39 protein-coding genes, 1 tRNA gene, 1 other RNA gene and 1 pseudogene are annotated in these 42,211 nt (G+C 67.9%); 20 read left to right on the top strand and 22 right to left on the bottom strand.

Features of this window, described 5'->3' with window-relative positions; all coding sequences use genetic code 11:
* Positions 1-158 (bottom strand): GatB/YqeY domain-containing protein (locus tag AC5Y46_RS23925; RefSeq protein ID WP_499993467.1); only part of this gene is annotated, 158 nt, incomplete at its 3' end.
* 98 nt (positions 159-256) lie between these two features.
* On the opposite strand from AC5Y46_RS23925, the gene AC5Y46_RS23920 reads away from it, so the two are divergent.
* Genes AC5Y46_RS23920 through AC5Y46_RS23900 form a run of 5 tightly spaced genes read left to right on the top strand, consistent with a single transcriptional unit; the run spans position 257 to position 5,566 of the window.
* A complete protein-coding gene (locus AC5Y46_RS23920) occupies positions 257-1,474 on the top strand; it encodes a hypothetical protein (protein WP_499993465.1) in 1,218 nt (405 codons plus the stop codon).
* Between the two features lie 12 nt (positions 1,475-1,486).
* Positions 1,487-2,137, top strand: a complete 651-nt coding sequence (locus AC5Y46_RS23915) for a DUF4129 domain-containing protein (RefSeq protein ID WP_499993461.1) — start codon at positions 1,487-1,489, stop codon at positions 2,135-2,137.
* Positions 2,119-3,270 carry a DUF4350 domain-containing protein gene (locus tag AC5Y46_RS23910; RefSeq protein ID WP_499993460.1) on the top strand — a complete coding sequence of 384 codons (1,152 nt, stop codon included), beginning with the start codon at positions 2,119-2,121 and terminating at the stop codon, positions 3,268-3,270. Before AC5Y46_RS23915 ends, AC5Y46_RS23910 begins: the two co-directional genes overlap by 19 nt.
* Positions 3,267-4,244 (top strand): AAA family ATPase, encoded by a 978-nt coding sequence (locus AC5Y46_RS23905; protein WP_499943321.1) that lies wholly within the window; start codon positions 3,267-3,269, stop codon positions 4,242-4,244. The genes AC5Y46_RS23910 and AC5Y46_RS23905 overlap by 4 nt, the downstream gene beginning before the upstream one ends.
* Positions 4,244-5,566: a DUF58 domain-containing protein gene (locus AC5Y46_RS23900; RefSeq protein ID WP_499943320.1), complete on the top strand. Its 1,323-nt coding sequence runs from the start codon at positions 4,244-4,246 to the stop codon at positions 5,564-5,566. The genes AC5Y46_RS23905 and AC5Y46_RS23900 overlap by 1 nt, the downstream gene beginning before the upstream one ends.
* Positions 5,567-5,639: 73 nt before the next feature.
* Here AC5Y46_RS23900 and AC5Y46_RS23895 read toward each other — a convergent pair whose 3' ends face one another.
* On the bottom strand, positions 5,640-6,632 hold the full coding sequence (locus AC5Y46_RS23895; RefSeq protein WP_499943319.1) for a stage II sporulation protein M: 993 nt from the start codon (positions 6,630-6,632) through the stop codon (positions 5,640-5,642).
* A 46-nt stretch (positions 6,633-6,678) separates the two neighbouring features.
* Between AC5Y46_RS23895 and AC5Y46_RS23890 the strand changes: the two genes are divergently transcribed.
* Entirely contained in the window at positions 6,679-7,686 is a 1,008-nt protein-coding gene (locus AC5Y46_RS23890) for an RDD family protein (RefSeq protein ID WP_499993457.1), read from the top strand.
* On the opposite strand, the gene AC5Y46_RS23885 is transcribed toward AC5Y46_RS23890, so the two are convergent.
* A complete protein-coding gene (locus AC5Y46_RS23885; RefSeq protein WP_499943317.1) occupies positions 7,683-8,072 on the bottom strand; it encodes a hypothetical protein in 390 nt (129 codons plus the stop codon). The genes AC5Y46_RS23890 and AC5Y46_RS23885 overlap by 4 nt on opposite strands.
* A 134-nt stretch (positions 8,073-8,206) precedes the next feature.
* On the opposite strand from AC5Y46_RS23885, the gene AC5Y46_RS23880 reads away from it, so the two are divergent.
* Complete coding sequence (locus AC5Y46_RS23880; protein WP_499993456.1) at positions 8,207-8,914, top strand: PadR family transcriptional regulator; 708 nt, start codon at positions 8,207-8,209, stop codon at positions 8,912-8,914.
* A gap of 80 nt (positions 8,915-8,994) precedes the next feature.
* On the opposite strand, the gene glpK is transcribed toward AC5Y46_RS23880, so the two are convergent.
* Positions 8,995-10,581 (bottom strand): glycerol kinase GlpK, encoded by a 1,587-nt coding sequence (glpK, locus tag AC5Y46_RS23875; protein ID WP_499993454.1) that lies wholly within the window; start codon positions 10,579-10,581, stop codon positions 8,995-8,997.
* Between the two features lie 10 nt (positions 10,582-10,591).
* Between glpK and AC5Y46_RS23870 the strand changes: the two genes are divergently transcribed.
* From AC5Y46_RS23870 to AC5Y46_RS23860, 3 genes are read left to right on the top strand one after another with little or no spacing between them, the layout of a single operon-like run.
* Entirely contained in the window at positions 10,592-11,368 is a 777-nt protein-coding gene (locus AC5Y46_RS23870) for a class I SAM-dependent methyltransferase (RefSeq protein WP_499993453.1), read from the top strand.
* A gap of 10 nt (positions 11,369-11,378) precedes the next feature.
* The gene (locus AC5Y46_RS23865; RefSeq protein ID WP_499993452.1) at positions 11,379-12,851 is read left to right on the top strand and encodes a glutamate-cysteine ligase family protein; all 1,473 of its coding nucleotides are present in this window, start codon (positions 11,379-11,381) and stop codon (positions 12,849-12,851) included.
* Positions 12,852-12,870: 19 nt separating this feature from the next.
* Positions 12,871-13,551 carry a class I SAM-dependent methyltransferase gene (locus AC5Y46_RS23860; RefSeq protein ID WP_499993450.1) on the top strand — a complete coding sequence of 227 codons (681 nt, stop codon included), beginning with the start codon at positions 12,871-12,873 and terminating at the stop codon, positions 13,549-13,551.
* Here AC5Y46_RS23860 and AC5Y46_RS23855 read toward each other — a convergent pair.
* From AC5Y46_RS23855 to AC5Y46_RS23810, 10 genes are all read right to left on the bottom strand, one after another.
* Entirely contained in the window at positions 13,548-16,016 is a 2,469-nt protein-coding gene (locus tag AC5Y46_RS23855) for a PPE domain-containing protein (protein ID WP_499993448.1), read from the bottom strand. The genes AC5Y46_RS23860 and AC5Y46_RS23855 overlap by 4 nt on opposite strands.
* A 196-nt stretch (positions 16,017-16,212) precedes the next feature.
* Positions 16,213-17,322, bottom strand: coding sequence for an ergothioneine biosynthesis PLP-dependent enzyme EgtE (gene egtE / locus AC5Y46_RS23850; protein WP_499993447.1), 1,110 nt, complete (start codon positions 17,320-17,322; stop codon positions 16,213-16,215).
* Positions 17,319-18,284 (bottom strand): L-histidine N(alpha)-methyltransferase, encoded by a 966-nt coding sequence (gene egtD, locus AC5Y46_RS23845; protein WP_499993444.1) that lies wholly within the window; start codon positions 18,282-18,284, stop codon positions 17,319-17,321. Before egtD ends, egtE begins: the two co-directional genes overlap by 4 nt.
* Positions 18,281-18,991 carry an ergothioneine biosynthesis protein EgtC gene (gene egtC, locus AC5Y46_RS23840; protein ID WP_499993442.1) on the bottom strand — a complete coding sequence of 237 codons (711 nt, stop codon included), beginning with the start codon at positions 18,989-18,991 and terminating at the stop codon, positions 18,281-18,283. The genes egtD and egtC overlap by 4 nt, the downstream gene beginning before the upstream one ends.
* A complete protein-coding gene (gene egtB / locus AC5Y46_RS23835; RefSeq protein ID WP_499993441.1) occupies positions 18,991-20,274 on the bottom strand; it encodes an ergothioneine biosynthesis protein EgtB in 1,284 nt (427 codons plus the stop codon). The genes egtC and egtB overlap by 1 nt, the downstream gene beginning before the upstream one ends.
* Entirely contained in the window at positions 20,271-21,560 is a 1,290-nt protein-coding gene (gene egtA / locus AC5Y46_RS23830) for an ergothioneine biosynthesis glutamate--cysteine ligase EgtA (protein ID WP_499993439.1), read from the bottom strand. Before egtA ends, egtB begins: the two co-directional genes overlap by 4 nt.
* Before the next feature lie 187 nt (positions 21,561-21,747).
* Entirely contained in the window at positions 21,748-22,131 is a 384-nt protein-coding gene (locus AC5Y46_RS23825) for a hypothetical protein (RefSeq protein WP_499993437.1), read from the bottom strand.
* 112 nt (positions 22,132-22,243) lie between these two features.
* The gene (locus tag AC5Y46_RS23820; RefSeq protein ID WP_499993436.1) at positions 22,244-22,597 is read right to left on the bottom strand and encodes a hypothetical protein; all 354 of its coding nucleotides are present in this window, start codon (positions 22,595-22,597) and stop codon (positions 22,244-22,246) included.
* A 77-nt stretch (positions 22,598-22,674) separates the two neighbouring features.
* On the bottom strand, positions 22,675-23,709 hold the full coding sequence (locus tag AC5Y46_RS23815; RefSeq protein ID WP_499993435.1) for an aspartate-semialdehyde dehydrogenase: 1,035 nt from the start codon (positions 23,707-23,709) through the stop codon (positions 22,675-22,677).
* Complete coding sequence (locus AC5Y46_RS23810; protein WP_499943302.1) at positions 23,710-24,975, bottom strand: aspartate kinase; 1,266 nt, start codon at positions 24,973-24,975, stop codon at positions 23,710-23,712.
* Positions 24,976-25,131: 156 nt separating this feature from the next.
* Between AC5Y46_RS23810 and AC5Y46_RS23805 the strand changes: the two genes are divergently transcribed.
* Both AC5Y46_RS23805 and leuA read left to right on the top strand, forming a co-directional pair.
* The gene (locus AC5Y46_RS23805) at positions 25,132-25,569 is read left to right on the top strand and encodes a TIGR02611 family protein (protein WP_499993433.1); all 438 of its coding nucleotides are present in this window, start codon (positions 25,132-25,134) and stop codon (positions 25,567-25,569) included.
* 179 nt (positions 25,570-25,748) lie between these two features.
* Positions 25,749-27,608, top strand: a complete 1,860-nt coding sequence (gene leuA / locus AC5Y46_RS23800) for a 2-isopropylmalate synthase (RefSeq protein WP_499993432.1) — start codon at positions 25,749-25,751, stop codon at positions 27,606-27,608.
* A gap of 157 nt (positions 27,609-27,765) precedes the next feature.
* Here the strand turns inward: leuA and AC5Y46_RS23795 are convergent, their stop codons facing one another.
* The gene (locus AC5Y46_RS23795; RefSeq protein WP_499993430.1) at positions 27,766-28,758 is read right to left on the bottom strand and encodes a DEDDh family exonuclease; all 993 of its coding nucleotides are present in this window, start codon (positions 28,756-28,758) and stop codon (positions 27,766-27,768) included.
* A gap of 196 nt (positions 28,759-28,954) precedes the next feature.
* Between AC5Y46_RS23795 and AC5Y46_RS23790 the strand changes: the two genes are divergently transcribed.
* Positions 28,955-30,193, top strand: a complete 1,239-nt coding sequence (locus AC5Y46_RS23790) for a Mur ligase family protein (RefSeq protein WP_499993428.1) — start codon at positions 28,955-28,957, stop codon at positions 30,191-30,193.
* Positions 30,186-30,893 carry a type 1 glutamine amidotransferase gene (locus tag AC5Y46_RS23785; RefSeq protein WP_499993427.1) on the top strand — a complete coding sequence of 236 codons (708 nt, stop codon included), beginning with the start codon at positions 30,186-30,188 and terminating at the stop codon, positions 30,891-30,893. The genes AC5Y46_RS23790 and AC5Y46_RS23785 overlap by 8 nt, the downstream gene beginning before the upstream one ends.
* Positions 30,894-30,898: 5 nt before the next feature.
* Here AC5Y46_RS23785 and recR read toward each other — a convergent pair whose 3' ends face one another.
* Positions 30,899-31,510: a recombination mediator RecR gene (gene recR / locus AC5Y46_RS23780; protein ID WP_499993425.1), complete on the bottom strand. Its 612-nt coding sequence runs from the start codon at positions 31,508-31,510 to the stop codon at positions 30,899-30,901.
* Between the two features lie 7 nt (positions 31,511-31,517).
* A complete protein-coding gene (locus AC5Y46_RS23775) occupies positions 31,518-31,886 on the bottom strand; it encodes a YbaB/EbfC family nucleoid-associated protein (protein WP_499993424.1) in 369 nt (122 codons plus the stop codon).
* A 98-nt stretch (positions 31,887-31,984) separates the two neighbouring features.
* Between AC5Y46_RS23775 and AC5Y46_RS23770 the strand changes: the two genes are divergently transcribed.
* Positions 31,985-32,746 carry an Rv3717 family N-acetylmuramoyl-L-alanine amidase gene (locus AC5Y46_RS23770; protein WP_499993422.1) on the top strand — a complete coding sequence of 254 codons (762 nt, stop codon included), beginning with the start codon at positions 31,985-31,987 and terminating at the stop codon, positions 32,744-32,746.
* Here the strand turns inward: AC5Y46_RS23770 and AC5Y46_RS23765 are convergent.
* Together AC5Y46_RS23765 and AC5Y46_RS23760 are read right to left on the bottom strand one after the other, a co-directional pair.
* A complete protein-coding gene (locus tag AC5Y46_RS23765) occupies positions 32,743-33,189 on the bottom strand; it encodes an SRPBCC family protein (RefSeq protein WP_499943290.1) in 447 nt (148 codons plus the stop codon). The genes AC5Y46_RS23770 and AC5Y46_RS23765 overlap by 4 nt on opposite strands.
* Positions 33,190-33,249: 60 nt before the next feature.
* Complete coding sequence (locus AC5Y46_RS23760; protein WP_499993421.1) at positions 33,250-35,025, bottom strand: DNA polymerase III subunits gamma/tau; 1,776 nt, start codon at positions 35,023-35,025, stop codon at positions 33,250-33,252.
* 168 nt (positions 35,026-35,193) lie between these two features.
* Here AC5Y46_RS23760 and AC5Y46_RS23755 point away from each other — a divergent pair, with 168 nt between their 5' ends.
* Positions 35,194-37,482, top strand: a complete 2,289-nt coding sequence (locus tag AC5Y46_RS23755; RefSeq protein ID WP_499993419.1) for a SpoIIE family protein phosphatase — start codon at positions 35,194-35,196, stop codon at positions 37,480-37,482.
* Here AC5Y46_RS23755 and AC5Y46_RS23750 read toward each other — a convergent pair.
* Both AC5Y46_RS23750 and ffs read right to left on the bottom strand, forming a co-directional pair.
* Positions 37,463-38,752: an aspartate aminotransferase type Ic gene (locus AC5Y46_RS23750; protein WP_499993463.1), complete on the bottom strand. Its 1,290-nt coding sequence runs from the start codon at positions 38,750-38,752 to the stop codon at positions 37,463-37,465. The two genes, AC5Y46_RS23755 and AC5Y46_RS23750, sit on opposite strands and share 20 nt — an antisense overlap.
* A gap of 25 nt (positions 38,753-38,777) precedes the next feature.
* Positions 38,778-38,872: signal recognition particle sRNA small type (ffs, locus tag AC5Y46_RS23745), an RNA gene on the bottom strand.
* Positions 38,873-38,963: 91 nt separating this feature from the next.
* On the opposite strand from ffs, the gene AC5Y46_RS23740 reads away from it, so the two are divergent.
* Both AC5Y46_RS23740 and lucA read left to right on the top strand, forming a co-directional pair.
* A tRNA-Ser gene (locus AC5Y46_RS23740) sits at positions 38,964-39,049 on the top strand.
* 82 nt (positions 39,050-39,131) lie between these two features.
* Positions 39,132-40,031 (top strand): lipid uptake coordinator LucA, encoded by a 900-nt coding sequence (lucA, locus tag AC5Y46_RS23735; RefSeq protein WP_499993418.1) that lies wholly within the window; start codon positions 39,132-39,134, stop codon positions 40,029-40,031.
* Between the two features lie 222 nt (positions 40,032-40,253).
* Here lucA and AC5Y46_RS23730 read toward each other — a convergent pair whose 3' ends face one another.
* On the bottom strand, positions 40,254-40,994 hold the full coding sequence (locus tag AC5Y46_RS23730; protein WP_499993416.1) for an enoyl-CoA hydratase/isomerase family protein: 741 nt from the start codon (positions 40,992-40,994) through the stop codon (positions 40,254-40,256).
* A gap of 112 nt (positions 40,995-41,106) precedes the next feature.
* Here AC5Y46_RS23730 and AC5Y46_RS23725 point away from each other — a divergent pair, with 112 nt between their 5' ends.
* Entirely contained in the window at positions 41,107-41,592 is a 486-nt protein-coding gene (locus tag AC5Y46_RS23725) for a lipoprotein LpqH (RefSeq protein ID WP_499993414.1), read from the top strand.
* 69 nt (positions 41,593-41,661) lie between these two features.
* Positions 41,662-42,211 (top strand): annotated as a pseudogene (locus AC5Y46_RS23720) (hypothetical protein); the annotation flags it as partial.

The raw sequence follows: 42,211 nt of genomic DNA, 5'->3' as shown, positions 1-42,211 counted from the left end.
AGTACCTCGTCGTCGGAGAGCTCCCTGGCCTCCTTCCCCGACACTTCCTCGGTCTGGATCGCGGCCAGCACCATGCGCAACGTCGCGGTACGCAGCTTCTCCTGCGCTTTCATCGCCTCGGTCAGGTCAGCCCGAAGCCGGGCTTTCAATTCCGCCATTGTTCAGACGCTACGCGCACGGTGGTGAGTGCAGGACCGACGTTGAGAATTGCAGCGACCATCTACAGGATGGACCCCATGACGAATGACGACAGCGGCTGCCGACGGTGAGCACGCTGCCGCCTGACGCACCGCCGCCCGCGTACGGTCCCCCGCCCGCGTACGGTCCCCCACCTGCGTACGGTGCCCCGCCTGCGTACGGTCCCCCGCCTGCGTACGGTCCGCCGCCTGGCTACGGTCCCCCGCCTGGCTACGGTGCCCCGCTTCAGGGCTACGGCGCCCCGCCTCCCGGGTACGGCCCCCCGCCTGGCTACGGCGCCCCGCCTCAGGGCTACGGCCCCCCGCTGATCCCGGGCGCCGCGAAACCCGGCATCATCCCGCTCCGACCCCTGACCCTCAGCGACATCTTCAACGGCGCTGTGGGCTATATCCGCGCCAACCCGAAACCGACACTGGGCCTGACGGCCATGGTGGTGGTCGTCATGCAGGTGCTTTCGCTGCTGCTCACAATCGGCCCGCTGACCGCCGCCAACAGTTTCGATTCCGAGGGTGCCGAACCGAACCTTGCGGCGGTAGGTGCGTGGACGACATCGATAGGTGGCAGCGCGCTGGTCGGTTGGCTGGGCGGAATTCTGCTCAGCGGGATGCTGACCGTCGTCGTGGGGCGTGCGGTGTTCGGTTCGCCGATCACCATCAGCGAGGCGTGGGTCAAGGTACGCGGTCGGATCCTTGCGCTGCTGGGTCTGGCGCTTCTCGAGGCCGCCGGTGTGGCGGTGATCGTCGGATTGGTCGTGGTGATCCTGGTAGGAGTCGCGACCGCAGCCAACGGCGCGGTGGCGGCAGTGCTGGGTTTCCCGCTGCTGCTGGCCGTGGTGGCACTGATGGCCTATGCGTACACCGTGCTGATGTTCGCCCCGGTGCTGATCGTGCTGGAACGGCTGCCGGTCTTCGACGCCATCACGCGGTCATTCGCTTTGGTACGCAATGGTTTCTGGCGGGTCTTCGGTATTCGGCTGCTGGCTGCATTGGCTGTCGGGATTATCGGCGGCGCGATCGCGATGCCGTTCGGCATCGTCGGCGAGATAGCGTTGATGGGCGCGTCGGGCACCACCGCACTGCTCGTCGGCACCACCCTGTCGACCATCGGAGGGGCCATCAGCCAGATCGTGACCGAGCCGTTCCTCGCCGGGGTGGTCGTGCTGTTGTACACCGACCGGCGGATCCGGGCCGAGGCGTTCGACCTGGTACTGCAGACCGGTACGGCCGGCGGTCCGGTCGAGTCCACCGACAATCTCTGGCTGACGCGGCCCTTCTGACGGACAGCCGACATGCCTGCCATCGACATCGATCGCGATGCCGCCCACGACGCCGCGCAACGCGAACTCAACAAACCGATCTACCCCAAACACTCGCTGACCGACGAAATCATCGCCAAGATCAGTGAATTCCTGTTCCGGGTGCTGCAGAAGACCTCGTCGGTACCGGGTGGCTGGTTCACCGTCACCGTGCTGCTCATCCTGGTGGCGATCGCCATCGCAGTCGCCATCCGAATCGCCCGGCGCACCATACGTACCAATCGCGGCGGCGACTACGAGTTGTTCGACGCCGGCCAGCTGACCGCGGCCCAGCATCGAGCCACCGCGGAAGCACTTGCCGCCGAAGGGAATTGGGCGGCGGCGATTCGCCATCGGCTACGCGCGGTAGCCCGGGAGTTGGAGGAGACCGGTGTGCTCACCCAGGTCCCCGGACGCACCGCCAACGAACTGGCCTCCGACGCCGGCTCAGCACTTCCGCATCTGGCCGGCGAATTGTCCCAGGCGGCAACGGCATTCAACGACGTGACTTACGGCGAGCGGCCGGGCACCCAAGGCGCCTATCAGATGATCGCCGATCTCGACGACCATCTGCGGTCGCGTTCGACGGCTTCGTCGGTGGTGGGACAGCCCCCGACACCGAACGCATGGGCGCAGATCCGGTGACGACGACACATGTGGCACCCGGCCCGGCCCGACAGCGACGCCCCTGGCGCGGCGTCCTGCTCGCGCTGGCCGCCCTGGCCGTCGTCGCCGCAATCACCACGTACCTGACCGCGCCGCGGCCCGGCGGCACGATGGACCCCGAAGCCACCAGCCCGTCGGGTGCACACGCGCTGGTCACACTGCTTCGCGAGGGCGGCGTCGAGGTAGTGGTCGCGGACAGCGTCGCCGACGTGGAACGCGCGGCCCGGCCCGACGCACTGCTGCTGGTGGCACAGACGCAGTACCTGAGCGACAACTCCCTGCTGGCTCGCATCGGGAAAGTGCCCAGCGATCTTCTGTTGGTGGACCCCACCACCCGGGCGCGCACGGCGTTGACACCGCAACTGCGCGTCGGCGCCGCGAGCAAGTTCGACAACGAGCCCAATTGCTCGTTACCGCAAGCCAATCGGGCCGGAACGGTCAACTTCGGATCCAGTGAGGCATACCGGGCCAAGGGCGACCTGGACCTCGTCAGCTGCTACGGCGGCACGCTGGTCACCTACCGGGATGAGGGCCGGACCGTCACGGTGGTGGGCAGCAGCGACTTCATGACCAACGACGGGCTCCTTGAAGAAGGCAACGCGGCGTTGGCGATGAACCTCGCCGGCATGCGACAGCGCCTCGTCTGGTTCGCACCGCAACACGTCGAAGGCCACAAATCCGCGCCCAACTCGATCTCCGATCTGATCCCGGACAATGTGACGTGGATCGTCTGGCAGCTCTGGCTGGTCGTCGCGCTGGTGGCGTGGTGGAAGGGACGACGGGTGGGTCCGCTGGTAGCCGAGGAGATGCCGGTGGTGGTCCGCGCCTCCGAGACGGTAGAAGGCCGGGGCCGGCTGTACCGCTCCCGTCGCGCCCGCGATCGTGCCGCCGAAGCGCTGCGCACCGCCACGCTGCAACGATTGGCCCCCCGGCTGGGTCTGGGTCCCGACGCCGCACCGGGCGCGGTGGTGACGACGGTGGCCCGGCGCAGCGGGACCGACCCGGACTTCGTCCAGTACCACCTGTACGGGCCGCCGCCGGACAACGACACCGACCTACGAAACCTCGCTCTTGCGCTCGACGACATCGAAAGGCAGGTCACCCACTCGTGACACAGTCCCCTCCCGCACAATCCCCGGTCGCAGACCAGGCTCGTGAAGCACTGCTGGGGTTGCGCACCGAGATCGCCAAAGCCGTCGTCGGCCAGGACGGGGTGATCAGCGGCCTGGTGATCGCGCTGCTGTGCCGCGGCCACGTGCTGCTGGAAGGCGTTCCCGGCGTGGCGAAGACGCTGATGGTGCGGGCACTGGCCGCCGCTCTGCAGCTGGAGTTCAAACGGGTGCAGTTCACCCCGGACCTGATGCCCGGCGACGTCACCGGCTCGCTGGTCTACGACACCCACACCGCGGAGTTCGCCTTCCGGCCCGGTCCGGTGTTCACCAACCTGCTGTTGGCCGACGAGATCAACCGCACCCCGCCCAAGACGCAGGCCGCGCTGCTCGAGGCGATGGAGGAGCGTCAAGTCACCATCGACGGTGCACCCAAGCCGTTGCCCGACCCGTTCATCGTCGCGGCGACCCAGAACCCGATCGAGTACGAGGGCACATATCAACTGCCCGAAGCCCAGCTGGACCGGTTCCTGCTGAAGTTGAACGTGACGCTGCCACCGCGGGACGCCGAGATCGCCATCCTCGGCCGGCACGCCCACGGTTTCGACCCGCGCGATCTGTCGGCCATCCAACCGGTGGCGGGACCCGCCGAACTGGCGGCCGGTCGGGAAGCGGTGCGGCAGGTGCTGATTGCCGACGAGGTGCTCGGCTACATCGTCGACATCGTCGGGGCCACCCGTTCCTCCCCCGCACTGCAGCTGGGCGTCTCGCCGCGGGGCGCGACCGCACTGCTGGGCACTGCCCGGTCCTGGGCGTGGCTGTCGGGACGCAACTACGTCACCCCCGACGACGTGAAGGCGATGGCCCGCCCGACGTTGCGGCACCGGGTCATGCTGCGGCCGGAAGCCGAATTGGAAGGCGCCACCCCGGACGGCGTGCTCGACGGCATCCTGGCCTCGGTCCCGGTGCCCCGCTAGTGATCCTTACCGGACGCACCGGGCTGCTGGCACTGATCTGCGTCCTGCCGATCGCGGTATCTCCCTGGCCGGCAAGGGCTTTCGAGATGCTGCTGGTGGTGTTGGTGATGTTGGTGGCGATCGACGTGGTGCTGGCGGCCAGTCCCCGCCGGCTCAGTTACACCCGTTCGCCGGACACCTCGGCCCGGCTCGGCCAACCGGTGGACGCCGGCCTGACGATCCACAATGCCGGTGTGCGCCGGTTCCGGGGACAGGTGCGGGACGCGTGGCCGCCCAGTGCGCGCGGGGCGCCGCGCGTCCACCGGCTGGCGATCGCCCCCGGCCAGCGCGAGCAGATTGTCACCCAACTGCGGCCGGTTCGGCGCGGCGACCAGCGTGCGGCGGTGGTCACCGGCCGGTCGATCGGACCGCTGGGATTGGCCGGGCGGCAGAGTTCGCAGTCGGTGCCCGGACACGTCCGGGTGCTGCCGCCGTTCCTGTCCCGCAAGCACCTGCCGTCGCGGCTGGCCAAGCTGCGCGAGATCGACGGCCTGCTACCGACTCTGATCCGCGGGCAGGGCACCGAATTCGACTCGCTGCGTGAGTATGTCGTCGGCGACGACGTGCGGTCCATCGACTGGCGGGCCAGCGCACGTCGCACCGACGTCATGGTCCGTACCTGGCGGCCCGAACGGGACCGGCGCGTGGTGATCGTGCTGGACACCGGACGCATGGCCGCGGGGCGGGTCGGTGTGGATCCGACGGCGGCCGATCCCGCGGGATGGCCACGACTGGACTGGGCGATGGACGCGGCATTGTTGTTGGCGGCATTGGCATCCCGCGCGGGTGACCATGTCGACTTCCTGGCCCACGACCGGGTCAGCCGGGCCGCGGTGTTCGGCGCCTCACGCACCGAACTGCTTGCCCAACTCGTCGACGCGATGGCTCCGCTGCAACCGGCGCTCATCGAATCCGATTGGCGGACAATGGTTGCCACCATTCTACGGCGCACCCGACGGCGGTCGCTGGTGGTGCTGCTGACCGACCTGAACGCGACCGCGCTGGACGAGGGCTTGCTGCCGGTGCTGCCTCAGCTGTCGGCCAAGCACCACGTCCTGGTGGCCGCGGTAGCCGACCCGCGCATCGATCAACTGGCCGCCGGGCGGTCGGACGCGGCGGCGGTGTACGACGCGGCGGCGGCCGAACGCTCCCGCAACGAGCGACGGGCCATCGCCTCCCGGCTGCGGCGCAGTGGGGTCGAGGTCGTCGACGCGCCGCCCACCGAGATCGCGCCCGGGCTGGCCGACCGCTACCTGGCGATGAAGGCGACCGGCCAGTTGTAACCGCGCGCCCATTGTGAATCCTGCGACGCATCTACGGCGTGTCGTGTCGTGAGATTCACGCTCGCGCGGGGCTTCAGCTGGTGGGTACGACGTCGGGCGCGTCCTCGATATCCCCGGTCTCCCCGGCGGCCACCCCGCGGCGCCCGAAGTAGACGACGTAAGACAGGAATGCCACTTCGGCCAGGACGCCGATACTGATCCGGGCAAAGGTCGGCAACGGCGACGGCGTCACCATCGCTTCGATAAGTCCCGAGACCAGCAGCACGCCTACCAGTCCGACGGCGACCGACACGACTCCACGGCCTTCCTCGGCCAGCACCTGTCCGCGCGGCCGATCACCAGGGGATATCACCGACCAGCCGAGCCGCATCCCGATCGCGGCGGCCAGAAACACCGCCGTCAGCTCCAGCAATCCGTGCGGCAGCAGCAGGCCCAGCAGCAGCCCGCCCTTGCCGGCCGGGAACATCAAGCCGGCGATCACCGCCACGTTCGCGGCATTGTCGAAGAGCACGAACGGTATCGGTAGACCCAGCACGACCGACATCGCGATGCATTTGGCCGCCACCCAGGAATTGTTCACCCAGACCTGCAGGGCGAATGCCCCGGCGGGGTGCTCGCTGTAGTAGGACTCGACGTCGTGGTTGATCAGTTCGTTGATCTCGGCGGGTGTCCCGACCAGCGACTGCACCTCGGGGTTGCCGGCGACCCAGAGCGCCATGATCACGACGACGGCGAAGAACGCCGCTGCCGTCGCCGCCCACCAGCGCCACGCCCGGTAGGCGACGACGGGAAAGGACACCGTCCAGAAACGAACGAAGGTACTGGTCATCGGGGCGTGCGCGCCGGTGACCGCGGACCGTGCCCGGGCGACCAGACTGGACAGCCGGCCGGTCAGCAGGGAATCGGAGGACACCGAACGCAGGATCGACAGATGGGTGGACACCCGCTGGTAGAGCTCGACGAGTTCGTCTATTTCGGCACCGGTCAACGAGCGACGCTTCTTGATCAACTGATCGAGCCGGTCCCACGTGCTTCGGTGGGTCAGCAAGAACGCGTCGACGTCCACGCTGCGCAGCCTACCGGCCACTTCTCAGCCTGTAGCGTTCCCAGGTATGTCGGAGGTGGTGACCGGGGACGCCGTGGTGCTCGACGTCCAGATCGCGCAGTTACCGGTGCGGGCGCTGAGCGCGATCATCGATATCACCGTGATATTCGTCGTTTACTTCGTCGGACTGGTGTTGTGGGCGGCCACGTTGTCGCAATTCGACCAAGCGCTGACCGTGGCGTTCCTGATCATCTTCACGGTGCTGGCGATGGTCGGTTATCCGGTGATCATCGAGACCGCGACGCGGGGCCGGTCGCTCGGCAAGATGGCACTGGGCCTGCGAGTGGTGTCCGACGACGGTGGTCCGGAGCGCTTCCGGCAGGCGTTGTTCCGGGCGCTGGCCGCGGTGATCGAGATCTGGATGCTGTTCGGCAGTCCCGCGGTGATCTGCAGCCTGTTCTCACCCAAGGCCAAGCGGGTGGGCGACATGTTCGCGGGCACCATCGTGGTCAGCGAGCGCGGTCCCCGGCTGGCGCCGCCGCCGATGATGCCGCCGCAGCTGGCCGGCTGGGCGGCGTCGCTGCAATTGTCCGGGCTCAGCGCCGGCCAAGCCGAGATCGCCCGTCAATTCCTGTCCCGGGCAATGCAGCTCGACCCGAGGCTGCGTGACCAGATGGCCTACCGGATAGCCGGTGAGGTGGTATCGCGGATCGCGCCGCCGCCACCGCCGGGGGCGCCGCCGCAGTTGGTGCTCGCCGCGGTGCTGGCCGAACGGCATCGTCGCGAGCTGGCCCGGCTGCGGCCGGTCATGCCGCCGCAGGGCTGGCCGCAACCCCAAGGGTGGGTGCCGCAGGGTGTGGGTCCGTGGCCGGTGCAGGGTGCGGGTCCGTGGCCAGTGCCGCAGGCACCGCCGTCGCCCCCGCAGGGCGCGGGCCCGTGGCCAGCGCCGCAGCCACCCCCGCAGACACCGCCGTCGCCCCCGCAGGAACCACCGCAGACACCGCCCTCACCACCGCAGACACCGTCCTCACCCCCGGTGAGCGCGGACGCCGGCGGGTTCGCGCCGCCGAGCTAGAACTGCGCGACGCTGGCGGCAAGGAGGGCGACGTCGGTCACCAGCAGCCCCAATCCCGCCAGTGGCACCGCGACGCCGCCGCGTCGCTTGGCGGTGAAGACCGAGGCGACGATGACCAGCAGAGCCACCACCGGCGGGCCGTAGAACAGGACGTCGAAGTCGATCCCTCTGCCCAGTCGCGGGCACCGGTTCTCGCTGCACGAGTCGGTGCTCATGACCGCCCCGAGGGCAAAGAGCATCACGATGGCGGCTCCGGGCACCGTCAGCAAGGCCAGCACCCAGTTGACCCGGACGCGGGTTTTGGCGCCGTCATCTGGGCGGTAGCTCGGATCGGCCAAGCTCCCCGGACCCGTGCGTGCCACCAGGTCGCGGTGGTTGCCATTCATGGGTCAGGCGCTTACCCGGACCCGGGGTGATGCAAACCGGGACTTCCGGCCCCCGGATGGACCTACGTTGCATCACGATAGTTTCCGATATATCGTTACAGCCAGCAAAACACACCAACCTAAAGGACTTGACTATGAACACCCCTTTCACTCCCCCCAATGGGCCGTTCGGCCCCCATCCAGGCACCGGATTCGGCTTCGGTCCCGCGCAACGCCGCGCATTCCACGGCGCCAGGCGACAAGCCCGCCGCGACTTCATCGAGACTCTCCGCGGCAACGCCGGCGAGCACGACGGGCCGTTCGGTTTCGGCCCGGGCTTCGGGCCCGCCCCCGGCTTCGGGCCTGGCTTCGGATTCGGCCGGCCGGCATTCGGTGGACCCCGCGGCGGCGGGCGTCGCGGCGGTCGCGGCCGTCGCGGCGACGTGCGTGTGGCGATCCTGGTACTGCTCGCTGAGCGGCCCATGCACGGCTACGAGATGATTCAGCAGATCGCCGAGCGCAGCAACGGGATCTGGAAGCCGAGCCCGGGTTCGGTCTACCCGACCCTGCAACTCCTCGCCGACGAGGGGCTGATCACCGCCGACGAGACCGACGGCAGCAAGAAGCTATTCGCGCTGACCGAGGACGGCCGGACCGCGGCGGAGAACGTCGGGACGCCGCCGTGGGACGAGATCGCCGAAGGCGTGGACCCCGCGCACCTCAACCTGCGGACCGCGGCGCGTCAACTGTTCGGCGCGGTCGGACAGTCGGCGCACGCCGCCAGTCCCGAGCAGCAGCAACGGATTGTCGACGTGCTCAACACGGCCCGCCGCGAGATCTACGGCATCCTCGGCGAGGACTGAGCCTCCCCCGCCGCGAGCGCGCTCAAATGTACGGCTGTACCGGCGTTTCGGTGTACATATGAGCGCCTTCGCGGGCGGCGTCAGGACACGTCGACCCAGTCCAGGGTCCGCTGCACCGCTTTGCGCCAGCCTTCGTAACCCTCGGCGCGCTGGTCGTCGTCCCAGTTCGGCGTCCAGCGCTGGTCTTCCTGCCAGTTGGCGCGCAGGTCGGACGGGTCCGCCCAGAATCCGACCGCCAGGCCCGCCGCGTAGGCGGCACCCAGCGCCGTGGTCTCGGCGACGACCGGCCGCACCACGTCCACTCCGAGCACGTCGGCCTGAATCTGCATGCACAGGTCGTTGGCGGTGATGCCGCCGTCGACCTTCAGAATCTCCAGGCGCACACCGGAATCGGCCGCCATCGCCTCCACCACGTCGCGGCTCTGGTAGCAGATCGCCTCCAGGGTCGCGCGCGCCACGTGCGCGTTGGTGTTGTAGCGCGACAGCCCCACGATCGCGCCGCGGGCGTCGGATCGCCAATAGGGGGCAAACAAACCGGAGAACGCCGGAACGAAGTAGACCCCGCCGTTGTCGTCGACCTGCCGGGCCAAGGACTCGCTCTGCGCGGCGCCGCTGATGATGCCCAACTGATCCCGCAACCACTGCACCGCCGAGCCGGTCACCGCGATCGAACCCTCAAGCGCGTAAACGGGTTTGGCGTCGCCAAACTGATAGCAGACAGTGGTCAGCAGACCGTTTTCCGAGCGCACGATCGTCTCACCGGTGTTCAGCAACAGGAAATTGCCCGTCCCGTAGGTGTTCTTGGCCTCACCGGAGTCCAGGCACACCTGGCCCACCATTGCCGCGTGCTGGTCACCGAGCACACCGGTGATCGGGACCTCACCGTCGAAGGGACCGGAATCGGTGGTAACGCCGTACGGCTGCACCGGTGACGACGGTTCGATCCTGGGCAGCATCTCCCGCGGGATATCGAAGAACGACAACAACTCGTCGTCCCAGTCCAGCGTTTCCAGGTTCATCAGCATGGTCCGGCTGGCGTTGGTGACGTCGGTGACGTGCACGCCACCGTGCGGACCCCCGGTCAGGTTCCACAGCACCCACGTGTCGGCGGTGCCGAACAGCGCATCGCCCCGCCCGGCCGCCTCGCGCACGTCGTCGACATTCTGCAAGATCCACTGCAATTTCCCGCCCGAGAAATACGTCGCGGGCGGCAGGCCGGCCTTGCGGCGGATCACGTCACCGCGGCCGTCGCGGTCCAGCGCGCTGGCGATGCGGTCGGTGCGGGTGTCCTGCCAGACGATCGCGTTGTAGTACGGCCGTCCGGTCTTGCGATCCCACACCAGCGTCGTCTCCCGCTGATTGGTGATGCCAAGCGCCGCAATGTCTTTCGTCGTCACCTTGGCAGAGTTCAGCGCCGTGCGCAGCACCGAGACGGTGCGCTCCCAGATCTCCACCGGGTTGTGCTCGACCCAACCCGCCTTCGGCAGGATCTGCTCGTGCTCGAGCTGGTGCCGGGCGACTTCGGTGCCGTCATGGTCGAAGATCATGCATCGGGTGCTGGTTGTGCCCTGGTCGATGGCGGCAATGAGATCAGAAGATTCGGCCAACGTTGCGCTCCTCGGATCCGGCACTGGCTGTAATCGTCCAATGATTGCTTCATCGTTCATGATTGCTTATATGGCTGCTGACATCGAGGGCATGCCGCGCGGCGGTCCCGACGCGTCGTGGCTGGACCGGCGGTTGGAGACCGACCGCCTGGAGTACATCGACCGCGACGACGTGGCAAGGAAGAAGCTCGCGGCGATCCGCTCACTGGACCGCGCGGGGCGGCTGTTCGGGTTGCACAAGACTGTCGCCCGCATCGTGCTCGAGGAGGTGCGCGCCGCGCCCGAGCCCAAGATTCTCGAGCTCGGATCGGGCCACGGCGGACTCTCCCAGCTGCTGCTGAACCTGCATCCCAGCGCGCAACTCACGGTCACCGACGTGGACCCCTCGCTGGTGGCCGCGATCGGCGCCGGTGCGCTGGGCTCGCACCCGCGCGCGAGGATCCGGCAGCTGGACGCCACCGACATCGACGCCCCCGACGGCAGCTACGACCTGGCAGTGTTCGCATTGTCGTTTCATCACCTGCCGCCGCCGCTGGCGTCCCGGGTGTTCGCCGAAGGCACCCGGGTCGCGGACAAGTTGGTGATCATCGACCTGCCGCGGCCACCGTCGCTCCTGCACATCGTGCGGCTGGCGCACATGTTGCCGTTGACGATGTTCGCGATGCCCCACGACGGGGTCATCAGCTCGCTGCGGGCCTACAGTCGCTCGGCGCTGCTGGCACTCGCCCGCCACGCCGACCCTACGATTGAGGTCACGCTGCGCGGCGGCACCGTGTTCAACAGGTCGTTGCGCCCGCTGCCGCAGATCGCGGTGGCGACCCGTCGCGATCGTTCAACCTCGGCTTAGAAAGGGATCTGTGGGCGAAGAGGTCAAATGCACCACGTACGACCCCGAACAACGGCGGGAGTACCGGCACAAGGTGCAGCTGTGTCTGGACGTCTTGGAGAAGATGCTGGCCCGAACCAGCTTCGACTTCGAGCGCCCGTTGACCGGCATGGAAATCGAATGCAACCTCGTCGACGCCGACTACCAACCCGCGATGTCGAATCGGTCCGTGCTGGCAGCGATCGCCGATCCGGCCTATCAGACCGAATTAGGCGCCTACAACATCGAATTCAACGTGCCGCCGCGCCCGTTGCCCGGACACACCGGACTGGACCTGGAAAGCGAGGTGCGGGCCAGTCTCAACGACGCGGAAACCAAGGCCAACGCCGGCGGTTCGCACATCGTGATGATCGGCATCCTGCCCACCCTGATGCCCGCGCATCTGGACGACAACTGGATGAGCGAGTCCAAGCGCTACACCGCACTCAACGAGTCGATCTTCACCGCTCGCGGTGAGGACATCCCGATCGACATCGCCGGCCCGGAGCCGCTGAGTTGGCAGGCTGCTTCCATTGCGCCCGAATCGGCTTGCACCAGTATGCAATTGCACCTCCAGCTGGCGCCGGACGACTTCGCCGCCAACTGGAACGCGGCGCAGGTGCTGGCCGCGCCGCAACTGGCGCTGGGTGCGAATTCACCGTTCTTCTTCGGTCACCGACTGTGGGCCGAAACGCGCATCGAGCTGTTCGCACAGTCCACCGACACCCGGCCCGAGGAGCTGAAAACTCAAGGCGTGCGGCCCCGGGTGTGGTTCGGCGAACGGTGGATCAGCTCGGTAGCCGACCTGTTCAAGGAGAACATCCGCTACTTTCCGTCGCTGCTGCCCGAGATGTCCGAGGAGGACCCCGAAGCCGAGCTGAAAGCCGGACGCGCGCCGCAGCTGTCCGAACTGCGACTGCACAACGGCACCGTCTACCGCTGGAACCGGCCGGTGTACGACGTCGTGAACGGCCGCCCGCACCTGCGGCTGGAGAATCGGGTACTCCCCGCCGGCCCGAGTGTCGTTGACATGGTGGCGAATTCGGCTTTCTACTACGGCATGCTGCGCACGTTGTCCGAGGCCGAGGACCCGCTGTGGTCACACCTGAGTTTCCCGGTGGCACAACGCAATTTCCTGCAGGCCGCGCGCCAGGGCATCGATGCGCGGCTGCACTGGCCGGGAGTCGGCGAGACCAGCACGCGAGAGTTGGTGCTGGACACCTTGCTGCCGATGGCGCATGCGGGTCTGCAGCGCTGGGGTGTCGACGTGGAAGTGCGTGACCGCTTCCTGGGCGTCATCGAGGGCCGGGCCAAGGCCGGGCGCAACGGCGCGACGTGGCAAGTGGCCACCGTCGACGCGCTGGAAAGAGGCGGCATGGACCGGTCGCGCGCCCTGGCCGAGATGCTGCGCCGGTACTGCGAGCACATGCACGCCAATGAACCGGTGCACACCTGGGACGTCTAGCCGCGCGTACGTTGGGAACATGACCACACCCGAGGTAATGGACTGGGACGACGCGTACCGGGAGAAAGTTTTCGACGCGCCGCCGCCGTGGAACATCGGTGAGCCGCAACCGGATCTGGCCGCGCTGATCGCCGCGGGCAAAGTGCACGGTGAGGTGCTCGACGCCGGATGTGGGGTGGCCGAGTTGTCGCTCGCACTGGCCGCCGAGGGTTACACCGTAGTCGGTATCGACCGCTCGCCCACAGCCATTGCCGAGGCCACCAGGGCCGCCGAGACGCGGGGGTTGTCCACGGCCACATTCGTTGCCGACGACATCACCAAGTTCTCCGGGTACGACGGCCGCTTCGGCACGGTGATCGACAGCACGTTGTTCCATTCGCTGCCGGTCGCAGACCGCGACGCCTACCTGAGCGCGGTGCATCGCGCTGCAGCGCCGGGGGCTGATTTCTACGTTCTGGCATTTGCCAAGGGCGCGTTCCCGGCGGAGTCCCCGGTCAAGCCCAATGAAGTCGACGAGGACGAATTGCGCATGGCGGTCGGCAAGTACTTCGAGGTCGACGACGTGCGGCCGGCAGCGGTGCACGGCAACATGCTCGAGGTGCCCGGCATGCCGCCCGACATTCCGCCCTGGCCGCATCCGCGCGACGACAAGGGCCGCGTGATGATGCCCGCCTACCTACTGAGCGCGCACAAGGCTTAGGTAGTGCCTTGCAGGAAGATGCCCGCCAAGTGGTGACCGACGTTGGACAGACCCGAGACCACGCTGTCGACCGCGAGCGGCAGCGTGCCGACGTTGCCGAATCCGGAGATGGCACGACCCCAGTTCGAGATACCTGATATGCCGTCGCCGAAGACGTTCAACCCCGAGCTGGACAACAATCCCAGTGGATTCTGGTTGACGAAGCCCGACAAACTGGTTCCCCGGTTGTAGAAGCCCGAGCTTCCGCCGACGCCACTGTTGAAGAAGCCGGACGACGGGTTGTCCACCGCGTTGAAGAAGCCGGGGACCGGTGGGAGCTGAATTTCGGCGATCGTGGTCGCATCCAAAGTGATGCTCGGGATGTCGATGGCCGGCAGCAGGAAGTCGCTCAGTCCGATCGGCGGAATGGTCAACGGCGGAGTAGCGAACGGCCGGATGGTTATCTCCGGAAGGTCGAACTGGCCGAGGTTGATCGGCGGGATGGAGATGCCCGGCAGGCTGAACCGTGGCCAGCTGACCGTCGGTAGGTTGAACGGTTCCAAGTGGATTGGCGGGATCGTGATGGGGTCGATCTTGAAGCCGGAAAGGGTAATCGGCGGAATACTGTAGGGATCACCACCGGGGCCGCTGATGGTGAGTGTCGGCAGCGTCATGGCGCCGATCTGAATGCTGGGTAAGCCGAACTGGCCGATAGAGCCGCCCGCATTACTGATGGAAATCGGAATGGTGAACGAACTCAGGGTGACACCGAGCTCAGGCAAGATGATACCGGTATCGATCAGCCGGATGAGCGTCTGGCCACCGCCGGCCACACCGATGACGAAACTCGGAATCGACAGCGTCGGAATAGTAATCGGCGGCACGGTAACCGACGGCAGACTCCACGGATCAATCGTGACCAGGGGCGTCTTGAAAAGTGGAATCTCAATCCGGGGAAGGGTTACCTGTGACACCTCGAGAGGCGGCGTGGTGATCTGCGGCAGGTCGAACCCACCTATGCGGAAGGAGGGCAGCGACCCGGGCTCGATAGTGATCGGCGGAACCGTGATGGCCGGCAGTTCGAATTCGGCCAGACCGATCGGCGGCAGGACGAAGCCCGGGAACTGGATCGACGGGATGGAGATCTCGGGCAGGTCGAACGCACCTACCGGGATCGGCGGGATATGTATGGGGGGCAGCGTGATATCGGGTGTGCCGATCCTGAAGTAGGCGCCGCCTTGCTGGTTGCCGGTGAAGAAGAACCCGTTGTTCTGGTTGCCAGAGTTGTAAGCGCCCGTATTTATGCTGCCGGAGTTGGCGAATCCGGTATTGGTATTGCCGGTATTGAAGCTGCCGGTATTGATCGATCCCGGGTTGACGTCGCCGGTGTTGTAGTTGCCGACGTTGTAGTTGCCCGAGTTGGTCGTGCCTGCGTTGAAATTGCCGGTATTAAAGGTGCCGGGATTGAAGAATCCCGTGTTTGCGATACCTGAATTACCGAGCCCAGTGTTGTAGCTGCCGGAGTTGAAGAGACCAAAGTTTCCGGTACCGGAGTTGAAGAAGCCGATGTTGCCGTTCCCGGAGTTGAACAAACCGATGTTGTTGGTGCCCGAGTTCAGTTGGATCCCGGTTTGGTTGTTTCCGGTGAGCCCGATGCCGACGTTGTTGTTCCCGGTATTGGCGAAGCCGATATTGAAGTTCCCCGCATTCGCGAATCCCTGATTGCCGGCGCCGAAGTTGCCCAGCCCCAGATTCGAGATGCCCAAGTTACCCCAACCGAAATTCGAATCGCCGAAGTTTCCAGATCCGATGTTGAAGTTTCCGAGATTGCCGTTGCCGAAGTTGGCAATGCCGACGTTGCCCAGGCCGATGTTGGAAGCGCCGACGTTGGCGAGACCGATTGTGATGTCGAGTGTCCTGGTGGCTGCTGCGGCTAACGGCGTGCCCGCGGCCGCGCCGAGCAGGCCCTTCAACGGCGCGACAAACGGCTCGAGCGCTGACACCGCTGCCGACGCTCCGCTGTAGTAGCCGATCATCGCGGCTACATCCTGCGCCCACATCTCTTCGTAGACGGCCTCGGCAGCAGCGATCGCCGGCGCATTGAATCCCAAAATGTTCGACAGCACCAGCTGCACGAAGTTGGACCGGTTGGCGGCCACCGCGAGCGGATGCACGGTCGCGGCCACTGCCGACTCGAATGCGCTGACGACCGCTTTGGCCTGCGCGGCCGCGCCGAGCGCCTGAGTGGAAGCCGCGCTCAGCCAGGCGGAGTACGGCGCCGCCGCCACCGACATCGCCGCGGACGCCGGGCCCTGCCATGCCTGACCGGTCAGGCCCGAGGTGACAGAGGCGAATGATTCTGCCGCTGAACTCAATTCGGCGGCCAGAGCATCCCAGGCGCCGGCCGCCTCCAGCATCGGGCTTGGTCCGGCACCGGTAAAGAGTCGCAACGAGTTGAGTTCTGGCGGCAACACAAAGAAGCTCATCGGAAACCTTCCTGACGGGGCCGACGTCAAAGCGGATCACCGGGCAGGGTGCACAGGCGCCCACCCTGTTCATGCACCTCAACACGTACCGAGCGTCAAGCTACTCCACACACGCGCAATATGACCAGTGCTTCGCCGCGATTTCCAGACCTTTTGCACGGAGCCAGGGCTCCGCGGCGCAGTCCTGGTTTTGTATTCAAACCGCGGCGGTCGCCGCCGTCGCCTCGATCAACGTCTCTGCGAATGTCTCCAGATCGTCCGGTGTGGTGTCGACGTGCGGGGAAATGCGCAGCACTGGCGTCGTCAGCTCCAACGGCGCCCGTTGCACGCCGGCGTAAGTCGTCAGAATCCGCCGCTCAGCCAGCAACCAGGACCGGACGGCCTCGACGTCGGCACCGTCCACCGGCAGCAACGTGGTGATGGCACTGGATTCTTCGACCTCCTCGACCACCAGCCACCCGTCAACGTCGGTCAGCAGCGAACGCGCCGCCGCCCCCAATTCCGCCAGCCCGGCGCGCAACGCCTCTGGACCACAGGCCAAGTATTCGCCTACGGCCACCGAAAAGCCCACTCGCGCAGCGACATTGGCCTCTCCGAAGCCGAGCTGAGAACCCGGTACCCGTGGCGCCAACCGCGCCAACAGTTCCGGCCGCACCGCGAGCACGCCCACCCCGCGCGGTCCGGCGATCCACTTGCGCGACGAGGCATAGGTGACGTCGGCGCCCACCGCGCAATCGATCTGCCCAAGGGCTTGCGCGGCATCCACCACCAGCGGCACACCCAGTTCCCGGCACAGCTCCGCCGTCATCGCCAGCGGTTGCACGGTGCCGCGGTGACTGGCCACCGGCGTCAAATGCACCAGGTCCGGCGGATTCTCCTGCAGCACGAACGCCGCGTCGTCGATCGCCAGCCGTCCGTCGTCGAGCGTCGGCAGCTGGCGTACCTCGAATCCGTGCGCGGCCATCACGGCCAGGTTCGGCCCGTACTCGCCCGGTAGGCAGGCCAGCGTGCGGCGGTCGCGCGGCCAGCTGCCCAACAACAGATCCAGGGCATGCAACGAACCCGTGGTGAAGACGACTTCGGCGTCGGGCGCACCGCACAGCGTCGCCACCGCGGCGCGTCCGGCATCCAGCACCGGCTCGGCCGCGTCGGCCGCCACGTAGCCTCCGACCTCGGCCTCGTGCCGGGCGTGCCGGGCAGCGGCGTCCATCGCGGCGAAGCTCTGCCGCGAGCAGGCCGCGCTGTCCAGGTGCAGCCCGGCCACTGGGGGACGGGCGTCGCGCCAACGCTGTGCCAGCGAGCTCATTTAGTGGCCAGCGACAGACCGAAGTCACCAGGGGCGTCGGTCCACCACCGGATGCGACGCAAACCCGACTCGGCCAATTCGTCCGCGACCGCATCCGGACGGAATTTGCAGGACACTTCGGTGAGCATCTCTTCACCGGCGTCGAAGTCGACGGTCAGGTCGAGGGCACCGACGTGGACCCGCTGCCGACGGTCCGAGCGCAGCCACATCTCGATGCGTTCCTCGTCGGCGTTCCACCGCGCGACGTGCTGGTAGGCGTCGACGTCGAAATCTCCGTCGAGTTGCCGGTTGATCACCGCCAGGACGTTGCGGTTGAAGCGGGCCGTCACCCCGGCGGCGTCGTCGTAGGCCCGGACCAGACGGCCGGTGTCCTTGACCAGGTCGGTGCCCAGCAGCAGGCTGTCGCCGGGTGACATCACCCCGGACAGAGCCGCCAGGAACTCGGCGCGCGGCCCCGGGGTGAGGTTGCCGATCGTGGAGCCCAGAAAGACGAACAGCCGGCGGCCGCCCTCGGGGATCTCGGACAGGTGCTCTTCGAAATCGCCACAGACCGCGTGGATCTCGACTCCGGCGTACTCCCGCTGGATCGCCTCCGCGGCGGTCGCCAGCATGCCCGCGTCGACGTCGAACGGCACGAAGCTGCGCAGGGCACCGCGCTCGCGCAGCGCGTCGAGCAACATGCGGGTCTTCTCCGACGTGCCACTGCCCAGTTCGACCAGGGTGTCGGCCTGGCTCGCCGAGGCGATCTCGGCGGACCGGTCACGCAGGATCGCGGCCTCGGCACGGGTCGGGTAGTACTCCGGCAGCCGGGTGATCTGGTCGAACAGGTCGCTGCCGACGGAGTCGTAGAACCACTTGGGCGGCAACGACTTCGGTGTCTTCTGTAAGCCGTGGAACACGTCGTGACGCAACGCGTGCAGAGCGGCGTCCTCGGCGAGATGATTCGACAGCGTCAGCGTCATTCGAGTCCTTTCGGCGGTGCAGTGCTGTTCAGAGGAGTCACGGTCACGCCGTCGGCGTCGACTTGCACCAGGTGGCGGTCGGGCACGTCTGTCCAGTTCGGGTCATCGTCATAGGGTTCGCTGGCCAGGACGATCCCGTCGTCGCGACGCAGGATGGACAGGGTGTCCCCCCACGCGGTCGCGACGAGCCGAAAACCGTTGGCCGCCAGGATGTTCAGCCTGGCCAAGGGGTCGGCGGTGCCGAGCTCGATGACGGTGTCGCCCAACGCATCCATGCCACGGTCGAAGATGGTTGCCGCGAGAAGCGCGCTGTCACAGGAAGATTCGGCGGACGAAGAGGGCGGCAGCACGGTGCGGTCGACGACGCCGTTGTGCGACAGCAGCCACTGGCCGTCGGTGAAGGGTGCGGTCGCGCTGGGTTCGATGGGCATGCCGAGGGTTGCCGACCGTACCGCCGCCACCACGCAATGGCTGTGCAGCACAGGGGCGATGGACTCGAAGGACGCCTCTCCCCACAGCGGCGCCGCGCTGCGCCAGCGTCGCGGGGTGGTCGCATCGAAGAAACCGACGCCCCAACCGTCGGCGTTCATAAGACCGTGCTTCTGCCGCCGCGGGGCATAGGACTGCACCCGCAGGCCCTGCGGCGGGTCGAGCATCAGTGACGAGACACTCACCGCGGCGCCGAGCCATCCCAGATGACGGCACATCAGACCGGCGCCTCGACGTCCCAAGCGAGACGCACACCGGAAAAGATCTGGCGACGGTAGGGGTGGTCCCAGTTGCGGAAGCTGGGCCGCAGAATCGACGACGCCACGGCCCACGATCCGCCCCGCAGCACCCGGTAGTCGCCGTCGAAGAAGGGCTGCGAATAGCGCTGGTAGATCATCGGCACGAAGCCCGGCCACGGCCGCAGCGGAGAGCTGGTCCACTCCCACACATCGCCGAGCATCTGCTCGACCCCGTAGGCCGACGCGCCGGCGGGGTATGCGCCGACGGGTGCGGGACGCAGGGCGTTGCCGTCGAGGTTGGCCTGCTCACCGGACGGCTCGTCGTCCCCCCAGGGGAACCGGCGGCGCGCCCCGGCCACCGGATCCCACGCGCAAGCCTTCTCCCATTCGACCTCGGTGGGCAATCGGGCACCGGCCCAGGCCGCGTAGGCCTCGGCCTCGAAGTAGCTGATGTGCTGTACCGGCTCATCGGCGGGGATGCTCTCGACGTAGCCGAACCGGGTGCGCGTGTCGGCGTTCCAGAACTGCGGGGCAGTAAGCCCCGCTTGCCGGCGATGCTGCCAGCCCCGATCCGACCACCACCGGGGCTGGGCGTAGCCGCCGTCGTCGACGAATTCTTGCCATTCCCCGTTGGTGACCGGCACCCGCCCGATCCGGAAGGCCGGCACGTCCACGACGTGCGCGGGTCGTTCGTTATCCAGCGAGGACGGCTCGGTCGCAGCGTCCACGCCCAGCACGAAGGGCCCGCCGGGCACCAGCACCGACGTGCCCCGCACACCGTCCCGGCCGGGCGGCAACGCGGCGGTATCGCGCAATAGCGGCACTCCGGTGCGCAGGTTCAGCGCCTGCAGCATGGTTTCCCCGTGCTGGTTCTCGTGGCTGACGACCAGCCCGAACTGGAAGTCGCCGGCATCCTCGGGAAGGGCGTCGAGAACGTCCAGCGCCGCCGAGCGGACGGTGCTGCAGTAGGTCCGCGCCTGGGTCGGCGACAGCAGAGGCAGGTCCACTCGGCTGGCCCGGGAATGCACGAACGCGTCGTAGAGCCTCTCGACCTGCGGTGACAGCGTTCCGGGGCGGTTCGGGTCGCCGTCCCGCAGCAGCCAGAGTTCCTCCTGCTGACCGATGTGGGCCAGATCCCAGACCAGCGGGCTCATCAGCGGGTCGTACTGCCGGCGCAGTTCGTCGTCGTCGAAGTCGACCAACCGCAATGTGCGTGTGCGTGCCCGCGCCAGATCGTCGGCGAGGCGTTGTCGTGCGATCACGACTCGCCCAGCGCCAACCGGGAGACCACACCGGCGATGCCGTGTTGGATCACCCGCTCGGAAAAGTCGTCGGCCGGGCTGCGTCCGACTTCGACGTCGAGCATCAGCCGCTGCATCGGTTCGGCCAGCTCGGCCGGCGCCCGTTCGGCGGCAATGCCGACGCAACGGTTGGCGGCGGTGTAGAGCCGCCGGTCGCGCAGCCCGAGCCGGGCCGCGGTGTCCCAGGCGGTGGCCACCGACTCGACCGCCTCCGCCGCGAGGTCGGCCGCGACGGGATCGTCGAGCAGGGTCACCAACGTGAACACCAGCGCGGGCCAGACCGCCTCGGGCACGCTGTCCAGATAGCGGATTTCCAGCCACTGGCGCGGCCGCACCGGCGGGAACAGCGTGGTCAGGTGGTATTCCAGATCGGCCTGGGTGGGGCGGCGACCCCCGAGCAGCACCCGCCCGTCCACCCAGTCGGTGAACGGCACGTAGTGCGTGATCGCGGTCGCCTGCTGCGGGTCCGCACTTCGGAGCAACATCACCGGAGCCTTCAACGCGTACCGCGCCCAGTCGGTGCCGGGATCGTCAGCGCTGGCTCCGAGGATCGGTCCGCACCGTGCGGAGTCCATCTGTCCCCACACCCGCTGTCGGGTGGACTGCCAACCGGAGAACTCGCCGCCCAGCATGGGTGAGTTGGCGGCGATCGCGATCATCGTCGGCCCCAGCGCGTGCGCCAGCCGGACCCGCGCGGGCCAGCCGGCCTGCGGTCCGGCGTCCAGGTTGACTTGGATCGACGCCGTGGAGGTCATCATCGCCGCACCGGCAGCCCCGCTATGGCTGGCGGCAAAGAACTGTTCCATCGCTCGGTAGCGCGCGCCGGGGTGGATCCGCGCCGGTGACCGCAACGGATCGGTGCCGAGCAACACCAACCCCAGGCCCGCATCGGCAAAGGCGGACCGGAGCTCGGCCTGGTCGCGTTTCATCGCATCGATCGCAGCGAGCGCCCCGTCGGCCGGCGGGCCCGAAAGCTCGACGGCGCCACCGGGTTCGACGGTGATGGCACTGGCGCCGGGTAGCGGACTGAGCCACTTGATGACGCGCATGATCTCGTCCCAGGCCGGCCTGCGAAGCGGATCGGCCGGGTCGAAACAGTGCGCCTCGACCTCCAGGCCGATGCGCCGCAGCGGACCGTCCGCCAGACAACCGTCGGCGACCTGCTGCGCGACGGCCGCCGAGCTGCCCAGCTCCGCGTCGCCTCCGTCGACTTGCGGTGCGGAGGCGGTCGGGGCGCTGCGTGTCATCTCACGCTCCCTCCGGAACCGGCCGGACGCGCGGCTAGCGGAACGACAACCACCATCACTTCATCTTCCAGATGGTGCCGACATATTCCCGCACGGTTTGAGCGCACGAGTTAGACAGATACCCAATTTCCTTCCCGCAGCCGACTTCAGGATCCGGCCGTCCTCATCCACCCAGCGAAGTCGCGGACTAGCGTCCCGGTGGACTGCTGGGAGCGGTGCTGGTCGGGGCCTGGCCCGGACCTGCGGGGCCGCCGGTCCCGCCCACCCCCGGTGGTGGGAAGCCCGGAGGCGGTCCGGGGAACCGATAGGGCCAGCCCGCACCTGGGCCGCCGGGACCGCCCTGCTCGAACGAGCCGTGATGATGACGATGGTGATGGCACTTGCCGGCACCCAGCACCATGGCGCCGGCGAAGAACAGCGTCGACGCGATGAACAGGATGCCGGCGACGATCACCACCCATGCCGCCACGCGATACAACCGTGGCGGCTTTTCGTGGTGATGGGGAGGCGGGGGCGGCGGCGGGGTGTCGGGGGACGCCGGTGGGGGCGGAGGCGCGGCTGGATCACTCATGTCTTCGAATATCGCGCAGGCCTACGGCACCGTAAAGGGGCGCGGCTGCAAAGTTGTCATGAATTGACGTAGCCCGGTGCTCAGGTGAGCACCGGGCTACTGGGTTGTCGTGTCAGCGGCCGGGTGTCGGAGACGCAGTGGTCGACGGTGCGACCGAGGATGGCACCTGGCCGGGTCCGCCGGGACCAGATCCCGGGCTCACCGCCGGGGCGCCGCCGTCGTTGTTGTTGTTCCAGTGGTGATACATCGCCGGGTGGTGCTTGTGGTGCCGGTGATGCCCGCCGCCGTGTCCGCTGGCCAGGCCCAGCCGGAAACCGGTGAAGAAGATGACCGAGACGATGAAGACGACGCCGGCGACGATGGCGACCCATGCCGCCGCCTTGAATACCTTGGGGGTCCGGCGCTCGAGTGGGGGCGCGACCGCGGTGGTCGTCGTTGTTGGTGGGGTGTCAGCGATTTGGCTCATAGAACCGATGATGCCCACCGGACCAGTAGTCACAGCTATGCGCCAGTTATGGAACAGCTGTGAGCGTCAGAGGGTGGCTAGAGCTGTGCGGCCAACAGCTCGGCGATCTGAATGGTGTTCAGCGCCGCGCCTTTTCGCAGGTTGTCCCCCGAAATGAACAACGCCAGACCGCGTCCGTCCGCAACTCCGGGGTCCTGCCGGATGCGGCCGACCAACGACTCGTCGACTCCGGCGGCGTCCAACGGGGTGGGCACGTCGACCAGCTTCACTCCCGGCGCCTCGTCCAGCAGTTGGCGGGCCCGTTCCGGCGAGATCGGCCGGGCGAACTCGGCGTTGATCGACAGCGAGTGCCCGGTGAACACCGGAACCCGCACACAGGTCCCGCTGACCAGCAGGTCCGGAATCCCCAGGATCTTGCGGCTCTCGAAGCGCAACTTCTGGTCCTCGTCGGTCTCCCCGGAGCCGTCGTCCACCAACGATCCGGCCAGCGGCACCACATTGAACGCGATCGGCGCGACGTACTTGCGCGGCGCCGGGAAGTCCACCGCACGTCCGTCGTGCACCAGTGCCTCCGCACCGTCGACGACGGCGCGCGCCTGGGTCGCCAACTCCTCCACTCCGGCCAGCCCGCTGCCGGAGACGGCCTGGTAGGACGAGGCGATGAAGCGAGTCAACGCGGCTTCGTCGTGCAGGACTTTGAGCACCGGCATCGCGGCCATCGTGGTGCAGTTCGGGTTGGCGATAATGCCCTTGGGCCTGTTGGCCGCGTCGCGGGTGAAGTTCACCTCGGACACCACCAGCGGCACGTCGGGGTCCTTGCGCCACGCCGAGGAGTTGTCAATCACCGTCACCCCGGCCGCGGCGAATCGCGGCGCCTGCACCTTCGACATGGCGCCGCCGGCCGAGAACAACGCGATGTCCAGGCCGCTCGGGTCGGCGGTCTCGGCGTCCTCGACCTCGATCTCCTGGCCGCGGAACGGCAACTTGCGGCCCTGTGAGCGGGCCGAGGCGAAGAACCGGACCGACGTCACCGGGAAGTCACGCTCGTCCAGCAACGTGCGCATCACCTGGCCCACCTGACCGGTGGCGCCGACAACTCCTATGGCAACCACTTACCGCCCCGTCCCCGCGTACACCGTCGCCTCCTCCGCGCCGCCGAGCCCGAACGCCTCGTGCAGTGCAACAACGGCCTTGTCCAATTCGGTGTCGCGGCAGAGCACGGAAATCCGGATCTCGGAGGTGGAGATCAGTTCGATGTTGACGCCCACCGCGGCCAGCGCCTCGCAGAACGTGGCCGTGACACCGGGATGGCTGCGCATACCGGCACCGATCAGCGACACCTTGCCGATGTGGTCGTCGTAGAGCAGCTGGGTGAAGCCGATCTCGTCCTTGAGCGAATCGAGCTTGGCCACCGCGGTCGGTCCGCTGTCGCGCGCGCAGGTGAAGGTGATGTCGGTCTTGCCGTCCTCGACCTTGGAGACGTTCTGCAGCACCATGTCGATGTTCACGTCGGCGTCGGCGACGGCGCGGAACACCTTGGCCGCGTAGCCGGGGATGTCGGGGATGCCGACGATGGTCACTTTGGCCTCGCTGCGGTCGTGCGCGACACCGGTGAGGATGGGGTCTTCCATGGATATGTCCTTGATCGATCCGACGACGACGGTGCCGGGTTTGTCCGAGTACGACGACCGGACGTGCACCGGCAGTTCGTAACGGCGGGCGTATTCGACGCAGCGCAGCATCAGCACCTTGGCGCCGCAGGCCGCCATCTCGAGCATCTCCTCGAAGGTGACGGTGTCGAGCTTGCGGGCATTGGGCACGATCCGCGGGTCGGCGCTGAAGATGCCGTCGACGTCGGTGTAGATCTCGCAGACGTCGGCGCCCAGCGCCGAGGCCAGGGCGACCGCGGTGGTGTCCGAGCCGCCGCGACCCAACGTGGTGACGTCGCGGGTGTCCTGACTGACGCCCTGGAACCCGGCGACCAGGACGATCCGGCCCTCGTCGAGCGCGGCCTGCAACCGGCCCGGCGTGACGTCGATGATCTTGGCGTTGCCGTGCGTGCCGGTGGTGATCACGCCGGCCTGCGAACCGGTGAACGAACGGGCGTGGGCGCCCAGCGACTCGATCGCCATGGCCACCAACGCATTCGAGATGCGCTCACCGGCGGTCAGCAGCATGTCGAGTTCGCGCGGCGGCGGCACCGGGCAGACCTGCTGAGCCAGATCCAGCAGGTCATCAGTGGTGTCACCCATCGCGGAGACGACGACGACCACGTCATTGCCCTGCTTCTTCGTCTCCACGATCCGCTCGGCTACGCGGCGGATCCGGTCGGCGTCGGCCACCGATGATCCGCCGTATTTCTGCACGACGAGCGCCACTGAAATGTTCCTGTCTGGGGCTTCGGGGTACGGGTTTCTCCGATTTAGTCCACAACAGGATACGGGGCCGCGCATCTCGAATTTTCTCGATGCGCCAGCGCGACCGGTCCTGACAAGCTGCGTAGCATCCCGCGCGCCGGCCGATACGGTGCAGATGTGACCGACGACACCGAGGAAGAAGCCGGCGGTATCGGGCACCGGCTGGCTCGCGTGCGGGATCGACTGCGGAAGCGGCCCACGGCGAATGTCACCTACCGCATCGCGGTGGGCGTCGTCGGCTCGGCTCTGCTGATCGGGGGTATCGTCGCGATCCCGTATCCGGGTCCGGGTTGGGCGATCGTCTTCCTGGGATTGGCCGTGCTGGCCAGCGAGTTCGGCGTCTTCCGGCGGCTCCTGGACTATGTCCGCGATCGCTATGACACCGCGATGGGGTGGTTTCGCCGACAGCACTGGGCAGTGCAAGCGGTCGGGACGGTCTTCACCGCCGTGGTGACGGTCGCGACGTTGTGGCTGATGGGGGTGTTCGGCTGGATGGCCCGTTTGGTGGGCTGGGACTGGGCGTGGTTGAAGAGTCCCATCGGGCTCGGCGGATAGTGCGTCTGCCTACAAGTGCGGTTTTGGTGAACAAGCCCAGAGCGGTAGAGTGCAGGGCGTGCAGCGGGTGCTCCTTCTCGGACGCCGCGACGGGGTCTGATCCAGACTGGCTTCCCGTCGCGGGAATTCGCGATGCGCCGGTCTGAGGTTCCTCACTCACACACCCTGGAGCACCAACCGTGACCAATCCTGATTCACCCGACGCTTACGTATCGGCGCGGACCGTCGTCAAACCCGCCGGCCCGCCCCGGCCCGGCCAGCCTTCCTGGAATCCGCAACGTGGCTCGTCGATGCCGGTCAACCGGTATCGACCGTTCGCCGACGAGGTCGAGCCCATTCGCCTGGCCGACCGAACCTGGCCCGACCGCGGCATCGAACACGCGCCGCTGTGGTGCGCGGTGGACCTGCGCGACGGCAACCAGGCGCTGATCGACCCGATGAGCCCGGCCCGCAAGCGTCGCATGTTCGACCTGCTGGTCCGGATGGGCTACAAGGAGATCGAGGTCGGCTTCCCGTCGGCCAGCCAGACCGACTTCGACTTCGTCCGCGAGATCATCGACGACGGCGCCATCCCGGACGACGTCACCATCCAGGTACTGACCCAATGCCGGCCCGAGCTGATCGAGCGGACGTTCGAAGCGTGCGACGGCGCGCCGCAGGCGATCGTGCATTTCTACAACTCGACGTCGATCCTGCAGCGCCGGGTGGTCTTCCGCGCCGACCGGGCGGCGGTGCAGGCGATCGCCACCGACGGGGCACGCAAGTGCGTCGAGGAGGCGGCGAAATATCCCGGCACCCGGTGGCGCTTCGAGTACTCACCGGAGTCCTACACCGGGACCGAGCTGGAATACGCCCGTGACGTGTGCAACGCCGTCGGCGAGATCATCGGGCCGACGCCGGACAACCCGATCATCTTCAACCTGCCGGCCACCGTGGAGATGGCCACGCCGAACGTCTACGCCGATTCAATCGAGTGGATGAGCCGCAACTTGGCGAACCGCGAGTCGGTGATCCTGAGCCTGCACCCGCACAACGACCGCGGAACCGCCGTCGCCGCAGCCGAATTGGGTTACCAGGCCGGGGCCGACCGGATCGAGGGCTGCCTGTTCGGCAACGGTGAACGCACCGGCAACGTCTGCCTGGTCACCCTCGGGCTGAACCTGTTCTCCCGCGGCGTGGACCCGCAGGTCGACTTCTCCAACATCGACGAGATCCGCCGCACCGTCGAGTACTGCAACCAGCTGCCGGTGCACGAACGCCACCCGTACGGCGGCGACCTGGTCTACACCGCGTTCTCGGGCAGTCACCAGGACGCGATCAACAAGGGCTTAGACGCGATGAAGCTGGATGCAGATGCGGCAGACGTCGATATGGACGACATGCTCTGGCAGGTGCCGTACCTGCCGATCGACCCCAAGGACGTCGGGCGCACCTACGAGGCGGTGATCCGGGTCAACTCGCAGTCCGGCAAGGGCGGGGTGGCCTACATCATGAAGGCCGACCACGGCCTGGCGTTGCCGCGACGGCTGCAGATCGAGTTCTCGCAGGTCATCCAGAAGCTGGCCGACGGCGAGGGCGGCGAGGTGTCGCCGAAGGAAATGTGGGAGGCGTTCTCCGAGGAATACCTGGCCCCGGTGCTGCCGCTGGAGCGGATCAAGCAGCGCGTCGACGCCGATGAGGAAGACACCGGCACCACCAGCATCACCGCGACCGTGAAGATCGACGGTGTCGAGACCGAGATCAGCGGGGCCGGAAATGGGCCGCTGGCCGCGTTCGTCGACGCGCTGGGCGGGGTGGGGTTCGACGTGGCGGTGCTCGACTACTCCGAGCACGCGATGAGCTCGGGCGACGATGCTCAGGCCGCGGCGTATGTGGAGGTTTCGGTGTCGATCGCGAGCGCGGCGACGCCGGACGAAGCGGGTCGGCACCCATCAGGCCCGGTGGCCGGCAAGACGGTGTGGGGCGTGGGTATCGCGCCGTCGATAACCACCGCGTCGCTGCGGGCCGTCGTGTCGGCGGTCAACCGGGCGTCCCGCTAGTTCCGAGGGCAAACCCGGCCCTGGGGGGTCGGGTCGGGCCGGGTTTGCGGTTTTGTTAGCTGGCGGGAGAGCCCCCGATCGAAATCGCTTACCGCCGGGACGGTTCGGGCTTCTCTCTTACATATGTTGAATAGCCCGGACCCGCCGCGACGAAACGTCAGAACAAAACGAACTGGTCGTCGTCGGCGGCGGCCGGGACGAACTCCTCCATGCTCCTGCCGCCCACCACGGACCCGACACAGTCCATGAACAACGCATCCGACACCACCGGCACCCCCAATTGCAGGGCGTGATAGCCCTTGCCTTGCTCGGGTGCGGGGTCGTTGCAGACCACCAACGACGTGGCACGGTCGACGTCGTCGCTGTAGGCCAGCCCGGCATTCAGGATCCGCTCGACTAGTTCGTCGTGGGTGCGCCCCACCTCGGCGGCCAGCGCCACCCGCATGCCCTGGACCAGCGGCCGGCCCGAGACGTAACGGCCCGGGTTGAGATACGGGCACGGCATCCGGGCGGCCAGCACCTTGAGCGGTCGCAGCTCGTCATGGGTCACCCGGCCGTTCGGCCAGCTGCGCCGGGTCACCGGGCGCACCGGCAGCCAGACGTCGCGGGCCCGCGCGCGTTGCAGCGCGGCGGCCAGTACACCGGTGAGCACCATCGCGTCGTCGAACGCGTCGTGCGGGCGTTCCTGGGTGACGCCCCAGTGCGCGGCCAGCGTCTCCAGCCGCAGATTCGGCACGCCGAGCTCCAGCCGCCGGGCCAACTCCACCGTGCACATCACCGAATCGACCGGCAGCTCGGCCCCGGCCATCTCGGCCTCGGCGGCCAGGAAGGAGTAGTCGAACGCGACGTTGTGCGCCACCAGTGTGCGGCCGCGCAGCACCTCGACGACGTCGTTGACGATCTCGGCGAACTGAGGCTGATCCTCCAGCATCGCGGCCGTGAGCCCGTGCACGTGCGTGGGGCCCGGGTCCACTCCGGGATTGAGCAGGCTGACCACCGACTGCTCGACCCGCCCGGCGCCGTCGAGGCCCAGCGCGGCGATGCTGATGATCCGGGCCTGACCGGGGCGAAAACCCGAGGTCTCGACGTCGATGACGGCCCATCCCGCGTCCGGCTCGCGCGCCGGGCGGCCCCAGGACATCGGGTTCATGGGTCGAGGATGGCACGTCGGGCCGACATCGCCGGGTCGCTGACGCGTCGTGTCGCCGGCCCGGAAACTTTGGTCGGCGACCCGCTGCACCCGGCGCGAAGCGCCGCGTTTGCGATCGCCTGTAAAAAACTTTGGTCGGCGACCCGCTGCACCCGGCGCGAAGCGCCGCGTTTGCGATCGCCTTTAAACTTCCCGGGTGATCACCGCCCGCGCACGCCTCGCTCTCGCCGCCGGCGCCAGCGCGCGCTGGGCGTCGCGGATCACCGGGCGCGGCGCGGGCGCCATGATCGGCGGGCTGGTCGCGATGACGCTGGACCGCTCGGTGTTGCGGCAGCTCGGCACCGGCCGGCGCACGGTCGTGATCACGGGAACCAACGGCAAGTCCACCACCACCCGGATGACGGCGGCGGCTTTGGGCACATTGGACCCAAATGAGCGAGTGGCCACCAACGCCGAGGGCGCCAACATGGACGCCGGGCTGGTGGCCGCGCTGGCCGCCGACCGCGGGGCCGGGCTGGCCGCCCTGGAAGTCGACGAGATGCACGTGCCGCACGTGTCCGACGCGGTCGAGCCGGCCGCCGTCGTGCTGCTCAACCTGTCGCGTGATCAGCTGGACCGGGTCGGTGAGATCAACGTCATCGAGCGCACCCTGCGTGCCGGGCTGGCCCGGCATCCGAACGCGGTCGTCGTCGCCAACTGCGACGACGTGCTGATGACCTCGGCCGCCTACGACAGCCCGAACGTGGTGTGGGTCGCCGCGGGCGGGTCGTGGGCCAACGACTCGGTCAGCTGCCCGCGCAGCGGCGAGGTGATTGTGCGGGAGTCCGGTCATTGGTATTCCACGGGCGCCGACTTCAAGCGGCCGAGTCCGCAGTGGTGGTTCGACGACGAGACCCTGTACGGACCCGACGGACTGACGCTGCCGATGCACCTGGCGCTGCCGGGGGCGGTGAACCGGGGCAACGCGGCCCAGGCCGTCGCCGCCGCGGTCGCGTTGGGCGCCGACCCCGCCAAGGCCGTCGTGGCGGTCGCTGGTGTCGACGAAGTGGCCGGGCGCTACCGGACGGTCCGGATCGGCGGGCATGAGGCTCGGATCCTGTTGGCCAAGAACCCCGCCGGCTGGCAGGAGGCGCTGTCGATGGTGGACAAACACGCCGACGGTGTGGTGATTGCGGTCAACGGTCAGGTGCCCGACGGCGAGGACCTGTCCTGGTTGTGGGATGTGCGGTTCGAGCACTTCGAAGAAACCCGCGTTGTTGCGGCGGGGGAACGCGGCACCGACCTGGCCGTGCGACTGGGGTACGCCGGGGTCGAGCACACGTTGGTGCACGACACGGTGGCGGCCATCGCCTCCTGCCCGCCCGGACGGGTCGAGGTCGTCGCCAACTACACCGCCTTCCTGCAGCTGAATCGGAGGTTGGCCCGCAATGGCTGAGTCCACGGTGCGGATCGGGCTGGTGCTGCCCGATGTGATGGGCACCTACGGCGACGGCGGCAACGCCGTGGTGCTGCGGCAACGGTTGCTGTTGCGCGACATCCCGGCCGAGATCGTCGAGATCACGCTCGGCGACCCGGTGCCGGACTCGCTGGATCTGTACACCCTCGGTGGCGCGGAGGACTACGCGCAGCGGCTGGCCACCCGGCACCTGATCCGCTATCCCGGCCTGCAACGGGCGGCCGAGCGCGGCGCGCCGGTGCTGGCGATCTGCGCGGCGGTGCAGGTGCTGGGGCACTGGTATGAGACGTCGTCGGGCGAACGGGTCGACGGCGTCGGGATGCTGGATGCGACGACCTCACCGCAGGACAAGCGGACCATCGGCGAGCTGGTCGCCAAGCCGCTGCTACCCGGATTGGCGCAGCAGCTGACGGGATTCGAAAACCACCGTGGCGGAACGGAATTGGGCTCCGAAGCTGCACCGCTGAGTGCGGTGGTCAAGGGCGCGGGTAACCGCGCCGGCGACGGGTGCGACGGCGTGGTGCAGGGCAGTGTGGTGGCGACCTACATGCACGGGCCGTGTCTGGCGCGAAATCCGGAGCTGGCCGATCTGCTGCTGGGCAAAGTCGTGGGTGCGCTGGCGCCGCTGGAGCTTCCCGAGGTCGATCTGTTGCGCCGGGAGCGGTTGGCCGCGCGCTGAATCCCTCACACCATCGAGCGGCGACCGGTCAGCGCGCGACCCAAGGTCAGCTCGTCGGCGAACTCCAGATCGCCGCCCATCGGCAGCCCGGACGCGATCCTCGTCACGGTCAGACCGGGGATGTCGCGCAGCATCCGCACCAGGTAGGTGGCGGTGGCCTCACCCTCGGTGTTGGGGTCGGTGGCGATGATGACCTCGGTGATGTCGACGTCGTCGACCCGCTCGCCGATGCGCGTCAGCAGTTCACGGATGCGCAGCTGTTCGGGACCGATGCCCGACAACGGGTCCAGCGCCCCGCCCAGCACGTGGTAGCGACCACGGAATTCGCGGGTGCGCTCGACGGCCTGGATGTCCTTGGGTTCCTCCACCACGCACACCAACGCGCCGTCCCGACGCGGATCGGCGCAGATCCGGCACCGCTCGTCGTCGGAGACGTTGCCGCACACCGCGCAGAACCGCACCCCGTCGCGGACCTTGCCCAACACCGCCGTCAGCCGATCGATCTCGGGCGGCTCGACCGATAGCAGGTGGAAGGCGATGCGCTGCGCGCTTTTGGGTCCGATGCCCGGCAGCTTGCCGAGCTCGTCGATCAGATCCTGAACGGGCCCTTCGAACATGCTGCAATCAGAGGCCCGGAGCGCCCGGCACACCGGGCGGCGGCGCTCCCGGCGGGCTGGGAGGCGCGGGTGGGCGCATCCCGCCGGCCAGCGCGCCCAGCCGTTCCTGGGCCATCTGGGTGACCTGCTTGGACGCGTCCCCCATCGCTCCGACGATCAGATCCTGCAGGGTCTCGATGTCGTTGGGGTCGACGACCTTGGGGTCGATCTTGACGCCGATGACCTCGCCGCTGCCTTTGACGACGACCTCGACCAGTCCCCCGCCGGCCTGACCATGCACCTCGGAGTTCGCCAGCTGCTGCTGGGCTTCGAGCAGTTTCTGCTGCATCTGCTGGGCTTGGGCCAGCAGCTGCGACATATCGCCTCCGGGTTGCATGACAGTCCCCTCGCATCTTGGTCTCGAGTTGGTTTCGCCTGCGGGTGTCGGGCGATTCGAAACATTCAGCGTAGTCCGCGCCCGGTTACCTTGGCGCAGTGGACGTACGACTGAGCCTGCGTGTCGGTATAGCCCTGCTGGTAGGAGCGGTGGTTACGGCGGTGATGCCGTCGATCCCGGCTGCCACCGCGGCGCCCGGCAGCCTGGCCGGCATGGTCGTGTTCATCGATCCGGGCCACAACGGCGCCAACGACTCGTCAATCGGCCGTCAGGTGCCTACCGGCCGGGGCGGCACCAAAGACTGTCAGGCCAGCGGCACGTCCACCAACAGCGGTTACGCCGAGCACACGTTCACCTGGGACACCGCGCTGCGGTTGCGTGCCGCGCTGAACGCCCTGGGCGTACGGACCGCGATGTCCCGCGGCAATGACAACGCGCTGGGGCCCTGCGTCGACGAACGCGCCAACATGGCCAACGCGCTGCACCCCAACGCCATCGTCAGCCTGCACGCCGACGGCGGACCGGCGTCCGGCCGCGGCTTCCACGTCAACTACTCGTCGCCGCCGCTCAACGCCGCCCAGTCCGGACCGTCGGTGCAATTCGCCCGCGTCATGCGCGACCAGCTGCAAGCCTCGGGCCTGACGCCGGCCACCTACATCGGCCAGGGCGGACTGTACGGCCGCTCGGATCTGGCCGGGCTGAACCTGGCGCAGTACCCGTCGATCCTGGTGGAACTGGGCAACATGAAGAACCCGGCGGACTCGGCGCTGATGGAGTCAGCGGAGGGCCGGCAGAAATACGCCGACGCGCTGGTCCGCGGCGTCGCCGGTTTCCTGGCCACCCAGGGTCAGGCCCGCTAGCCGGACTGACCTTCCACCGCGCCCTTGAGGTTGTCCAGCGTCTCGGACTGGATCTTCTTCAGCCCCAACGGTGCGAACGTCTTCTCGAAGAAACCCTTGACGCCACCGGCTCCGGTCCACGTGGTGGTCACGGTGACGCTGGATCCCGGCCCGGCCGGTGCCACCGTCCAATTGGTCACCAGCGACGAGTTCGCGTCCTTCTCGATGACGGTGTGGCCTGCGACGTCCACGTCCACCTGGACGTTGCGCACCCGCGATTCGGTCGCCTGCAGCCTCCACTTGGCGACCGTGCCTTTACCCTGACCGCCCTGCAACACCTCGTACTCGCTGTACTGCGCGGGAAGGATCCGCGGGCGGACATTCTCGTAGTCGGCCACCGCATTCAGCACGGCCTCGGGCTCGGCGTTGATCAGGATCGTGCTGGCTGCCCGCACCTGTCCCATCGAATGCAACTCCTCTGTCGTAGTGCTGTCGGGACCACGATATAGGGGGCCTCGGCAGGCCTAACCGTCGATGCGGCGGGCGCCCAACTCGTTCTGCAGCAGCTCCAAGGCGACTTCTTCGGGGTCGCGGCGCGGTTCCGACGGGTCGCTGCGGCCGGCCTCGGCGAGCATGCTTTCCTCCTCGTCGCGCGCCGAGGTGTCGGCTGGGGCGGCGGGCGCTACCGCCTGGGGCGTCGGCGCAATGTCGGCCGTCGCCGGCGGGCCGGTTTCACATCGCACCTTCCAGTTGACGCCCAGGGCGTCCTTGAGCGCCTCGACGATCACGTCGGCGTTGCGTTGTTCGCACAGCCGCTTGGCCAGCGGCGCCGCCTCATGGGTCAGCACCAGCGTGTCGTTCTCCACTGCAAGGACCGTGGCACCGGACAGCATGACCGCGGTGGTGCGGCTGCGTTCGCGCACCTTGTCGCGCACCGTCGGCCACATGCTGCGCACGGCGGCCGCGTTGAGTTCACCAGGTGCCGCGGTCGGCGCGGATGGGGCCGGGGTCGGGACCGGGGCAGGTTCAGGGGCGGGCTCGGGCTTGCGTGCGGGCGCCGGAGCCGCGGGGCGCTGGACCGAACGGCGCACCGGCGGCGCCGACACGGGTGCAGGTGGCGGTGCCGCCTCAGCGGCCGGGATGGAGATGGCCAACCGCGTCTCGATGCGTTCGACACGTTGCAGCAGTGCCGATTCGGCGTCCGCGGCCGAAGGCAGCAGCAGCCGCGCGCACACCACTTCCAACAGCAGCCGCGGCGCCGTCGCACCACGCATTTCACCGAGCCCGGCTTGCACCACTTCGGCGTAGCGGGTCAGGGTCGCCGGGCCGATGCGGGCCGCCTGCTCACGCATGCGCTCCAGCACGTCCTCGGGGGCGTCCACCACGCCGCGGGACACCGCGTCGGGGACCGCCTGCAGCAAGATCAGGTCGCGGAAGCGCTCCAGCAGGTCGGTGGCGAAGCGCCGGGGGTCATGACCCGCGTCGATCACCGACTCGACGGCCCCGAACAATGCCGCAGCGTCCCCGGCGCCGAGGGCGTCGACGGCGTCGTCGATCAGCGCGACGTCGGTGGCTCCCAACAGACCCAGTGCCCGCTGGTAGTTGACGTGACCGCCGTCGGAGCCGGCCACCAACTGGTCCAACACCGACAGCGTGTCCCGAGGTGAACCCCCACCGGCCCGGATGACCAGCGGGTATACCGCGTCGTCGACGACGACGTTCTCTTGCTCGCAGATCCGGGCGATCAGCCCCCGCATGGTGCGCGGCGGCAGCAGCCGGAACGGGTAGTGATGGGTGCGTGACCGGATGGTGGGCAGCACCTTCTCCGGCTCGGTGGTGGCGAAGATGAAGATGAGGTGCTCGGGCGGTTCCTCGACGATCTTGAGCAGCGCATTGAAACCGGCCGTGGTCACCATGTGCGCCTCGTCGACGATGAACACCCGGTAGCGCGACTGGGCGGGTGCGTAGAACGCACGGTCGCGCAGCTCGCGGGTGTCGTCGACGCCGCCGTGGCTGGCCGCGTCGAGTTCGACGACGTCGATGCTGCCCGGCGCGTTCGGTGCCAGCGCCTGACAGGAATCGCAGGTACCGCAGGGCGTGGCGGTGGGTCCTTCGGCGCAGTTCAGTGATCGCGCCAGGATGCGCGCCGACGACGTCTTCCCGCAGCCGCGCGGGCCGGAGAACAGGTAGGCATGGTTGATCCGGCCCGCTTCCAGGGCGACCGAAAGCGGTTCGGTGACATGCTCCTGCCCCACCACCTCGGCGAAGGTTGCCGGTCGGTATTTGCGGTAGAGGGCCACTGGAGCAGGCTACTCACGCCCGGTGACGATGCGCGCCCGGAGGGCGCGCTGAGGAGGCGGGCAATCCAGCCCACGCCCGGTGACGATGCGCGACGGGAGTCGGCTGAGCAGGATGCGCACCGACGGTTGAGAATTGGACGGCACGTCAATCCTGCGTCTATTGATGGCATGTCGAGTTGCGGCGGCGAGAGGGGGTCAGACGCGTTGGCACCCGAGGAGCCGTTTGACGACCTTGTCCCTCCCGGCACGCCCATCGACCTGGAGAACTGCGCCCGCGAACCGATCCACATCCCGGGCAGTATCCAGCCGCGGGGGGTACTGGCGGTGGTGCACGAACCCGACTTCGAGGTCCGCCAGGTCAGTGCCAATGTCGCCGAATTGCTCGGCCGCTCCGTCGAGGACGTGCTGGGCTCGCACCTGTCGGTGCTGATGGGCACCGACGAGGCCGTCCGGGTCCAGCAGACGGCATCGGCGTTCGGGGACCTGCGTCAGCGCAATCCGCTCGAATGCAACATCGACGTCGGCGGCCAGTCACGCGCATTCGACGCCATCCTGCGGCGCGAGCCCAGCGGGGTGCTCCTGGTCGAGCTCGAGATCGCCTACGGCGAGCGGCCGTTCTCGTTCCCGAACACCTATCAGGCGGTGCGCAACTCCATCGAGGAGTTGAACCGGGCCGCCACACTGACCGAGTTGTACGACACTGCGGCGCGGGCGGTTCGGGAGCTGACCGGCTTCGACCGGGTGATGGTGTACCGCTACGACGAGGATTACCACGGTGAGGTCGTCGCCGAGTCCAAGCGCGAAGACCTCAATTCTTTTCTCGGCCTGCACTATCCGGCCACCGACATCCCCACGCAGGCGCGGGCACTGTACGAGAAGAACTGGATCCGGCTCATCTCGGACGTCAACTACACACCAGCGACGCTGGTCCCTGCCGTCGACCCCGCGACCGGTCTACCACTCGACCTCACCTTCGCGACACTGCGAAGCGTTTCGCCCATCCACATCGAGTACCTGCAGAACATGGGCGTGCACGCATCGATGTCGATCTCGCTGCTACGACACGGACGACTGTGGGGACTTATCGCCTGCCATCACTACGCCGGCCCCCACCTGCCCCCGTTCGGTACCCGGGCAGCGGCGGAGTTCCTGGGTTCGACTCTGTCGCTGCGGCTCGTCGACCGTTTCGAAGACGATCAGCTGCATCAACGCCTGGCCGCGAATGCGGTGCTGAGCAAGCTCATCGCCGCCACGCTGGACGACAGCGAACCCCTCGCGGCCGCTCTGCTCGCTGCACCCAACCTGCTGGACCTGGTTCCGGCCGACGGCGTCGCTGTCAACATGCAAGGCGACCTCCGGACAAGCGGGACGGTTCCGCCACCGGAGATCGTGTCCGCAGTAGCTGCCTGGGCCCGCGGCGCGGGCGAGGACATCGCGAGCAGCGAAGCCCTGTCCCAGGAATTGATCACGGTCGAGCTCGACCCCCGCCTGCTCGCCGGGGCGCTGGCGCTCAACCTGCCCGACGGGCAGTACGCCATCTGGTTCCGCCGCGAGGTGCTGCGCTCGGTGGACTGGGGCGGCGACCCGCACAACAAGGCGATCGCGGTGACCGAGGACGACGGGGTGCGGCTCAGCCCGCGCAAGTCGTTCGACCGGTGGCGCGAGGTCGTGCGGCAGCGCAGCGAACCCTGGACGCTCAGCGAGACCGAGTCCGCCGAGGCACTGCGCCGCCACCTGGTCGAGTCGCTCTACCGCCGCGCACGCGGGGCGCTGCGCACGGCCGAGACGCTGCAGCGCAGTTTGCTGCCTGAGTCGATCCCGAAGCTGAAGGACTGGCACCTGTCGGCACATTACGAACCAGCCGCGGGCGACAACGTCGGCGGCGACTGGTACGACGCGTTCGAGTTGCGCGACGGCCGGCTGATCCTGCTGCTTGGTGACGTCGCCGGGCACGGCGTCGCCGCGGCCGGCACGATGGCGCAGCTGCGCAACGCCCTGCGTGCGCAACTGTTCGCCGGCGCCGCACCAGCGGAGGCGTTGGAGCAGCTCAACGACTTCTGCCTGCACATGCTCTCGCACGCCTTCGCGACCGTCGTCGTCGCGCGGATCGATCTCGACTCGGGGCAGGTCGAGGCCGCCTGCGCCGGTCACCTGATTCCCTTTCTGACCCATCCGGGTGCCGTCGCGGCGCCTATCCGACTGTCGCCGCCGATCGGGGTGCGCGGCGTGACGTACGCACCGAGCACATTCACCATCGAGCCCGGCCAGGGCCTGGTCTTGTACTCCGACGGGCTAGTGGAACGGCGGGGCGAGCCCATTGACGACGGTCTGGATCGGTTGGTCGCGATCCTCGGCCGGTTAGGCGACGCACCGGCGTCGCGAATCTGGTCGGCGATGGCATCGACGTCGGGGGCCACCGACGACGACGTCGCCATCGTCACCCTGCGGCGGCCCTGACTCCCAGCAGCGATTCGCTGGCCGCCAGCAACGCGCAGGTCGACAGCCCGTCGACCGCGTCCCGCAGGTCCGGCAGCGACGGGAACGACGGCGCGATCCGGATGTTCTTGTCCTCGGGATCCTTGCGGTACGGGAAGGACGCGCCCGCCTCGGTCACCGCGATGCCGGCGTCCTTGGCCAGCGCGACAGTTCGGCGGGCCGTGCCGGGCAAGACGTCCAGGCTGATGAAGTAGCCGCCCTTGGGATCCGACCAGGACGCGATCTTGGACTCACCGAGCCGTTGTTCGAGGATCTCGGCGGCCAGCGCGAATTTCGGCGCCAAGATCTGCTGGTGACGCAGCATGTGCAGGCGCACCCCGTCCGCGTCGCCGAAGAAGCGCAGATGCCGCAGTTGGTTCACCTTGTCCGGGCCGATCGACTTCTTCGCGGCGTACTGCAGGTACCAGGCGATATTGCCCAGCGACCCGCCGAAGAAGCTGACCCCGGCTCCGGCGAAGGTGATCTTCGAGGTGGAGGCGAAGATGTAAGGCCGATTGGGGTTGCCGGCCTTGGTGGCCAGGCCGAGAACGTCGACTTGACGGATGAAGTCGTGGGTGAGGGTGTGCACCGCGTAGGCGTTGTCCCAGAACAGCCGGAAGTCGGGGGCAGCCGTCTGCATCTGCACCAGGCGGCGCACGGATTCCCACGAGTAGGTGATCCCGGTGGGATTGCCGAACACCGGAACCGTCCACATCCCCTTGATCGCCGGGTCAACGGCGACCAGCTCTTCGATCAGGTCGACATCCGGACCGTCTTCGAGCATCGGGATCGGGATCATCTCGATGCCCAACGTCTCGGTGATCGCGAAGTGACGGTCGTAACCGGGCACCGGGCACAGGAACTTGACGGCCGGTTCCTTGATCCACGGCTGCGGCGAGTCCACGCCGCCGTGCAGCATCGAGAACGCGACGACGTCGTGCATGAACTCCAGGCTGGCGTTGTTACCGGCGATCAAGTTCTGCACCGGCACGCCGAGCAGTTCGGCGAAGATTCCCCGCAGCCCGGGCAGTCCGTGCAGTCCGCCGTAGTTACGGGTGTCGGTGCCCTCTGGGTCCTTGAAGACGTCGCCGGGCAAGCTCAACAGCTGGTTGGACAGGTCGAGCTGCTCCGGGGACGGTTTGCCCCGGGTGAGGTCCAGGGAGAGCTTCTTGGCCTGCAGCGCCGCGTAGTCCTGCTGGTGTTGGGCGTGCACGCCGGACAGGTCTTCAGGGCTGAGGGAAGCCAGCGACACCATGCGGCCCTTTCGCCGTCGTGACATGAGGGGACCCCGCGCACCCGACAGAGCCCATTGACCCTTGCTGCCTTCCGGCCCTGGGGGAGTTCACAGGATAGACGCCGCGCGGGGTCCACCGGCGAGTGTAATACCCGGCCCCGGGCCCGCTTTTGCCGACTCGGCGGCGGTCGCAGGACACTGGGCTCGTTTCAGCGGCTACCATGACCACGGAGGATTCGCCTAGTGGCCTATGGCGCTCGCCTGGAACGCGGGTTGGGTTAACAGCCCTCGCGGGTTCAAATCCCGCATCCTCCGCTGTATGGTCTGCCGAGTGACCAGGGCGGACATCCATCCTGGTCACCCGTCGGCAGCGCGAGTTGATTGCTTGAGGAGGGGTATGGGGCGCAAAGTCGCCATGCTTTGGCACGCGTCGTTCTCGATCGGCGCCGGCGTCCTCTTCTTCTCCTTCGTACTGCCCCGGTGGCACGAACTCGTCGGCGACACGTCACACGGGCTGGGGACGACGCTTCGGATCGTGACCGGTGCGCTGATCGGCTTGGCCGCTCTGCCGGTGGTCTTCACCCTGTTGCGCACCCGTAAGCCCGAACTCGCCACTCCGCGGCTGGCACTGTCCATCCGGACCTGGTCGATCGTGGCTCATGTGCTGTCCGGGGTGCTGATCATCGGTACGGCGATCAGCGAGATCTGGTTCAACCTCGACAAAGCGGGCCAGTGGTTGTTCGCGATCTACGGGGCCGCCGCCGCGATCGGGGTGCTGGGCTTCTTCGCGTTCTATCTGTCGTTTGCCGCGGAACTGCCGCCGCCACCGCCGAAGCCGATCAAGCCTAAGAAGGAAAAGAAGCGTCGCACCCGCGGGAAGCAGGCCGCCGAGGACGACGTCGACGAGGACATCGACGAAGAGACCGAGGACGAGGACGAGGACGAGGTCGACGAGACCGAGGACGTCGAAGCCGACGCCGAGACGGTCCAGGCGGCGACAGCCGAAGCCCCGACGGTCGAGGCACCCGCCAAAATCAGCCTGGACAAGGACGAGCCGGCAGCGACCGAGGCCGACGAGGTTAAGGACGAGGTCCCCGCGGCCTCTGAGGTCCCCGCGGCCTCTGAGGGCTCCAAGTTCTCCAAGGTCTCTGAGGTCGAGGACGACGCGGCCGACGAGACCATCGAAGCGCCGGTCCCCGAAACCGCACAGCCGCGACTGCGCAACCGCCGCCCGACGGGCAAGACCTCGCATCGCCGTCGCCGCACCCGGGGTGGGGTCGCGGTCGAGGACCAGTGACGATCGCGAGCGCGGCGTAGCCGGGCAAAGCGGGTCGTCACCAGCAAGACCCGCGACGATCGCAAGCGCGGCGTAGCCGGGCGAAGCGGGTCGTCACCAGCAAGACCCGCGACGATCGCAAGCGCGGCGTAGCCGGGCGAAGCGGGTCGTCACCAGCAAGACCCGTGACGATCGCGAGCGCGGCGTAGCCGGGCGAAGCGGGTCGTCACCCGTGCTTAGGCCTCAGCGGCGCCGCAGCCGCTCGACGTAGTCGGCGACACCCTGCTGGGTCTGGTCGGCGGCCCACACCCGGCGCACCTCCCGGTCGACCTCGGCGCCCGCTTCGATGCGCGCCAGAGTCGGTGCCCGCAGCTGCTCCTTGGTGTGGCGATAGGCGACCGCTGGGATCTCGCTGAGGTCCTTGGCCTCGGCGACCGCGGCATCCAGGAGGTTTTCGGCTACCACGCGGTGGGCCAATCCCCGGGCGACGGCGTCCTCGCCGCGGTAGCTACGCCCACTGAGCAGGACCTCCTCGGCGCGGTCGCCACACGCGTAGCGCATCACCTCGAGCGCGGCGACCGGGAACGGCACACCGACCCGGACTTCGGCGGCTCCGATCTGAGCGGCAGGGTCGGCCAGGCGCCAGTCACAGGCGCAGGCCAGCACGCACCCACCGGCTATTGCGGCACCGTTTATCGCTGCCACCGTCGGCCCGGGATACCTGAACACCGCCTCGAACAGATCCGACAAGGCCGGAACCAATTGGTCGGTGTAGGCGGCCCCGCCCTCGACGAGCCGGTTCAGGTCGACCCCGGCCGAGAACACCCGGCCGGCGCCGGTGATGACCAACGCGGCGCCACCCGAACGTTCCTGCTCCCGCACGGTCTGGGTCAGCTCGCCGAGGAATTCGACGTCGAGCGCGTTGACCCGTCCCGACGCGAGGGTCACGACCTGCACCGATCCCACAGCTTCGATCTCGATCACAGGGCTACTCCACCACAACCCGCTCGATTACTTGGGATCGGTAGCGACGTGGGCGATCTGTACTTCTCCCATGACGCCGCCAACGGGGCGGCGCATGACGGAAGGAAGTCCGATGAAACGTGTTATCGCGGCTGCGATTGGCGCCCTTGGCTGCGCATCGGTGTTGGTGGGGTGCTCCAGCTGCGGCCACACGGCCAACCCGGCGTCCAACGCACCGGCAAGCGTCTCGACCGGCGGCGGTAAGACCGAGGTCAAGGTGGGCGGCACCGACCTCGCCGGCCTGGATCCGGCTTCGGTGACGTGCGTCAAGCAGGCCGGAAAGATCAACATCGGCAGCGGCTCGACCGGCGGCCCGCAGCAGGCGCTGGCGGTTGTGATGACCGACGCCAACCCGCCGACGGTGGACTCGCTGGCCATGGTCGTCGACGGCAACGCCCTGTCGGTCGCCGACAATATGGGAGCCAAGGTCGGTTCGGCCAAGGTCGCGGTGGACGGCAAGACCTACACCATCACCGGTCAGGCGCAGGGCGCCGACCTGAAGAACCCGATGGCCGGGATGATCACCAAGGACTTCAGCATCAAGGTGACGTGCGGTTAGGAACAGCGGTTCGGGGCGGCGGGCATGCAACGCATGTCCGCCGTTCCGGCCTGGACTTATGATTCAGCCGTGTCGATCCGCGACGACCTGGTGCGCGCGCGTCACCTGGCGTGCGGCGCCGAGGAGGACACGGCCCGCGACTTGTTGTTGTCGTTGATGCCCAGGATCGAGCAGGAAGACCGAGACGACCTGCTGTTGGAAGTGTTCGCCCAGCTCGGCGAGATCTACCTGGTCCGTGGCGCGAATGACGGAGTGCGCGAATGCATTCGGCGCATCGAAGAACCGTTGGCGATCTACCGCGGCATCCTGGCCGGCACCATGCCGGAGGCAGCGGCTCAGGTGACTATGTCGCACACCGAGATCGCCCACATGATCCGGCGCTACTCCCGGCGCGCGCAGTTCCTGCGCACGGGTTTGGCTGCGGCGCAGGGTGACCACGAGGGCGCCGCAACCGCCCTGGCTGCACTGACCGACTCCGACGAGACCTTCGCAGACGAGCATGCACAACTGATCTGCTTCGCCCGCACGCTGTGCGCGACCGCCCTGCTCGACGACGATCTGCACGTGCGATCGGTACCGCTCTGGGAGCAGGTGGTCACCTACCTGATGGCGAGCAGAC

Source organism: Mycobacterium sp. NGS59 (assembly GCF_059812345.1).
The sequence above is the reverse complement of the archived record's forward strand: the minus strand, read 5'-3'. Positions and strand labels throughout refer to the sequence as shown.

Coding starts and splice junctions, on each gene's coding strand:
- AC5Y46_RS23825 (WP_499993437.1), bottom strand. CDS start 22,131: ATGAGTGATCCAGCCGCGCCTCCGCCCCCACCGGCGTCCCCCGACACC.
- AC5Y46_RS23775 (WP_499993424.1), bottom strand. CDS start 31,886: ATGCAACCCGGAGGCGATATGTCGCAGCTGCTGGCCCAAGCCCAGCAG.
- AC5Y46_RS23785 (WP_499993427.1), top strand. CDS start 30,186: ATGGCTGAGTCCACGGTGCGGATCGGGCTGGTGCTGCCCGATGTGATG.
- AC5Y46_RS23795 (WP_499993430.1), bottom strand. CDS start 28,758: ATGAACCCGATGTCCTGGGGCCGCCCGGCGCGCGAGCCGGACGCGGGA.
- AC5Y46_RS23880 (WP_499993456.1), top strand. CDS start 8,207: ATGAACACCCCTTTCACTCCCCCCAATGGGCCGTTCGGCCCCCATCCA.
- AC5Y46_RS23820 (WP_499993436.1), bottom strand. CDS start 22,597: ATGAGCCAAATCGCTGACACCCCACCAACAACGACGACCACCGCGGTC.
- AC5Y46_RS23910 (WP_499993460.1), top strand. CDS start 2,119: ATGGGCGCAGATCCGGTGACGACGACACATGTGGCACCCGGCCCGGCC.
- AC5Y46_RS23725 (WP_499993414.1), top strand. CDS start 41,107: ATGAAACGTGTTATCGCGGCTGCGATTGGCGCCCTTGGCTGCGCATCG.
- AC5Y46_RS23855 (WP_499993448.1), bottom strand. CDS start 16,016: ATGAGCTTCTTTGTGTTGCCGCCAGAACTCAACTCGTTGCGACTCTTT.
- recR (WP_499993425.1), bottom strand. CDS start 31,510: ATGTTCGAAGGGCCCGTTCAGGATCTGATCGACGAGCTCGGCAAGCTG.
- lucA (WP_499993418.1), top strand. CDS start 39,132: ATGGGGCGCAAAGTCGCCATGCTTTGGCACGCGTCGTTCTCGATCGGC.
- AC5Y46_RS23890 (WP_499993457.1), top strand. CDS start 6,679: ATGTCGGAGGTGGTGACCGGGGACGCCGTGGTGCTCGACGTCCAGATC.
- AC5Y46_RS23885 (WP_499943317.1), bottom strand. CDS start 8,072: ATGAATGGCAACCACCGCGACCTGGTGGCACGCACGGGTCCGGGGAGC.
- AC5Y46_RS23755 (WP_499993419.1), top strand. CDS start 35,194: ATGTCGAGTTGCGGCGGCGAGAGGGGGTCAGACGCGTTGGCACCCGAG.
- egtC (WP_499993442.1), bottom strand. CDS start 18,991: ATGTGCCGTCATCTGGGATGGCTCGGCGCCGCGGTGAGTGTCTCGTCA.
- AC5Y46_RS23765 (WP_499943290.1), bottom strand. CDS start 33,189: ATGGGACAGGTGCGGGCAGCCAGCACGATCCTGATCAACGCCGAGCCC.
- AC5Y46_RS23915 (WP_499993461.1), top strand. CDS start 1,487: ATGCCTGCCATCGACATCGATCGCGATGCCGCCCACGACGCCGCGCAA.
- AC5Y46_RS23870 (WP_499993453.1), top strand. CDS start 10,592: ATGGCTGCTGACATCGAGGGCATGCCGCGCGGCGGTCCCGACGCGTCG.
- egtA (WP_499993439.1), bottom strand. CDS start 21,560: ATGACACGCAGCGCCCCGACCGCCTCCGCACCGCAAGTCGACGGAGGC.
- egtD (WP_499993444.1), bottom strand. CDS start 18,284: ATGACGCTGACGCTGTCGAATCATCTCGCCGAGGACGCCGCTCTGCAC.
- glpK (WP_499993454.1), bottom strand. CDS start 10,581: ATGAACGATGAAGCAATCATTGGACGATTACAGCCAGTGCCGGATCCG.
- AC5Y46_RS23860 (WP_499993450.1), top strand. CDS start 12,871: ATGACCACACCCGAGGTAATGGACTGGGACGACGCGTACCGGGAGAAA.
- egtE (WP_499993447.1), bottom strand. CDS start 17,322: ATGAGCTCGCTGGCACAGCGTTGGCGCGACGCCCGTCCCCCAGTGGCC.